General features: G+C 61.5%; 50 protein-coding genes and 1 other RNA gene (2 of these 51 running past the window's edge). 17 read left to right on the forward strand and 34 right to left on the reverse strand.

Annotated features, from left to right (window positions below; translation table 11 throughout):
* Positions 1-187: the beginning of an SCO family protein gene (locus J5274_RS15015; RefSeq protein WP_142832208.1), read on the reverse strand. Its footprint begins 419 nt before the window's first position; the window shows 187 of its 606 coding nt (coding positions 1-187); its start codon is at positions 185-187; the stop codon falls past the left edge of the window.
* Positions 188-418: 231 nt separating this feature from the next.
* Between J5274_RS15015 and J5274_RS15020 the strand changes: the two genes are divergently transcribed.
* Positions 419-883: a chemotaxis protein CheW gene (locus J5274_RS15020; RefSeq protein WP_111222864.1), complete on the forward strand. Its 465-nt coding sequence runs from the start codon at positions 419-421 to the stop codon at positions 881-883.
* Between the two features lie 66 nt (positions 884-949).
* On the opposite strand, the gene J5274_RS15025 is transcribed toward J5274_RS15020, so the two are convergent.
* Positions 950-1,438, reverse strand: coding sequence for a CreA family protein (locus J5274_RS15025; protein WP_142823182.1), 489 nt, complete (start codon positions 1,436-1,438; stop codon positions 950-952).
* 64 nt (positions 1,439-1,502) lie between these two features.
* Entirely contained in the window at positions 1,503-2,093 is a 591-nt protein-coding gene (locus J5274_RS15030) for a 3'-5' exonuclease (protein ID WP_142823183.1), read from the reverse strand.
* 269 nt (positions 2,094-2,362) lie between these two features.
* Between J5274_RS15030 and J5274_RS15035 the strand changes: the two genes are divergently transcribed.
* The gene (locus J5274_RS15035) at positions 2,363-2,905 is read left to right on the forward strand and encodes a GNAT family N-acetyltransferase (protein WP_142823184.1); all 543 of its coding nucleotides are present in this window, start codon (positions 2,363-2,365) and stop codon (positions 2,903-2,905) included.
* 551 nt (positions 2,906-3,456) lie between these two features.
* Here the strand turns inward: J5274_RS15035 and ligA are convergent.
* From ligA to J5274_RS15075, 8 genes are all read right to left on the reverse strand, one after another.
* Positions 3,457-5,631: an NAD-dependent DNA ligase LigA gene (gene ligA / locus J5274_RS15040; protein ID WP_142823185.1), complete on the reverse strand. Its 2,175-nt coding sequence runs from the start codon at positions 5,629-5,631 to the stop codon at positions 3,457-3,459.
* A gap of 77 nt (positions 5,632-5,708) precedes the next feature.
* On the reverse strand, positions 5,709-7,382 hold the full coding sequence (gene recN, locus J5274_RS15045) for a DNA repair protein RecN (protein ID WP_142823186.1): 1,674 nt from the start codon (positions 7,380-7,382) through the stop codon (positions 5,709-5,711).
* A gap of 13 nt (positions 7,383-7,395) precedes the next feature.
* Entirely contained in the window at positions 7,396-8,268 is an 873-nt protein-coding gene (locus J5274_RS15050; RefSeq protein ID WP_202617092.1) for an outer membrane protein assembly factor BamD, read from the reverse strand.
* A gap of 223 nt (positions 8,269-8,491) precedes the next feature.
* Positions 8,492-9,448, reverse strand: a complete 957-nt coding sequence (gene lpxC, locus J5274_RS15055; protein ID WP_142823188.1) for a UDP-3-O-acyl-N-acetylglucosamine deacetylase — start codon at positions 9,446-9,448, stop codon at positions 8,492-8,494.
* Between the two features lie 302 nt (positions 9,449-9,750).
* Positions 9,751-11,490: a cell division protein FtsZ gene (ftsZ, locus tag J5274_RS15060; RefSeq protein ID WP_142823189.1), complete on the reverse strand. Its 1,740-nt coding sequence runs from the start codon at positions 11,488-11,490 to the stop codon at positions 9,751-9,753.
* A gap of 98 nt (positions 11,491-11,588) precedes the next feature.
* On the reverse strand, positions 11,589-12,920 hold the full coding sequence (gene ftsA / locus J5274_RS15065) for a cell division protein FtsA (RefSeq protein ID WP_111222856.1): 1,332 nt from the start codon (positions 12,918-12,920) through the stop codon (positions 11,589-11,591).
* Positions 12,917-13,849 carry a cell division protein FtsQ/DivIB gene (locus tag J5274_RS15070; protein ID WP_142823190.1) on the reverse strand — a complete coding sequence of 311 codons (933 nt, stop codon included), beginning with the start codon at positions 13,847-13,849 and terminating at the stop codon, positions 12,917-12,919. The genes ftsA and J5274_RS15070 overlap by 4 nt, the downstream gene beginning before the upstream one ends.
* Positions 13,837-14,763 carry a D-alanine--D-alanine ligase gene (locus tag J5274_RS15075; RefSeq protein WP_111222854.1) on the reverse strand — a complete coding sequence of 309 codons (927 nt, stop codon included), beginning with the start codon at positions 14,761-14,763 and terminating at the stop codon, positions 13,837-13,839. Before J5274_RS15075 ends, J5274_RS15070 begins: the two co-directional genes overlap by 13 nt.
* A 503-nt stretch (positions 14,764-15,266) precedes the next feature.
* Here J5274_RS15075 and J5274_RS15080 point away from each other — a divergent pair.
* A complete protein-coding gene (locus J5274_RS15080; protein WP_142823191.1) occupies positions 15,267-16,571 on the forward strand; it encodes an MFS transporter in 1,305 nt (434 codons plus the stop codon).
* Between the two features lie 96 nt (positions 16,572-16,667).
* Here J5274_RS15080 and murB read toward each other — a convergent pair whose 3' ends face one another.
* The 17 genes from murB to J5274_RS15165 form a co-directional block, all read right to left on the reverse strand.
* Positions 16,668-17,642: a UDP-N-acetylmuramate dehydrogenase gene (gene murB / locus J5274_RS15085; protein ID WP_142823192.1), complete on the reverse strand. Its 975-nt coding sequence runs from the start codon at positions 17,640-17,642 to the stop codon at positions 16,668-16,670.
* Positions 17,639-19,054, reverse strand: coding sequence for a UDP-N-acetylmuramate--L-alanine ligase (gene murC, locus J5274_RS15090; protein WP_142823193.1), 1,416 nt, complete (start codon positions 19,052-19,054; stop codon positions 17,639-17,641). The genes murB and murC overlap by 4 nt, the downstream gene beginning before the upstream one ends.
* Positions 19,051-20,175 carry an undecaprenyldiphospho-muramoylpentapeptide beta-N-acetylglucosaminyltransferase gene (murG, locus tag J5274_RS15095; protein WP_142831464.1) on the reverse strand — a complete coding sequence of 375 codons (1,125 nt, stop codon included), beginning with the start codon at positions 20,173-20,175 and terminating at the stop codon, positions 19,051-19,053. Before murG ends, murC begins: the two co-directional genes overlap by 4 nt.
* Positions 20,176-20,179: 4 nt before the next feature.
* The gene (gene ftsW / locus J5274_RS15100) at positions 20,180-21,334 is read right to left on the reverse strand and encodes a putative lipid II flippase FtsW (protein ID WP_142823195.1); all 1,155 of its coding nucleotides are present in this window, start codon (positions 21,332-21,334) and stop codon (positions 20,180-20,182) included.
* Between the two features lies 1 nt (position 21,335).
* A complete protein-coding gene (gene murD, locus J5274_RS15105) occupies positions 21,336-22,748 on the reverse strand; it encodes a UDP-N-acetylmuramoyl-L-alanine--D-glutamate ligase (RefSeq protein WP_142823196.1) in 1,413 nt (470 codons plus the stop codon).
* Between the two features lie 5 nt (positions 22,749-22,753).
* A complete protein-coding gene (mraY, locus tag J5274_RS15110) occupies positions 22,754-23,854 on the reverse strand; it encodes a phospho-N-acetylmuramoyl-pentapeptide-transferase (protein WP_142823197.1) in 1,101 nt (366 codons plus the stop codon).
* Between the two features lie 29 nt (positions 23,855-23,883).
* Positions 23,884-25,317, reverse strand: a complete 1,434-nt coding sequence (locus J5274_RS15115; protein WP_142823198.1) for a UDP-N-acetylmuramoylalanyl-D-glutamyl-2,6-diaminopimelate--D-alanyl-D-alanine ligase — start codon at positions 25,315-25,317, stop codon at positions 23,884-23,886.
* A complete protein-coding gene (locus tag J5274_RS15120) occupies positions 25,314-26,777 on the reverse strand; it encodes a UDP-N-acetylmuramoyl-L-alanyl-D-glutamate--2,6-diaminopimelate ligase (protein ID WP_142823199.1) in 1,464 nt (487 codons plus the stop codon). Before J5274_RS15120 ends, J5274_RS15115 begins: the two co-directional genes overlap by 4 nt.
* Positions 26,778-26,842: 65 nt before the next feature.
* Positions 26,843-28,594, reverse strand: a complete 1,752-nt coding sequence (locus tag J5274_RS15125; protein WP_142823200.1) for a penicillin-binding protein 2 — start codon at positions 28,592-28,594, stop codon at positions 26,843-26,845.
* The gene (locus J5274_RS15130; protein ID WP_142823201.1) at positions 28,594-29,088 is read right to left on the reverse strand and encodes a hypothetical protein; all 495 of its coding nucleotides are present in this window, start codon (positions 29,086-29,088) and stop codon (positions 28,594-28,596) included. Before J5274_RS15130 ends, J5274_RS15125 begins: the two co-directional genes overlap by 1 nt.
* Before the next feature lies 1 nt (position 29,089).
* Positions 29,090-30,115, reverse strand: coding sequence for a 16S rRNA (cytosine(1402)-N(4))-methyltransferase RsmH (gene rsmH / locus J5274_RS15135; protein WP_142823202.1), 1,026 nt, complete (start codon positions 30,113-30,115; stop codon positions 29,090-29,092).
* Between the two features lie 17 nt (positions 30,116-30,132).
* Entirely contained in the window at positions 30,133-30,570 is a 438-nt protein-coding gene (mraZ, locus tag J5274_RS15140) for a division/cell wall cluster transcriptional repressor MraZ (protein WP_111222841.1), read from the reverse strand.
* A 405-nt stretch (positions 30,571-30,975) separates the two neighbouring features.
* Positions 30,976-31,372: RNase P RNA component class A (rnpB, locus tag J5274_RS15145), an RNA gene on the reverse strand.
* A gap of 67 nt (positions 31,373-31,439) precedes the next feature.
* Positions 31,440-32,633, reverse strand: a complete 1,194-nt coding sequence (locus J5274_RS15150; protein ID WP_142823203.1) for an FAD-binding oxidoreductase — start codon at positions 32,631-32,633, stop codon at positions 31,440-31,442.
* A gap of 100 nt (positions 32,634-32,733) precedes the next feature.
* Positions 32,734-33,291 (reverse strand): lytic transglycosylase domain-containing protein, encoded by a 558-nt coding sequence (locus tag J5274_RS15155; protein ID WP_142823204.1) that lies wholly within the window; start codon positions 33,289-33,291, stop codon positions 32,734-32,736.
* Between the two features lie 282 nt (positions 33,292-33,573).
* The gene (locus J5274_RS15160; protein WP_142823205.1) at positions 33,574-34,335 is read right to left on the reverse strand and encodes an N-acetylmuramoyl-L-alanine amidase; all 762 of its coding nucleotides are present in this window, start codon (positions 34,333-34,335) and stop codon (positions 33,574-33,576) included.
* Entirely contained in the window at positions 34,332-35,039 is a 708-nt protein-coding gene (locus tag J5274_RS15165) for a DnaJ family molecular chaperone (protein ID WP_142823206.1), read from the reverse strand. Before J5274_RS15165 ends, J5274_RS15160 begins: the two co-directional genes overlap by 4 nt.
* A gap of 226 nt (positions 35,040-35,265) precedes the next feature.
* Between J5274_RS15165 and J5274_RS15170 the strand changes: the two genes are divergently transcribed.
* From J5274_RS15170 to J5274_RS15185, 4 genes are all read left to right on the forward strand, one after another.
* Positions 35,266-36,141, forward strand: coding sequence for a DMT family transporter (locus tag J5274_RS15170; protein ID WP_142823207.1), 876 nt, complete (start codon positions 35,266-35,268; stop codon positions 36,139-36,141).
* Positions 36,142-36,224: 83 nt separating this feature from the next.
* On the forward strand, positions 36,225-37,436 hold the full coding sequence (locus J5274_RS15175) for a pyrophosphate--fructose-6-phosphate 1-phosphotransferase (RefSeq protein ID WP_142823208.1): 1,212 nt from the start codon (positions 36,225-36,227) through the stop codon (positions 37,434-37,436).
* Positions 37,437-37,493: 57 nt separating this feature from the next.
* On the forward strand, positions 37,494-38,129 hold the full coding sequence (locus J5274_RS15180; protein WP_142823209.1) for a LysE family translocator: 636 nt from the start codon (positions 37,494-37,496) through the stop codon (positions 38,127-38,129).
* 112 nt (positions 38,130-38,241) lie between these two features.
* The gene (locus J5274_RS15185) at positions 38,242-39,381 is read left to right on the forward strand and encodes a lytic transglycosylase domain-containing protein (protein WP_219274661.1); all 1,140 of its coding nucleotides are present in this window, start codon (positions 38,242-38,244) and stop codon (positions 39,379-39,381) included.
* 8 nt (positions 39,382-39,389) lie between these two features.
* Here the strand turns inward: J5274_RS15185 and J5274_RS15190 are convergent, their stop codons facing one another.
* A complete protein-coding gene (locus tag J5274_RS15190) occupies positions 39,390-40,769 on the reverse strand; it encodes a serine hydrolase (protein ID WP_142831462.1) in 1,380 nt (459 codons plus the stop codon).
* Positions 40,770-40,943: 174 nt separating this feature from the next.
* On the opposite strand from J5274_RS15190, the gene J5274_RS15195 reads away from it, so the two are divergent.
* From J5274_RS15195 to J5274_RS15220, 6 genes are all read left to right on the forward strand, one after another.
* Positions 40,944-42,191 carry a DUF3419 family protein gene (locus J5274_RS15195; protein WP_142823212.1) on the forward strand — a complete coding sequence of 416 codons (1,248 nt, stop codon included), beginning with the start codon at positions 40,944-40,946 and terminating at the stop codon, positions 42,189-42,191.
* Positions 42,188-42,862 carry a class I SAM-dependent methyltransferase gene (locus tag J5274_RS15200; protein WP_142823213.1) on the forward strand — a complete coding sequence of 225 codons (675 nt, stop codon included), beginning with the start codon at positions 42,188-42,190 and terminating at the stop codon, positions 42,860-42,862. The genes J5274_RS15195 and J5274_RS15200 overlap by 4 nt, the downstream gene beginning before the upstream one ends.
* 135 nt (positions 42,863-42,997) lie before the next feature.
* The gene (locus J5274_RS15205; protein ID WP_142823214.1) at positions 42,998-43,789 is read left to right on the forward strand and encodes a GH25 family lysozyme; all 792 of its coding nucleotides are present in this window, start codon (positions 42,998-43,000) and stop codon (positions 43,787-43,789) included.
* Between the two features lie 78 nt (positions 43,790-43,867).
* On the forward strand, positions 43,868-45,097 hold the full coding sequence (locus J5274_RS15210; protein WP_142823215.1) for a lytic murein transglycosylase: 1,230 nt from the start codon (positions 43,868-43,870) through the stop codon (positions 45,095-45,097).
* Between the two features lie 231 nt (positions 45,098-45,328).
* Positions 45,329-45,919 carry an AAA family ATPase gene (locus J5274_RS15215; RefSeq protein WP_142823216.1) on the forward strand — a complete coding sequence of 197 codons (591 nt, stop codon included), beginning with the start codon at positions 45,329-45,331 and terminating at the stop codon, positions 45,917-45,919.
* Between the two features lie 158 nt (positions 45,920-46,077).
* A complete protein-coding gene (locus J5274_RS15220) occupies positions 46,078-46,998 on the forward strand; it encodes a DMT family transporter (RefSeq protein WP_142823217.1) in 921 nt (306 codons plus the stop codon).
* A gap of 373 nt (positions 46,999-47,371) precedes the next feature.
* Here J5274_RS15220 and metF read toward each other — a convergent pair whose 3' ends face one another.
* The 4 genes from metF to J5274_RS15240 all read right to left on the reverse strand — a co-directional run bounded on the left by metF (position 47,372) and on the right by J5274_RS15240 (position 52,082).
* Complete coding sequence (metF, locus tag J5274_RS15225; protein ID WP_142823218.1) at positions 47,372-48,277, reverse strand: methylenetetrahydrofolate reductase [NAD(P)H]; 906 nt, start codon at positions 48,275-48,277, stop codon at positions 47,372-47,374.
* 1 nt (position 48,278) lies between these two features.
* On the reverse strand, positions 48,279-49,304 hold the full coding sequence (locus J5274_RS15230; RefSeq protein ID WP_142823219.1) for a metalloregulator ArsR/SmtB family transcription factor: 1,026 nt from the start codon (positions 49,302-49,304) through the stop codon (positions 48,279-48,281).
* 178 nt (positions 49,305-49,482) lie between these two features.
* On the reverse strand, positions 49,483-51,132 hold the full coding sequence (ettA, locus tag J5274_RS15235) for an energy-dependent translational throttle protein EttA (protein ID WP_142823220.1): 1,650 nt from the start codon (positions 51,130-51,132) through the stop codon (positions 49,483-49,485).
* A 200-nt stretch (positions 51,133-51,332) separates the two neighbouring features.
* Positions 51,333-52,082, reverse strand: coding sequence for a ribonuclease (locus J5274_RS15240; protein WP_142831461.1), 750 nt, complete (start codon positions 52,080-52,082; stop codon positions 51,333-51,335).
* A 166-nt stretch (positions 52,083-52,248) separates the two neighbouring features.
* Between J5274_RS15240 and J5274_RS15245 the strand changes: the two genes are divergently transcribed.
* From J5274_RS15245 to J5274_RS15260, 4 genes are read left to right on the forward strand one after another with little or no spacing between them, the layout of a single operon-like run.
* Complete coding sequence (locus tag J5274_RS15245) at positions 52,249-53,181, forward strand: alpha/beta fold hydrolase (RefSeq protein ID WP_142823222.1); 933 nt, start codon at positions 52,249-52,251, stop codon at positions 53,179-53,181.
* A 16-nt stretch (positions 53,182-53,197) separates the two neighbouring features.
* Positions 53,198-54,157 (forward strand): DMT family transporter, encoded by a 960-nt coding sequence (locus J5274_RS15250; RefSeq protein ID WP_142823223.1) that lies wholly within the window; start codon positions 53,198-53,200, stop codon positions 54,155-54,157.
* Between the two features lie 17 nt (positions 54,158-54,174).
* Positions 54,175-55,377, forward strand: a complete 1,203-nt coding sequence (locus J5274_RS15255; protein ID WP_142823224.1) for a CaiB/BaiF CoA-transferase family protein — start codon at positions 54,175-54,177, stop codon at positions 55,375-55,377.
* Positions 55,374-57,026, forward strand: coding sequence for a thiamine pyrophosphate-binding protein (locus J5274_RS15260; RefSeq protein WP_142823225.1), 1,653 nt, complete (start codon positions 55,374-55,376; stop codon positions 57,024-57,026). The genes J5274_RS15255 and J5274_RS15260 overlap by 4 nt, the downstream gene beginning before the upstream one ends.
* Positions 57,027-57,073: 47 nt before the next feature.
* Here J5274_RS15260 and J5274_RS15265 read toward each other — a convergent pair whose 3' ends face one another.
* A protein-coding gene (locus J5274_RS15265) for a penicillin-binding protein 2 (RefSeq protein WP_142823226.1) crosses the window boundary here: on the reverse strand, positions 57,074-57,671 show its 3' end. It continues 1,127 nt past the right edge of the window; the window shows 598 of its 1,725 coding nt (coding positions 1,128-1,725); its start codon lies beyond the right edge, outside the window — the gene reads right to left on this strand; the stop codon is at positions 57,074-57,076.

Raw genomic sequence — 57,671 nt, forward strand, 5'->3', positions numbered from 1 at the left:
ACGGCCGGCCGCGGAATGCCTTCTCGGTGATTGGCTGGCCATTTTGCGCCACGAGCGTGAAGGGAACGCCGAAGGGGCCGCCTGCAGCAGCGGATTCAGGCGATCGGGTGAAATAGAACGACCCTGCCCCGAGGAAGCCGGCCATCAAAGCGACCAGGACCCAGATCGCAATACGCAGTTTTTTCATGATCGATTCCCGATGCCAAAGCGGCCCGTCCAATGGAGTACCTGTTGAGAGGCTGCAGGGATACCGCTTCGGGCGACCGACCGCAATTCAACACGCCGTCACCCATATCGAATATGCGCGATACCTTGGAAATCGGCACAACGTTAAGCTGATCGTAACCAGTCTCGGTCAACATGTTTTTCAACGGCAAACCTCAATGATTCCGCTCAGACGCTCCGGAAAGAACTTCACATGTCGAACGCCATCAAACAGTCGGGTGCCTACCTGGAAATCGTTTCGTTTCACCTTGCCGATCAGGAATTCTGCATCGACATCATGGCGATCCGCGAAATCCGCGGTTGGGCGCCAGTGACGCCGATGCCACACACGCCACCCTACGTTCTCGGTCTCATCAACCTTCGCGGCGCGGTTATCCCCGTCATCGACATGTCCTGCCGCCTCGGCATGAAGATGACCGAGCCGTCGGAGCGCTCTGCCATCATCGTCACCGACATCGCCGGCAAGCTGGTCGGCCTGCTCGTCGAGCAGGTGTCGGACATGATGACCATCAAGAGCGAAGACCTGCAGCCGGCACCGGAAATCATCCCGGAGGCCCAGCGCGCCTTCTGCCGCGGCATCGTCGCCCTGGAAAAGACAATGGTCTGCTTCCTCAACCTCGACACCGTCATCGCCGACGAACTGGCGCAGGCCGCTTAAGCCTGACTACCCCGTTTATCCAACGGCCCGATGCGCAAGCGTCGGGCCGTTTTCGTATGGGTTGGGTCAGGGAGCGGGCTTGCCTTTTGTCCAGGTCACCGTCTGACCGTAGAGCGGGATGGTCGAGATCGACATCTTCGCCGAGCCGTCTGTCAGTTCGCGCGAATGGGCGAGATAGATCAGCGTGTCGTTCTTCTTGTCATAGATCCGGTTGACGACAAGCTTCTTCCAGATCAGCGACATGCCGGACTTGTAGACCTCCTCGCCGCCCTCTGACAGGTTGATATCGTTGATCTGGATCGGACCCGTCTGGCGGCAGGCGATGGAATTGTTGGACGGGTCCTCGAACCACTTACCCTTGCGCAGACGGTCGATCACGCCCCGGTCGAAATAGGTGACGTGGCAGGTGACGCCACTGATTTCCGGGTCCGGAACGGCATCGATGAGGATGTCGTTACCCGTCCAGTCGACGCCGACCTTGCCGACGACTTCGGCCGAGGCCGTGCCGGCGATGAGCGTGAGAATTGAAGCAGCGGCGAGAGCGAAACGGCGCATGGAAAACTCCTTGTTGATCCAGCGCCGAAGATATGTCGCAGGCGGATCTTTGCAAGGAGAGACGTTAGCGCTTGCGGCAGGTGCAGGGCTCATAGCCGCGCGACGTCAGGCGGCCGATCGTCATGCCGATTGCGGCCGGAATGCCGCCGACATCGACGGCCTTCACCGCCTTCGCCATCTCGATGGCGGCCGAGGCACAGATGGCCGCGTCTTCAGCCGCATTGTGATGCTTGAACCTCAGCGCCAGATGCTCGGCGATCACATTCAGCCGGTGCGACAGGAGCTGCGGCCAGATCCGCTGCGCCATCTTCAGGCTGCAGAGATAGAATAGCTCCGGATAGGATTGCCGGTAGTGATCGAGGCTCGCCCGCCAGACGCTAAAATCGAAGGACGCATTGTGGGCGATCATCGTCGCGCCGCGAAAGTCCTCCTGGAACTCCTCCATCACCTCGGGAAACGAAGGCGCATCCTCGACATGCTCCGGCCGGATGCCGTGGATGGCGATGTTGAAACCCGAAAACCGCATGTCCTTCGGGCGGATCAGCCGCTCTTCCACCCGCACCACACGCCCGTCCTCGATCCACGCCAGTCCAACGGAGCAGGCGCTGCCGCGCTGCTCGTTGGCAGTCTCGAAATCGATGGCGATGGTTTTCACGGGTGGTGTCCGATTCGTCTGATCGGACAGTAGTAGCGAGGCTTGAGCCTTGAAGCAATTTGGCAGCGAGGTTGACATTCTTCCGACGCTGAGGAAATCTGGGAGGATGATCGGATCGCTCAACAACGTCATGCTTCACATCACCACCACCCTTCCAGGGTGTGGGGGCGTGTTGCCGGGCTGAAACCCGACCGATCATCCCGACGACCCTGCCCGAGGCGAGCAGGGTTTGGGAACCGGCTCTCCTCCGTCAAACAAGGAGAGACCCCATGAATGAGACGCCGAGTTCTGACAAATCGCGTTCGAAAACACCTCCCGAAGGACTGCTGATCCGCGCGGCCGAAGTAGATGATGCCGAGGGTATCTCGACAATCGCCAACCTGCCCGGCTTTCGCGCAGGCACGCTGCGCCTGCCCTATCAGACGACGGACGATACCCGCCGCTGGCTGTCTAAAGCGGAGGCGCAATCACCGCGTCTGGTTGCCGTCCTCGACGGAAGAATCGTTGGAAACGCAGGCCTGCGGCGGTTCGAGGGCCGCAGGCAGCATGTCGGCAGCATCGGCATGGGCGTCCATGACGCATACACCGGTCGCGGTATCGGCAGCACGCTCATCGGTGCATTGCTGGATTGCGCCGACAACTGGCTGAACATCCGACGCGTCGAACTCACCGTCTATGCAGACAACGCAGCCGCCATCGCGCTCTACAAGCGTTTCGGATTTATCGAGGAAGGCCGGCTGAAGGACTTCGCCTTCCGCGCCGGGTCTTACGTCGACGCCCTGACCATGGCGCGCCTGCGCGAGCAAGGATGATGGAGGCTGCGGCCTTGCCTCACCCGATCAGCGCCAGCCACTCGTCCTCGTCCATCGTCTGCACTCCAAGCTCGCGCGCCTTATCGAGCTTGGAAAATGGCGGATTGAGATGGGTCGCGAGCAAGTAGTATGGCCATGCGCTCAGTTACAAAATGAAGATTGATTTCCGGAAATTTCCCGAATGCCAAATATCCTATTCTTTTTCACAATTTCTAATATTCTTAAATTTTAAGATATATATTGAAAGTAGTTATGTGTGCTGATAAATACAACTTTTCCTGAGGTAGGGCTACGCAAGCAAAGGAAACACTATGTCTAAGCATTGGTCGGGCCAAACATGCTCGGAAACAGGTTTATACGGACAGTATCACGACACTAATAACTCATATGCTGGGGCAGAGCACGATAAGAATGTCAAAAGCGGCGACCCATTCCCTCCTTCTCTGAACAATTGTCACTTCAAAAAGAAATAACACAAAGCGGGCTGGAGCTTCAGGTCCAGCCCGCTTGCGTTGGCTTACTCGTTGGCAGCCGGATGCCTCGTAGTGGTGCTAAATCACCCTACTGTCGACGGCAAGGCCGATCAGCGCCAGCCACTCGTCTTCGTCCATCGTCTGCACTCCAAGCTCGCGCGCCTTGTCGAGCTTGGAGCCGGCGCCGGGGCCGGCAACGACGATGTCGGTCTTCTTCGAGACGGAGCCTGCCACCTTGGCACCGAGGCTTTCCGCTTTAGCCTTGGCCTCGTCGCGCGTCATCTTTTCCAGCGTGCCTGTGAAGACCACGGTCTTGCCGGCCACCGGACTACCGGAGGCCTTGGGCTGCTCGGCATCCTGCGGGCGCACCTCGCGCAGCAGTCGCTCGATGACCTCGCTGTTGCGCGGCTCCTTGTAGAACTCGACGATGGCGCGGGCGACGACCTCGCCGATACCCTCGATGGCATTGAGGTCGTTCCATGCATCTCCCGTCAGCGGTGCTGCCTCGCGCATAGCCTCTCCGAAGGCCTCATATGTGCCATAGGAGCGGGCCAGCAGCTTGGCATTGGTCTCGCCGACGTGGCGGATGCCGAGTGCATAGATGAAACGCTGCAAGGCAATCTCACGCCGCCCGTTGATGGCGGCATATAGCTTGCCGACGCTGACCTTGCCGAAGCCATCGATATTCTCGAGCTTGGTCAAGGACGCCTTCTGCCGCTCCTCCAGCGTAAAGATATCCGGCGCGGTGCGGATCTGCAGGGCCGGATCGTCGCTTTCGAAAAAGAAATCGATCTGCTTGGCGCCCAGCCCCTCGATATCGTAGGCATTGCGCGAAACGAAGTGCTTCAGGTGCTCCTTGGCCTGCGCCTGGCAGGCAAAACCGCCGGTGCAGCGCGTCACCGAATCAAGCTTGCCGGTCTTCTCGTTGACCTCGCGCACCGCATGACTTCCGCAGACCGGGCAGACCTTCGGAAACTCGTAGGCGACACTTGCGGCATCGCGCTTCTCAAGCACCACATCGACGATCTGCGGAATGACATCGCCGGCGCGCTGGACGATGACGATATCGCCGATCCGGATGTCCCGGCCCTCTCGCAAGACCTCACCGCCATTGCCGATACCCTTGATGTAGTCCTCGTTGTGCAGCGTCGCATTGGTGACAACCACACCGCCGACAGTGATCGGCTCCAGCCGCGCCACTGGCGTCAGGGCGCCTGTCCTACCCACCTGGATATCGATGGCGGTCAGTCGCGTAAACGCCTGCTCGGCCGGAAACTTGTGCGCCGTCGCCCAGCGGGGGCTGCGCGAGCGGAAGCCGAGTCTAGCCTGCAGCGCGAGGTCGTCGACCTTGTAGACAACGCCATCGATATCGTAGTCGAGATCGGCGCGCTTCAAGCCTATATCGTCATAGTGGCTGAGAATATCGGCTACCGATTCCAACCGCTTCATCAGCGGATTGATCGGAAAGCCCCAACGCCCGAAAGCCTCCACCATGCCAAGCTGGGTATCCGCCGGCATTTCAGACATCTCGCCCCAGGCATAGGCAAAGAAGCGCAGCTTGCGGCTGGCCGTCACCTTGGCGTCGAGCTGGCGAAGCGAGCCGGCGGCCGTGTTGCGCGGGTTGACGTAGGTCTGCTTGCCCTCCGCCGCCATCTGGGCGTTCAGCGCCAGGAAGTCGCTCTTGGCCATGTAGACCTCGCCGCGCACCTCGACGACATCCGGCGCGTCCTTCGGCAGAGTGTTCGGGATTTCCTTAATGGTTCGGATATTGGCAGTGACGTTTTCGCCCGTCGTCCCGTCGCCACGCGTCGCGGCACTCACCATGCGACCGTTCTCGTAGCGGATCGACATCGACAGCCCGTCGATCTTCGGCTCGGCGGTAAAGGCAATCGACTGGTCCGGCAGGCGTCCGAGGAAACGGTAGATGCCGGCAACGAAATCCTGCACGTCTTCTTGCGAAAATGTGTTGTCGAGCGACAGCATCGGCCGCGCATGGGTGATCTGGGCAAATGTATCGGACGGAGCAGCGCCGACATGGCGGGAAGGACTGTCGATTCGCACCAGCGCCGGAAAGCGCGCCTCGATCGCATCGTTGCGCCGCTTCAGTGCGTCGTAATCGGCATCCGAGATCTCCGGTGCATCCTTGCCGTGATAGAGTGCGTCGTGGTGGGCAATCTGGCTCGCCAGCCGCTCCAGTTCGGCGGCTGCATCGGCCTCGGTCAGATCCTCGACGGACATAGCTTCGCTCGGCATCCATATCACTCCACAGTTTGAGTGGATCTTTCTAGAGCAATTCCAGCCGATGAAAAGATACCCTGCGACAGCGGCGCTCAGCCGTTTCCGGATAACAGCCGCGCAGCGGCGGCCCGCGCCTCGTCGGTGATCGATGCGCCGGCCAGCATGCGGGCAATTTCCTCGGTCCGGTCCTCCGGCTCCATCGTCGCCACCCGCGTGGTGATCTTATCGGAGCCATCGGCAGACGGGCCCTTGGAAATCAGCAGGTGGGTCGCAGCGCGGGCCGCCACCTGCGGCGCATGGGTGACGGACAGAACCTGCACCTTCTCCGACAGCCGCTTCAGCCGCTGGCCGATGGCATCCGCCACCGCCCCGCCGACACCGGTGTCGATCTCGTCGAAGACCAGCGTCGGTGCCGAGCCGCGGTCGGCCAGCGCCACCTTAAGCGCCAGCAGAAAGCGTGACAGCTCGCCGCCCGATGCCACCTTCATGATCGGTCCCGGACGGGTGCCGGGGTTGGTTTGGACATGGAATTCGACGACATCGATGCCCTCGGCGGCGCCGGCCGCCGGATCGGTGGTGATCTCGACCATGAAACGCGCGCGCTCCAGCTTCAGTGCCGGCAACTCGGCCATCACGGCGTCGCTGAGCGACGTTGCGGCATGATGGCGCTTTTCGGAAAGGCTCTGGGCGGCACGATCAAAAAGCCCCTTGGCAACCGCCAGTTCGGCATCGAGCTTGGCGAGCTTCTCCTCGCCGGCATCCACCTCAGCCAGATCGGCAATCATCTTCTCGGCGAGATCAGGCAGGCCGGTGACCGGAACGGAATATTTGCGCGCGGCTCCGCGCAAGGCAAACAGCCGCTCCTCCACCCGCTCCAGTTCGCGCGGGTCGTATTCGGTCTTGCGCAATGCCGCCTCGACTTCCATCTGCGCATTCGACAACTGGTCGAGGGCTGCGTCCAGCAGGGCGACGGTGTCTTCCAGCAGGCCGGGCGCTTCCTGGCTCTTGCGCTCGAGGCGCCGCACCAGCGAGGCGATATGCGGCACGGGAGAGGCATTGCCGTTCAGGAACTCGGAGGCCTCTGAAATATCGCCGGCAATGCGCTCGGCTTTCATCATCTTCGAGCGGCGCTCGGCAAGATCGTCCTCTTCGCCATCCTGCGGAGAGAGCGTTTCCAGCTCCTCGACGGCGGCGCGAAGATAATCGGCCTCGCGGGCGGCAAGCTCTATCTTGTCGCGATGCTTCTTCAAAGCCCGTTCGCATTCGCGCCACTGGCGGTAGAGGCCGGAAACGGCGACGACCTCATCGGTGAGACCAGCAAAGGCATCGAGCAAGGTGCGATGGGCGTTGGTGTCGACGAGAGCGCGGTCGTCGTGCTGGCCGTGGATTTCGACCAGCAGCTGCCCGGCCTGGCGCATCAATTGGACGCTCAGCGCCTGGTCGTTGACGTATGCCTTAGTGCGGCCGTCCGCAGACTGGGTGCGTCGGAAAATGAGGTCGCCTTCGTCGTCGATACCGTTTTCACGGAGCAGCTTGCGGGCGCCATGGTCAATTGCCACATCGAAGACGGCGGTGATCTGGCCGCGTTCCTCGCCGTGGCGCACGAGCCCACCGTCGCCGCGGCCGCCCATGGCCAGCGACAGGCTGTCGAGCAGGATGGACTTGCCGGCGCCGGTCTCGCCGGTCAGAACCGACAAACCTTTTTCGAAGGCAAGGTCCAGCCGCTCGATCAGGACGATATCGCGGATCGAAAGCTGGACCAGCATCTCTTATTGGTTCTCAACTGCTACCGAGAAGAAGCTTCTTGCCGGCACGTGCGATCCACGATCCCTCGTTCTGGCGTGGTTCGACGCCACCGCTCTTCAGCAGCTTGTACGAGTCGGCATACCACTGGCTGTCGGGATAGTTATGGCCGAGCACGGCAGCGGCAGTCTGTGCTTCCTCAACGATGCCCATGGCGTAATAGGCTTCGACGAGACGCGCCAGCGCTTCCTCGATCTGGTTGGTGGTCGGATAGTTCTCGACGACGACGCGGAAGCGCGAGATAGCGGCGAGGTAATCCTTGCGTTCCAGATAGTAGCGACCAACCTGCATTTCCTTGCCGGCCAGCTGGTCCTTGGCGAAGCGGATCTTTGCCTGGGCGTCATCGACGTATTCAGACTTCGGATAGTTGTCGATCACCTTCTGCATCGCCTCGATGGTCTGCTGCGAGGCGCGCTGGTCCTGCGTGACGCTGACGATCTGCTTGGCATAGGAGGCGCCGACCAGATACTGCACGTAGGCAGCATCCTCGGAACGCGGATACTGCTTCATGTAGGTGTTGCCGGTCGTCACGGCCTCGTCGTAGTTGCCGGTGCGATACTTGACGAACGTGCTCATGACCAGCGCCTTGCGGCCCCAGTCCGAGAATGGCTCCTGGCGGGTGATGGCATCGAACTTCTTGCCGGCCTCGCCCATGTTGCCTGCCTTGATGTTGGCAAGGCCCTGATTGTAAAGCTGCTCCGGCGGATCGGTCTCAACGCCGAGCTTGGTGATGTCGATGTCCTTGTCCGACTGGCAACCGGATACGAACGCGCCGGTCCCTGCGAGGAGAAGCGTGACGAGCAAAGCCCGCGCTGTAATCTTCATGCTTTCAGATCCTGCAAAACCCATTCGGAAATTCCCAATTACCGCCACGACAAAAAACGAGTGCTACCGGCCCGCGTTTCTATCCATAAAAGCGTCGTCAGGGCAACGCAATGATGAACCATTAACGCATTTTTGTGGCGCATCCACGAGATTTACCCGCATCCTGCCACCTTGCTGCCTTTCGTCCGCCCAAGAAAAAGCCGCCCCCTTTCGGAGGCGGCTACCCTGGTCGAACATTATCTGGAGGTCATGCGGACCAGGGAGCAAACTCGGGTGCGTTGACGGCGACGAAGTCGCGCGCTGCCGGCCGGCGGCGCGGCACGGACGTCTCGACAACTTCATAGGCAGACGTGTCGCTGAGGAGTGCCTTCAGTGCGTTGGCATTCATCTTGTGGCCACCGCGGTACGAGCGGTAGCAGCCGATGAACTGCGTGCCGGCAAGGGCAAGATCGCCAACAGCATCGAGCGTCTTGTGACGCACGAACTCGTCCTTGGCATAGCGCAGGCCCTCGACATTGATGACCGTGTTGTCGTCTGAGATGACGACCGAATTTTCCAGCGACGAACCGAGCGCATGACCGGATGCCCAGAGACGCTCGACATCGCGCATGAAGCCAAAAGTCCGGGCGCGCGACAGTTCTTTCTTGAAGGTCTCGGCGTTCAGGTCGCCTTCCCACTTCTGGCGGCCGATCAGCGGGCAATCGAAATCGATTTCGACTTCGAAGCGCGTGCCGTCATAAGGGCGGAACTCGCACCATGAGCCACCCGATTCGATGCGAACCGGCTTGACGATGCGGATGTAGCGGCGCTTGACGCCGAGTGGCACGATGCCGGTCTGCTCGAAAGCTTCGATGAACGGATACGAGCTGCCATCCATGATCGGCATCTCGGCGCCCTGGACTTCGACCACAACGTTGTCGAGGCCGATGGCATAGATTGCCGCCATGACATGCTCGACGGTCGCGACAGAACGGGCAGCCGAAAAGCCGAGAACGGTGCACAGATCGGTGTTGCCGACCTGCGAGGATACGGCGCGAAGCTCAGTGACATCGCCGTTATCGTGGATGCGCTGGAAAACGACGCCGGTGTCGGCTTCGGCAGGAAGAAAGGTGATCGACACGTTGGCGCCGGAATGAACGCCGATGCCGGAGAGTGTGACGGGGGCTGCAACAGTTGTCTGAAAACCCAGCAATCCAATTGCCATTTACGTTCTGCCTTATCATCCTGCACCGAACCGACTTGCTTTTGAGAGACTGCGATGTCGTGGTTCGGTCTGTTACTTGGCACGAAATTCAAAGTTGATCCGAAGAGCGGATGCGATTCCGTAGTGCGCTTGGTATCTACATACGCGCCACGCCGCGGCAAACCAAATCACTGTTTCTTTCGCAATGTAACGGAATCAGGTCACTGAAATTCCTAGGTAATTTCGCGCGGCACAGGCCAGATAAAACATAACCCCCGGAGCAGATATCTGCGCCGGGGGCCAAAGTTTGCGGGGCTGCCGGATCAGTTCGACTGACGGCGCAGGAATGCCGGGATCTCGAGCTGGTCGTCTTCATTGCTCATGCGCGGCTGTGGCTGCTGGCGACCGTGATCGTCAAGCTGGCCGCGACGCGGAGCATAGAGGCTGGCCTCTGCGGACAGCGGCCGGCGCTGCTGCGAAGCCGCAGTCGGTGCCGGAGCGGTCATGTCGGCGGAAACATCGTCCTCGTCGCGACGACCAAGCGAATTGGTGATTCGCTTCAGCAGACCCATCGGGCCGCGTTCTTCGGCAGCGGCATGGTTCGGCTGTGCACGATGATCCATCTCGGCTTTGACGACCGGAGAGAAATCCTCGACCTTTGGCATGCGGACCGCTTCCGCGGTCTGGCGGACCATCGGATCCTGGCGCATCGGTGCAGGCTGCGGAGCCTGCATGACGGGCTGCTGCATGACCGGAGCCGGCTGCGGTGCGGGTGCCGACTGACGCAGCACCGGTGCTGCGGCTTCCGGGGCTGCGAAGATACGGCTCTGCGGGCGGAAGGTTTCTTCCTGCATCACAGGCTGCTGGACCGGCTGGGGAGCTGGCGCAACCTGGCGGGTGGTCAGCATTTCCAGTTCGCGTTCCATGTCGGCTTCCGCCATGCGGATCGTCTGGGCGATAGGATCGGCAGCCTTTGGTGCCTGCGCGACATAGGCAGGCTGAGCAGCGGCCGGTGCCGGGGCAACGGCCGCAGAAGGACGGACAATCGGCTTCGGTGCGGAGCGGAGTTCCATGTTCCGTTCGGCTGTCATGTTCATCGCACGGTCGATGCCGGTGGCAACGACGGAGACGCGGATGATGCCTTCGAGCGATTCGTCGAACGTTGCGCCGAGGATGATGTTGGCGTCCGGATCGACTTCCTCACGGATGCGGGTCGCAGCTTCGTCGACTTCGAACAGCGTCAGGTCACGGCCGCCGGTGATCGAGATCAGCAGGCCCTGTGCACCCTTCATAGAGGTTTCGTCGAGCAGCGGGTTGGCGATCGCAGCTTCTGCAGCCTGCATGGCGCGGCCGTTGCCCGATGCTTCGCCGGTGCCCATCATTGCACGGCCCATTTCGCGCATGACGGAACGAACGTCGGCGAAGTCGAGGTTGATGAGACCTTCCTTGACCATCAGGTCGGTGATGCAGGCAACGCCCGAATAGAGAACCTGGTCGGCCATGGCGAACGCATCGGCGAACGTCGTTTTGTCGTTGGCGATCCGGAACAGGTTCTGGTTCGGGATGACGATCAGGGTGTCGACCGACTTCTGCAGTTCCTGGATACCCATTTCGGCCAGACGCATGCGGCGTCCACCTTCGAAGTGGAACGGCTTGGTGACGACGCCAACCGTCAGGATGCCCTTGTTGCGGGCGGCCTGGGCGACGACGGGAGCAGCACCGGTGCCCGTACCACCGCCCATGCCGGCGGTGACGAAGCACATATGCGTGCCCTGCAGGTGATCGACGATCTCGTCGATGCACTCTTCAGCGGCAGCGCGGCCGACTTCCGGCTGCGAGCCGGCGCCGAGGCCTTCCGTGACGTTGACGCCGAGCTGGATGATCCGCTGTGCCTTGGTCATGGTCAGCGCCTGCGCATCTGTATTGGCGACCACGAAGTCGACGCCCTGGAGGCCGGCTGTGATCATGTTGTTGACGGCATTGCCGCCACCGCCACCGACACCGAACACGGTGATGCGGGGCTTAAGCTCGGTGATATCTGGCTTCTGCAGCTTGATCGTCATGGTACCGTTCCTTCTTGTCTATGACCGCGTCGCCACGCCAGCCAATTCACTCAATGTGCTCGCCCGTGCCGGAAGGCATTGCCGCCCGGCCCGGAAACTCAAAAACTTTCTTTCAGCCACTGCCCGACCCGGGCAATGCGGCTGTTGTTGCCGCCGAGCGACGAAAGCAGACCGCTGCCGCCCATATGCGTTTCCAGATCCGCCACCTGCGGATAGATCATCAGGCCGACCGCCGTCGAAAAGGCAGGTCCCTTGGCTGCCGTCGGCAGGCCGGAAATGCCCATCGGGCGGCCGATGCGGACGTTCCGCGCGAGGATATGGCGCGCCACTTCCGGCAGGCCGGTCAGCTGGCTCGCACCACCCGTCAGCACGACGCGCTTTCCGACGATCGGGCTGAAGCCCGAGCGCTGGATACGGTCGCGGATCAGCTCCAGCGTTTCCTCGATACGGGCGCTGACGATGCGCGATACCAGCGCACGCGGCACCTGGGTCGGCTGGTCGCGGTCATCCTCGCCAATTGGCGGGATGGAAATCATTTCGCGGTCGTCGCCCGGATTGGGCAGCGCCGAAGCGTGCACGACCTTCAGCCGTTCTGCGTCCTCGATACGGGTCGACAGGCCACGGGCCAGATCGGTCGTGACGTGATGACCGCCGATGCTGACCGCATCCGTGTGCACGAGCTTGCCTTCGGCAAACACCGAGATCGTAGTGGTGCCGCCGCCCATGTCGATGGCGGCGCATCCGAGTTCGACCTCGTCGTCGACCAGGGCAGCCAGACCGCTGGCATAAGGCGTTGCCACCATGCCCTCGACCGACAGGTGGGCACGGTTGACGCTGAGTTCGAGATTGCGCAATGCCGAGCGCTCAGCCGTCACCACATGCATGTCGACGCCAAGCGCGTCGCCGAACATCGCCAGCGGATCGCGAACGCCGCGCTCGCCGTCGAGCGAGTAGCCCGTCGCCAGCGAATGCAGGATGGCACGATCCTGGCGCAGCGATTGCTGGCAGGCGGCCGTCAGGACCTTCTTCAGATCGGTGGCTTCGACTTCCTGACCGCCGAGATCGATGGTTGCCGTATAGATGTCGCTTCCGAGGCGACCGGCCGAGACGTTGACGATCAGGCTCTCGACCGTCAGGCCCGCCATTCGCTCGGCAGCGTCGACCGCAAGGCGGATGACGCCTTCGACTGCATCGAGATCGGCGATGACGCCCGTCTTGATGCCGCGTGAGCGCTGGTGGCCGATGCCGATGATTTCGATGTTGTGCGTGCGGCCGGGAAGAACCTGCGTTTCCTCGCGCGGCGTCAGCCGACCGATCATGCAGACGATCTTCGTCGAGCCGATGTCGAGCACGGAGACGATATGCGAGCGCTTCGACGAAAGCGGCTTCAGGCGCGGCAAGCCGAAATGGGACGAACCGAATAAGCTCATGTGTCTTGTCCCGCCTTTTTCAGAGCCTTGGTTCTCAAATCCAGCGCCGCCTGTCGGCGCACCATCGCATCCGGCGTCAGTTCCACCGTCGTGCGATCTTCGAGACGAAGGTCGACGGCAGCGATGTCGCGCGCCAGAAGGTTCTGTTCCTTGTCCAGCTTTGCCAGCTTTGCGAGCGCCTGCTGCAGGTCGTCTTCCGGCAGCTTGATGACGATGCCGCTGTCGAGATAGAGATCCCAGCGGCGACCGGCGACACGCACAAAAGCCTTGACGTGGCTGCGAAGGTCCGGCCAGGCGGCAAACATGTCACCGACCGAAGTCGCGGCCTTCTCGGCTTCGCGCCCGACGAACAATGGCAGGGACGCAAACTTGTTGTCGCGCAGCGGCGCGATGACCGTACCGTTCTGCTCGATCAGCGAAAGCTCGGCGCCGTGCTGCCAGATACCGTAAGCGGCCTTCTCCTTGAGCTTCACCTCGATGGTCTTCGGATAGACCTTGCGAACCTCGACGTTTTCGACCCAGGGAAGGCTGGCAATCTTCTGGCGCGCGGCATCGACGTCGAGTGCGACAAGCGATGTCGTGCCATCGAGGCCGAGAAGCTGCAGGATTTCGATTTCAGAAGTCTGGTCGTTGCCCGAAACCTTGACGTCCTCGATAGCAAAGCCGGCTGCCGCCGTCGTTGCCTGGGCGACAGTCTGCGTATGACCGCCGAGCGACATGCCGTAGAGGCCTGTCGCGGCAAGGAAAGCTATGGCGGAGACAGTGCCGAGATGTGGTGGAACGTAGATGCGCCCGGAGCCGAGGCTCACCAGGAAACGCACGGCACGACGGAGCGGCCGCGGCAGGACGAACAGGTCCTCCGGCTGATCGAACAGCACCGGAGCACGGTGCCTCGAGCGCTTCATCCTTTTGACCGTCAACGCAAACATGACGCGTCCTCCACCATCCACCGGAGAAATTCGCCAAACGAGTAGCCGGCGTGGCCTGCCATTTCCGGCACAAGCGAAGTCGGGGTCATGCCGGGCTGGGTATTGATCTCTAGCCAGATAAGTTCACCATCCTCGGAAAAGCGGTCGTCGTAGCGAAAGTCTGATCGTGTGACTCCGCGGCAGCCGATTGCTTGATGCGCCGTTAACGCTAATCTTTGTATTTTTTGGTAAATATTTGGTGAAATTTCTGCGGGAATTACGTGTTTCGAGCCGCCTGCGACATATTTCGAGTCATAGTCATAGAAGCTGTGTCCCTGCGGCACGATCTCGGTGACTGCCAAAGCCTTGTCGCCCATGACGCCACAGGTGAACTCGCGGCCGGCAATGTAGCGCTCGACCAGCACGTCGTCGCCGTAGCGCCATTCCGACGACGTGATAACCTGCGGCGGGTGCGCCTGGTCTTCCTTGACGATGACGACGCCGAAGCTCGAACCTTCCCGGACCGGCTTGACAACATAGGGTGCCGGCATCGGATGCTCGGACCCGAAGTCGAAACGGCTCATCAGCAATGATTCGGCAACCGGCACGCCGGCATCGGCAGCCACCAGCTTGGCGCGCGACTTGTCCATCGCCAGCGCAGACGCAGCCACGCCGGAATGGGTATAGGGGATCTGCAGGTATTCAAGCACGCCCTGGATCGTGCCGTCTTCACCGAAGGGGCCATGCAGGGCGTTGAAGACGACATCGGGCGCAAGATCGGCGAGCCGCGCCGAGATATCGCGATCGACATCGATCAGCGAGATCCGGTAGCCCTGCCCTTCGAGAGCGTCAGCGCATGCCTTCCCCGACGACAGGCTGACCGGCCGTTCCGAGGAAAAACCGCCAAACAGGACGGCTACATGCTTCTCACTCATCGATACCCCCAAAAATACAGCTCTTTGCGACAGCACGCTTGCGCGAAGCTTTTACCGGGCGATTCCACCGGCTTCTGAATGAGCCTATTAGAGCGTCATTATAGTTAACGAAGCGTTTACTTTGGTTAACCCGATGCATCTTTTGCCGCCACCGACCCAAAAGAATCAAAATCCCGATGGCAATTACCCTCTTGGAATCAGAGCTTTAGATCCGTGGCAAGAGGCGCCTTCGATTTTCTTAATCCTGGACATCACCCCGGCGGGAGCCTCCGATCCGAGATATGCAACCCCTGCGATACCGGAGTGATTGCGAGTAACGGCAGACGCGTCGCCGGTTCGACTTGAGATCCCTGCGGATCAGCCGGAGACACCCGACGATGCGGACATTATTGTGCGACGCATCAACGATTTCGTTCGGGAAATTGCTACTTTGGCGTTTGCGCCGGTCTTAAATTGCGTTAAGGCCCGTGAAGTTGAACTTAGCATTCCGGATTGGTAGGAAAATGAAACAAGCGATATCGCCATTATCGCCGGCTCCCTCGTCGCGAAACAGTGCCTCCCTGAATTCGCCGTCACGCGTTCTGCTGGCAAGCCTGATCGGCACCACCATCGAATTCTTCGACTTTTACGTTTACGCGACGGCTGCAGTCCTCGTTTTCCCGACGCTGTTCTTTCCGACCAGCGATCCGACCACCGGCGTCCTGCAATCATTCGCGACTTTTTCAATCGCCTTCTTCGCCCGTCCTATCGGCGCCATCGTGTTCGGCCATTTTGGTGACCGCATCGGCCGCAAGGTGACGCTCGTTGCAGCCCTCATGACCATGGGCATCTCGACGGTACTGATCGGCTTCCTGCCCTCCTACGCCTCGATCGGCGTGGCCGCGCCTCTGCTGCTGGCGATCTGCCGCTTTGGCCAGGGCTTCGGTCTCGGGGGCGAGTGGGGCGGCGCGGTGCTGCTGGCGACGGAGAATGCGCCGGAGGGCAAGCGCTCCTGGTACGGCATGTTCCCGCAACTCGGTGCACCCGTCGGCCTGTTCCTGTCGTCGGCCGTCTTCTGGCTGCTGCTGCACTTCATCTCCCAGGAAGACTTCATCACCTGGGGCTGGCGCGTGCCGTTCATCGCCTCGATCATCCTGATCGGCATCGGCCTCTGGGTCCGTCTGTCGATCACCGAGACCCCGGAGTTCAGCGAAGCCGTCGCCCGCAAGGAGCGTGTTGCCGTTCCCGTGGTCGAAATCCTGAAGAACCACAAGCGCAGCCTTGTCCTCGGCACCTTCGTGGCGCTGGCAACCTTCGTGCTCTTCTACATCGGCACGGCCTACCTGCTGTCCTACAACGTCAAGGTCCTGAAGATCAGCTTCCTCGACGCGCTTCTCGTGCAGATCGTCGCCTCGGTGTTCTTCGGCATCTTCTGCCCGATCGCCGGCAAGCTGTCGGACCGCTTTGGCCGCCGCACCGTGCTCGTCGCCACGACGGTCGCGATCGGTGTCTTCTCGTTCTTCCTGCAGACCCTGCTGACCGGTGGCCTCACCGAGATCTACATCTTCGCAGCTGTCAGCATGGCATTGATGGGGATGACCTACGGCCCGATCGGAACTGCGCTGGCAGCGCCGTTCCCGGTGGCAGTGCGCTACACCGGCGCCTCCATCACCTTCAACTTTGCCGGCATCTTCGGCGCCTCGCTGGCACCCTTTATCGCCACCTGGCTCGCCAGCAACTACGGCCTTGCCTATGTCGGCTACTATATGGCAATCGCCGCCTTCATCACGCTGATCTGCATCCTGCTCTCAGGCAACGAAGAGATCTGATCCACACAATCGCATCGAAAAAGGCCGCGAAACATCTGTTTCGCGGCCTTTTTTTCTAACTAAGTATCGGTTCCCAGCAGGCGCTCTGCTATTTACCTACTCCGTCGTCACACCATGGAACGGACGAACCTCGCGGCCATCCATGAAGGTTCCGAGCCGTTTGATTTCCCATTCCAGCTTGACGCCGGATTTCTCGAACACCTCGCGGCGAACCTGCTCGCCGAGATATTCCAGATCGTAGCCAGTCGCCTGGCCCATGTTGATCATGAAATTGCAATGCAGCGACGACATCTGCGCGCCGCCGATGACGAGACCACGGCAGCCGGCCTCGTCGATGACTTCCCAGGCGGAAAGGCCCGGCGGGTTCTTGAACGTCGAGCCGCCGGTCTTTTCGCGGACCGGCTGAACGGTCTCGCGATGATTGCGCACGGCATCCATGTCGGCACGGATCTTGGCCTTGTCCTCGGTATAACCCTCGAACACCACATCGGTGAAGATCAGGTCGGCCGACGCTGACGAATGGCGGTAGGTGTAGCCCATGTCGGCATTGCTCAGCACATGCTTGTTGCCGCTGCGATCAACAGCATGGACCTCGACCAGCCGGTCGCAGGTCTCGACGCCATTGGCGCCGGCATTCATGCGCGCCGCACCGCCGATCGAGCCCGGGATGCCGTAGTAGAAATGGAAACCGCCGATGCTGTTATCCATGGCCATGGCGGCGACATGCTTGTCGGGGCAGATGGCCCCCGCCTTGATACGGTTTTCCCCGGCCAGTTCGAGCGAGCCAAACCCCTTGGCAGACAGCCGCAGCACGACGCCGGGAATACCGCCGTCACGCACGAGGATGTTCGAGCCGACACCGACGACCATCAGCGGCACTTCCGGAGGCAACAGCTTCAGGAAGGTGACGAGGTCATCCGTATCGTGGGGCTGGAACATAAGCTCCGCCAATCCGCCGGCACGAAACCAGGTGACGCGATCCATCGGTGCATCCGGCGTCAACCGTCCGCGAATATTCTTGACGCCGTCGCCCAAAGACGCGAGCAGCTTTTCTCCATTGACCTGCTTCATGCGGATTTACCCGAAAGGCCTTCCAGTTCCTGTGGCAACGCTGCGGCCCAATAGGTTATGCTGCCAGCCCCTAACAAAACCACAAAATCGCCCGGCTTTGCAATCTCCGCGACCATTCCGGCCAAACGATCCGGCGAAGGCAGGTAACGGGCGTCGCGATGGCCGCCGGCCTTGATGCGCGACACCAGGGCTTCCGAATCGACGCCCTCGATCGGTTCCTCGCCGGCCGAGTAGACCGGCGCGAGGAAGATGCTGTCGGCGTCGTTGAAGCAGGCGGCGAATTCCTCGAACAAGCTCGAAAGCCGCGTAAAACGGTGCGGCTGGTGAACGGCGATGATCCGGCCGGAGCACGATTCGCGCGCCGCCTTCAAAACCGCTTTGATCTCGACCGGATGATGCCCGTAATCGTCGAAGATCTTCACGCCATTCCACTCGCCGGTCAGCGTGAAGCGGCGCTTGACGCCGCCGAACGCCGCAAGGCCACGGGCTATGTCTTCGTTGGAAATGCCGAGCCGGTTGGCAACGGCAATGGCCGCGGTGGCATTGGCGATATTGTGACGGCCTGGCATCGGCAACACGAGATCCTTGATCTCGATAACCTTGCCGGTGCGGCGGCGACGGATTTCGATGTCGAACAGCGACCGCGTCCCGTCGATGCGGACATTCATGAAGCGCACGTCGGCCTGCGGGTTCTCCCCATAGGTGATGACCTTGCGGTCCTCGATACGGCCGACGAGCGTCTGGACTTCCGGATGATCGAGGCACAGCACCCCGAAACCATAGAACGGGACATTTTCGACAAACTGCCGGAAAGCAGCCCGTACGGCATCGAAGGTGCCGTAGTGATCGAGATGCTCGGGATCGATGTTGGTGATAACGGCGACGTCTGCCGGCAGCTTCAGGAAGGTGCCGTCCGATTCGTCGGCCTCGACCACCATCCACTCGCCCTCGCCCATGCGGGCATTGGTGCCGTAGGCGTTGATGATGCCGCCGTTGATGACGGTTGGATCGAGTCCACCTGCTTCGAGCAGCGTCGCCACCATAGAGGTCGTGGTTGTCTTGCCGTGCGTGCCGCCAATGGCAATCGCATTGCGGAAGCGCATCAGCTCGGCCAGCATTTCGGCGCGGCGAACCACTGGCAGCAGCTTTTCGCGCGCGGCGATCAGTTCCGGGTTATCCTTCCTGATGGCGGTCGAGACCACCACCACTTCGGCTTCACCCAAGTTCTCCGCCTTGTGGCCGATGAGAACCTCGATGCCCTTGGCGCGCAGGCGCTGGACATTGGCGCTGTCCGCCTGGTCCGACCCCTGCACCTTGTGGCCGAGATTGTGCAGCACCTCGGCGATGCCGCTCATGCCGATGCCGCCGATGCCGATGAAATGTACGAGGCCGATGGCCTTAGGCAGCTTCATGCGCCTGCCCCCTTGAATTCTGCAATTGAACGTTTGTCGGCAATAGCCTCTACAAGATCCGCGAGCAAGTTTGCTGCCTCCGGCTTCCCCGTCGATTTCGCAGCAGCGGCCATCTTGGCGAGCTTTTCGGGCGAATTCATCGAGCCTCGCAAGATCGCCGACAGTTTTTCCGACGAGAGCTCCGACTGTGCAATGACCTTGGCTCCGCCATTCGCGGCAAGCGCTGCGGCATTGGCCGCCTGGTCGTGGTCGAGAGCATAGGGATAAGGCACGAGGATCGCCGGTCGGCCGATGACCGCAAGCTCGGAGACCGTCGAGGCGCCGGAGCGGCAAATCACGAGGTGGGCAGCCGCAATCCGCTCGGCCATGTCGTTGAAGAACGGCGCGATGTCTGCTCCCATCTGCAGATGGACGACGCAGTTATTGACCGTCTCCATGTCCTCGACCCGCACCTGCTGGGTGATCCGCAGCCGGTTGCGGAGCGGCTCCTCCAGCAGGCTGACTGCGGTCGGAATAGCCTTGGAAAAGAACTGCGCGCCCTGGCTGCCGCCGAAGACGACGAGGTTGAACGGCTCATCCGGACCGGATGGATGATAGGGCGTCTTGGCTGCCTCGATGACGGCCGGCCGCACGGGATTGCCGGTGGTAACCGTCTTTTCCGGGTACGCACCGCCATTGTCCGGCAGGAAGCCGCCGGCAATCGCTTTCACGCGGCCGGCCAGCGCCTTGTTAGCACGGCCCATCACGGCATTCTGCTCGTGGATGACGGTTGGCACGCCCATGCGTGTCGCGGCGAGCAACGGGGGAATCGTTGGATAACCGCCGAAACCGACGACGCAAAGCGGGCCGATGTTGCGGATCAGCTTTCGGGCCGCGCGCATGCCGGTCCAGAGCGTCCAGAGCGAGCGGGCGAGATTGACCGGGTTCTTGGAGCCGATCGTTGCGGAAGGCACCACGTGGATCTCGTCGGCTGGAAAGGAGCCCGCATAGCGCTCGGCGCGGCTGTCGGTGACCAGATGCACGGAGTAACCCCGATCGCGCAGCTTGTAGGCCAGCGCTTCGGCTGGAAATACATGGCCGCCGGTGCCACCGGCGGCGAGAAGAATGATGCCCTTGCTCATCGCATCACTCCGCCGGAACGCCGTGGGTCACGCGAAACAGGCTGCGCTCCTGCATGCGCTTCTCCGGTCGGTGACGGGTCAGCGCCAGGATGAAGCCTGCGGTGACGCAGATCGCGATCATCGACGAACCACCGTAGGAGATCAGTGGCAGGGTCATGCCCTTGGCCGGCAGCAACTGCAGGTTCACGCCGACATTGATGATAGACTGGATGCCGATCTGCAGCACCAGGCCGGCAACGGCGAAGCGGTTGAAGTCGTTCTTCTCACGGTAGGCATGAGATAGTCCGCGCAGGACGAGGACCGCGAAGATGCAGACCAGGAACATGCAGAAGATGATGCCGAACTCTTCCGCAGCCACCGAGAAGATGAAGTCGGTGTGGGCGTCGGGAATGATGCGTTTGACGATACCCTCGCCCGGACCGACGCCGAACCAGTCGCCGCGCACAATTGCCTCGCGGGCTGTATCGACCTGAAAGGTATCGCCTTCGCCGGTCAGGAACTTGTCGATGCGCAGCGCCACGTGCGGGAAGACGTAATAGGCGCTGAAAAGACCACCCACGCCCATGCCGCCAAGCACGAAGATCCACAGCCAGGGCATGCCCGCCATGAAGAACATGCCGGCCCAGACGGCCGATGTCAGGATGGTCTGGCCGAGGTCGGGCTGGGCGACCAGCAACGAGGCCACGATACCGAAGAGGATGATGGCAAAGAGGTTGCCCGGAATTTCAGGCTGGCGCGCATGCTCGGCAAAAAGCCAGGCGCAGACGACGACGAAGGCCGGCTTCATGAATTCCGAAGGCTGGATCGACAGGCTGGCGAGATTGACCCAGCGGCGCGAACCCTTGACTTCGACGCCGAAGAACAACGCAAACAGCATCATAGCCAGCGAGACGACAAGAATGATCACAGCCGTCCGGCGCACCTGACGCGGCGTCAGGAACGAAATGCCGATCATCACGGCGATTGCCGGGATGAGGAAAGCGGCATGGCGCTTGACGAAGTGGAACGGTTCAAGCCCGATGCGGGTCGCCACTGCCGGCGACGCTGCAAAGGACAGCATGAAGCCAATGCCGAGAAGCAGGATGAAAATCCCGAGGAAAAAACGATCGATCGTCCAGAACCAGTCGGCCAGGGCCCCACGGTCTACGCGGCTTACCATCTCATGCGCCTCCTGTTGGCGAACCGATCAGCATGGTGATCCCTTCCAGCGCCGACACGTGTGCGACGAAGGAATCCCCTCTGACCTCGAAGTTCTTGTATTGGTCGAAACTTGCGCAAGCCGGTGATAGCATGACAGCAGCGCTGACGCCCTGATCCATCGCCGCATCGGCAGCCGCGTGCAGAACGGCGCGATCAAGCGTGCCGGAAATCTCGTATGGCACGGCCTCGCCCAGAGTGGCTGCAAACTGCGGTGCCGCCTCGCCAATCAGATATGCCTTGGCGATGCGGGGAAACAGCGGTGCAAGCGAAGCGATGCCTCCCTCTTTCGGCAAGCCGCCGGCAATCCAGTAGATCCGCTCGTAGCTCGACAAGGCCGGAGCCGCTGCCTCGGCGTTGGTCGCCTTCGAATCATTGACGAACACGACAGTGCCGCGACGCGCCACCGGCTGCATGCGATGCTTCAGGCCCGGGAACGACGCAAGGCCGGACTGGATATCCTCGACGGATACGCCCACCGCCAGGCAGGCGGCGATGGCCGCTGCGGCGTTCTGGGCATTGTGGCTGCCGCGCAATGTCTGGATGCCGTCGAGATCGGCGATGGCGGCCGTCTCTCCGGCCGATGCCCGGACAATCCGGCTCCCGTCGGCATATAGACCGTCTGACAACACCTGGCGGCGAGAGATGCGCATCACCGTGCCGCCGGCGCGTTCGATGCGGTCGGCAATGACCGTCGAGAAGCTGTCGTCGACGCCGACGATCGACGTACCGCTGCCGGCCACAAGGCGCTCCTTGATATCGGCGTAATGCTGCATGGTCCCATGCCGGTCGAGATGATCGGGGGTCAGGTTGAGGAGGATACCGGCCGAGGGGTTAAGCGTCGGGGCGAGATCGATCTGGTAGGACGAGCACTCGACGACATAATAGCGCTCGGCCCGCGGCGGATCGAGCGTCAGGATGGCGGTACCGATATTGCCGCCCATCTGTGTGTCGCGACCGCTCGATTTCAGGATATGGGCGATCAGCGCCGTCGTCGTCGATTTGCCGTTGGTGCCGGTAATCGCGATGAACGGGCAATCCGGTGCGTGCACGCGACGCTCGCGAACGAACAATTCGACATCGCCGATGATCTCGACGCCTGCCGACCGGGCGAGGTCAACGGTCCAGTGCGGCTTCGGATGGGTCAGCGGCACGCCGGGCGACAGCACGAAGCTCGACAGCCTTGGCCAGTCGATTGTTCTAAGGTCGGCCGTCGGAACGCCGGCGGCCGTCGCCTTGGCAACGCTGTCGGGATTGTCGTCCCAGGCGGTGACGTCAGCACCGCCAGCCACCAGCGCCAGGGCCGTGGCGAGGCCCGAGCCGCCAAGCCCGAACAGCGCAACCCTTTTCCCCTTGAGCGTGGTGACCGCTATCATCTCTTTTACCGCAGCTTCAGTGTAGACAGGCCGACCATCGCGAGCACGACGGCAATGATCCAGAACCGGACGACGACCTGGCTTTCCGTCCAGCCCTTCTTTTCGAAATGATGGTGGATAGGCGCCATCAGGAAAACGCGCCGCCCGGTCATCTTGAAGAAGCCGACCTGGATGATGACCGACAACGTTTCCATGACGAAAAGCCCACCGATGATTGCCATGACGATCTCATGCTTGGTGGCGACGGCAACCGTGCCGATCATGCCACCCAGCGCCAGCGAGCCTGTATCGCCCATGAAAATAGCGGCCGGCGGCGCGTTGAACCACAGGAAACCGAGCCCCGCCCCGATCATCGCCCCAAGCACGACGGAAAGTTCGCCGGTGCCGGGCACGAAATTGATCTGCAGGTAATTGGCAAACACGACGTTGCCGGCGAGATAGGCGATGACGCCGAACGACGCCGCTGCGATCATCACCGGAACGATGGCGAGACCGTCGAGTCCATCCGTCAGGTTGACCGAGTTGCCGGCCGCAACGATGACGAAGCCGCCGAACAGCACGAAAAACAGACCGAGATTGATCATGAAGTCCTTGAAGAAAGGAAAGGCGATCGACGAGCCGAAAGTCGATCCGGCCGGACCCGATGCCAACGCCGAGCGCATCATGAAATATACGGCGATGCACGCAATGACGAATTCGATCAACAGGCGCTTGCGGCCGGAGAAGCCCTTGTCGCTCTGCTTGGTGACCTTGAGATAGTCGTCGTAGAAGCCGATGGCGCCGAAGCCGAGCGTTACCAGGAGAACCGCAACCACATAGACGCTGGAAAGGTCGGCCCACAACAGGCAGGAGCCGACGACACCGGCGATAATCATCAGCCCGCCCATCGTCGGCGTGCCGGCTTTCTTGAAATGCGTCTGCGGTCCATCGGCACGGATCGGCTGCCCCTTGCCCTGGCGAAGGCGAAGAGATGCAATGATTCTCGGTCCGAACAGGAAGACGATCAGTGCCGAGGTGAACAGGGCGCCGCCGGTGCGAAACGTGATGTATCTGAACAGATTGAAGAATTTCACATGTTCAGAGAGGTCGACGAGCCAGATCAGCATCCAGGGCCCTTTCTAGGGTCAAAATTCAATTAGGTTTGCGGCTTCGTGTCGGAAACTGCAGGAAATTTGTCAAGCAAAGCCGCCACGATCTTGCCGAACCCGATGCCGAGCGACGACTTGATCATCAGCACATCGCCGGGCGCAACCGAGGAAAGAACGAAGGCGGTGAGCTCTTCCGTCGTCTCGCGATATTCGACCTGCACTGTTTCAGGCAGCGCCTCTTTCAGGGCTAGCATCTCCGGTCCGGAGAGCCAGGCGTGTTCGATCCCCGCAGCAATCAGCGGACCCGCCAGATCGGCATGCACCCTACGCGCATGTTCGCCCATCTCGAGCATGTCGCCAAGGACGGCGATGCGGCGTCCGCGATCATCACCGGCACCCGTTGCCAGCAGCGCCATTGCCGCGCGCATGGAGGCGGGGTTGGCATTGTAGCTTTCGTCGATGACGGTGAACGTGCCCGCCCTGATCGCAAGCCTGTGGCGTTTGCCGCGGCCCTTTTCCGGCTGCAGCGTCGCCAGCGCCTCGATAGCCCTGTCGAGGTCGCCGCCGACCAGCGTCACGGCGCCAAGCACGGCGAGAGCATTCTCGGCGATGTGGCGCCCGGGTGCACCGATTGCGATCTCGAACGTCTCGCTGCCGAGCGTCAGCCAAAGGGCAGATTTCTCGTCGGAACCGTTGAATTCTGCCAGCCGGAAGTCGGCCTTGGCATGCTGGCCGAAGCTGTAGATCCGCGTAATGCCGAGCGCCTGCGCCTGGCGCTCGAGGAACGAGAACTGGTCGCTGTCGCGGTTGAGGATGATGTCTCCGTCGGGCTCTAGGCCCTCGAAGATCTCCGACTTGGCGGCCGCAATTTCCTTGATGCTCTTGAAGTTGCCGAGATGGGCGGCGGCCACCGTCGTGATGATCGCCACATGCGGGCGGACCATCTTCACCAGCGGCCTGATTTCGTCCGGATGGTTCATCCCGATCTCGAAGACGCCGAAGTCGGTATCGATTGGCATCCGCGCCAGCGTCAGCGGCACACCCCAGTGATTGTTGTAGGATGCGACCGAGGCATGGACCTTGCCGGAGGGCGACAGCACGTGACGCAGCATCTCCTTGGTCGTGGTCTTGCCGACCGAGCCGGTAACGCCGATGATCTTTGCGCGCGACCGATGCCGGCCGGCGATGCCGAGCGTGGTCAATGCCGCCAGCACATCCTCGACGACGATCATCGGCACGGTAAGGCGCCCGAGTGCCGGCAGTCGCGCTTCGCTGACAACCAGCAACGACGCGCCATTGGCCATCGCCATGCTCGCAAAGTCATGCCCATCGACACGATCGCCCTTGATGGCGAAGAAGGCTTCGCCGGGTCCGATCGAACGGCTGTCGATGGAAATTCCCGTAATACCCGCAGGCAACGAGCCAACAGGCCGGCCATGCATGATGTCGATCAGGTCTTCGCTTGTCCAAAGCCAGCTCAAGATGTCGTCTCCCCTAGTGCCCGGCGCACTTCCGCATGATCCGAGAACGGCAAGGTGACACCGGCGACCGTCTGGCCTTCCTCGTGCCCCTTGCCGGCCACGATCAGCGTATCGCCGGCCTTCAGCATGTCGACTGCGGCGCGGATAGCCTCGGCACGGTCCGCGATTTCCGTGGCTGAGGTGGCCGCAGCCATGATTTCGGCGCGGATGGCAGCCGGTTGTTCAGAGCGCGGATTGTCGTCGGTGACGATGACGACGTCGGCCAGCCGGCAGGCGATCTCGCCCATGATCGGCCGCTTGCCACGATCCCGGTCGCCACCGCAGCCAAAGACGACGATGACACGACCGGTGGTAAAAGGCCGCACAGCCGCAAGCACGTTTTCCAGTGCATCCGGCTTGTGGGCGTAATCGACATAGGCAAGCGCGCCGTCGCGCGTCTGGCCGATCAGCTCAAGCCGTCCGGAAGCACCCTGGAGCTTTTCCAGCGCCTGCATTGCCACGGCCGCTGGAGCACCGGTCGAAATCGCAAGGCCGGCTGCAACCAGCGCATTGGCGATCTGGAAATCGCCGGCCAGCGGAATGTGAACCTCGAAGATCTCGGTGCCGAAATGCACCTCGGCGACCTGCTTGTGGCGCGAATGCTCGACCCGCTTCAACGTCAGGAAATTGCCCTTGCGGCCAACGGTGCGGATATCGTGACCAGCCTGCCGGGCAGCAGCTACGGCCTGATCCGACCAGGCGTCGTCGGCAAAGATGACGGCTGGCGATCCCTGCGGCAGCAGCGTATCGAAAAGCCGCATCTTAGCGGCCATATAGGCCTCTACGGTCGGGTGATAGTCCATGTGATCGCGGCCGAGATTGGTAAAGCCAGCAGCCTTGAGACGCACACCATCGAGACGGAACTGGTCAAGCCCATGGCTGGAGGCTTCCATCGCGGCATGGGTCACGCCCTCGTCGGCAAGTTCGGCCAGCAGTTTGTGCAGCGACACCGGATCCGGCGTCGTCAGCGAGCCATAGTCGTTGCGGCTGGGCGAGATGACGCCAGTCGTGCCGATCATTGCGGCGGTGCTTCCGGCATGCGCCCAGATCTGGCGGGTGAAGGAGGCAACGGAGGTCTTGCCGGCCGTACCCGTGACGGCGACCATCGTCTCCGGCTGGCGCCCGTAGAAGCGCGCGGCTGCCAGCGCCAACAGGCGGCGCGGCTCGGACACGGCTACAACCGGAACCGAACCGGCATCCGCCGCATGCCGGGCGAAAATCACAGCAGCGCCGCGCGCAGCGGCATCGGCCACGAAGGCGGCGCCATCGGCCTTGGTGCCGGCAACCGCGACAAAGGCCATTCCCGGCGTAATCTGCCGGCTGTCGGCGGAAAGACCCGTGATGTCGATGTCGCCCAGCGAGCCGCCGACCGGTCCGTTCAACTCGGGAAAATCAGTCCCGACGAGATCACGCAATTTCATGGCGTCTACTTCTTTGTTCTAGGCCTGCCCGCCCCACGCGAATCGACCGCGTTATCCATTCAATCTCAATAAGACACCAGCAAGGCGGAGCCGCCCTCCCCGAATTTCGGTTTTACACCGAGAATCGCTGCCGAACGGGCGATGATATCGCGCGCGATGGGGGCTGCCGTATAGGCTGAAATCGTGCCCCCGTGCTCGCCGGTCATCGGTTCGTCGCAAAAGCTCATGACCACATAGCGGGGATTGTCGATCGGGAAGGCTGCGAGGAAGGTGTTGAAGTTGGCCGTGTGGGAGTAGCGACCGTTGACGACCTTGTCCGCTGTGCCGGTCTTGCTGCCGACATCGTAGCCGGGAACGCGGGCGGCACGACCGGAACCCTTGGAGCCATTGAAGTCCAGCAGGAAGCGGACGTCGTCGCTGGTGCTCTTCTTGATGACGGTTTTCGCGACCAGGTCGGCCTGCTCTGCGGTGCGTGGCAGAAAGGTCGGCTCGATAAGCTTGCCGCCGTTGACGAGCGCCGCACCGGCCACCGCCGTCTGCAGCGCCGTCGTCGAGACGCCGTGGCCGAAGGAGATGGTGATCGAGTTGATCTTCTTCCAGACTTTCGGCTGGCTTGGCGTCTTCACCTCGGGTAGTTCTGTCGGCATCCGGGTCAGGAGACCGAGGCGCGTCAGGAACTCCTTGTGGGCATCAATGCCGACGAGATCGGCGATCTTCGCCGTCCCGATGTTGGACGAATACTGGAAGATTTCCGGAACGGTCAGCACGCGGCCCTGGCCATGGAAATCGTGGATCACGAAGCCACCGATGCGGATCGGCGCGCTGGCATCGAAAGCGTCCCGAAGCGTCACCTTGCCGCTGTCGAGCGCCATTGCCATCGTGAAGGTCTTGAAGGTCGATCCCATCTCGAAGGTGCCGTTCGACATACGGTTCAGCCAGCCTTCGGCGGCACTCGCGTTCGGCTCGTTCGGATCGAAATCAGGGGCTGACGCCATGGCGATGACTTCGCCGGTCTTAACGTCGAGCACGATGGCACCGCCGCCCTTGGCCTTGAAGTTGACGACCGCCTTGGTCACGACATCGCGGGCAATGGCCTGGACGCGGACGTCGATCGACAGCTTGACCGGCTCAAGCGGCTCATTGCTGGTCATGCCAACGGCGGCGAGATCGGCAAGGCCCTGATCGTCGATATATTTTTCCATACCCATGACGCCGCGGTTGTCGATGTTGACATAGCCGAGGATATGCGAGGCCGTCGGGCCGCCGGGATAGAAGCGGCGCTTTTCCGGCCGGAAACCGATTCCGGGAATACCGAGCGCCAGGATCTGGCTCTGCTGCTTCGGCGTCAACTGGCGCTTCAGCCAGGCGAAGTGCGACGTGTTGGTCGAAAGCTTTTTGTAAGTCCCCTTGAGATCGAGATCCGGCAGCACTGTCGAAAGTTTTTCGACGGCGTCGTCGACATCGACGATCTTGTTCGGCTCGGCAAACAGCGACACCGTACGGATGTCGGTCGCGAGCAGCGCCCCGTTGCGGTCGACGATGTCGGGCCGCGAGGCCATCAGCCTGTCGGCCGGCAGAATGCTCGATACGGTATCGGGCATGGCAGTGCCATACTCGACCAGTCGCGCGCCGATAATGCAGTAGACGACGCCGAAGCTCACGCTCAACAACAGGACGCGGCTCCGCGCCTGCCCCGTCTTGCGCTTTCGCGATCCCTCGACGACCGCGCTTGCAAGCGCGTCGACTGGCTTGCCGTTGGTACCGGCGGAAAAATGTGCCTTGCTCTTCAAGAGCATGATGCGGGATAGAAAAGACATCAGCGCTTCACCGATCCCGTTTTGATATCGTCGACACCGGACTTGCCATGCTTAGCCGGTGCCAGCCTTGCGACTGGCTTCGGCGCAGGCTTGGCTGCCACGTCGGCTATAACCTTGCGGATATCGGCATCGCTGTCGTCGCCCTTTGATGTGCCGGGCTTTGCGGTCGGCTTGCCGTCCATGATACCCGGAGGTGGCGGTAGCTGGCTGCGCAGCATTGGCAGCTCATTCGGCTGCACGAGGGATGTCGAGAGTGTCGGCTGCAGCTGCAGTTCGCTGTTATAGTTGGCGACCAACCGCTCGAGGCGGTTCGGCTGTACGACCAGCGCCCAGTCGGCCTTCAGCAGCTCGATGGTATCCTTCTCGAGCTTGATCTCGGCTTCGAGGTGATGCACCTCCTCGAGCTTGAGCTCGGCGCGGTGCTTGATGGTGTAGGTCACGGCCGCCGCAGTGGTCATGACGCCGATGAGCACGATATCGAAGGTCTTCAGCATCTCAACCTCCAAGCTTTGCAAGGGTGGCAAGGTTCGGCAGCTCGAAAATCGAGACGTCGGCTGCTTCTGCCGGCGCAGCGGTTCGCACAGCAGCACGCAGCTTGGCCGAACGGGCACGTGGATTGAGCTCGGCCTCGACCTCGCCGGCCGAGACGACCTGCTTGCCGATGGCATCGAAAGTCGCCGCCCGCTCGTGGACGACTGGCATATGGCGCGAGCCCGTCGAGCGGCCCGAACGGTCGGTGAGGAACTTCTTGACGATGCGGTCTTCCAGCGAATGGAAGGTGACGACGACCAGGCGGCCGCCGGGCTTCAACGCCCGCTCGGCGGCAAACAGCGCTTCGGCCAGTTCACCGAGCTCGTCGTTGACGAAGATACGCAGCGACTGGAAGACACGGGTCGCCGGATGGATCTTGTCCTTGGCCTTGCGGGGCGTTACCAGCTCGATCAGTCCTGCAAGATCACGCGTCGTCTCGAAAGGCTTTTCGGCACGGCGCTTCTCGATGGCATGGGCAATGCGCGGCGCCTGCTTTTCCTCGCCGAGAAAGACGAAGATTCGGATAAGGTCGGCGAGCTTGGCATTGTTGATGACGTCGGCAGCAGACACGCCCTTTGCCGACATGCGCATGTCGAGCGGACCGTTCCTCTGGAACGAGAAGCCGCGCTCGGCCTCGTCGATCTGCATCGAGGATACGCCGATATCGAGAACGATGCCGTCGAGACCGCCCTCAGGAGCATGCTCTGCCAGCTGCGAGAATTGCGAGTGAATGAGAGTAAGTTTGCCGGGATGAGCTTCGACCAGCGCCTGGCCTGCCGCAATCGCCGTCGGATCGCGGTCGAGCGCAATCACATCGGCACCCGACGCCAACAGCGCCGACGTATAGCCGCCAGCCCCGAACGTGCCGTCGAGAATGACCTTGCCAGGCGCAGGCTCCAGCGCCCTTACGACTTCGGCCAGGAGAACCGGAATATGACGAAGCGGCCCGCCACCGGCTTCAGCACAATCTCCGCCAGGTTGAGCTTCCATTCCGTCCCCTCGTTGTATCAGGAACGCATGCCCGCCAGCCTGCGCTCCTCTCTTGCGGTTGCCTGCAGGGCTTGAAACGCCTGCGGCTCCCAAAGCTGAAAGTAGTCCGCCCGACCCACGAAGGTCACCTCGTCGGTGATTCCGGTGAAATCGCGGATGAAATCCGTGACCATCAACCGTCCCTCGGCATCGAGCTTCATGAAGACCCCGCCCCCATGGATGAGGAGCGACATCTGATTCGCCTGCGACGAAAACGGATCTTCCGCCGCAATCTGTTGCTCGAACCGGTCGAGCAGATCCAGTCCGCCGATGCTGATCGCCGGGAACACGAAATCCTGGAAGCAGTACAGCTCCGGAATGGCGCGCTCCGACAGCACCGATCGAAATACCGAAGGCACGGAAACGCGGCCCTTGGCATCGATCTTGTTCGTCGCATTCGACAGGAAGCGTTTCATGACGCGAAACACCCGTTTCCATTGGTCGCGCGAAAATCCTTCGCCCACATTCACTGCCGCCATCGCACAAAGCTTCGCCCGCCGGAAAAACTATTGTCTTCCCGGTCTCCCCGAGAGGAGCACGACCTTTACTTTGCGATGATTGGGCCTTGATTTGCCCCTGTGCAGTGCGAATTTGGGATACCATGGGACCATATGGGCGTCAATGGGATACGGCCTGCGGAAGCCGGTTGCAGTCCCCCATATTCATAGGCCGTTAAGCTTAACGAAAGGTTAGGAAGTGCGGCATTTGCCCGCCGCGAGCGCCTGAGAGGCGATCGCATTGCTTGAAAAAATTGGACATTTGACTATCGATTAGCGACCGCAAATAAAGGGCGCGAGGCGCCACCGCAGTGCTCGAAAAAAATTACCAGTTGGCCTGTAAGCCGGGTTCTGTAAGGCCCCGACCGAAGTCGGAACGTGGCAGCCATTCATCTGGGACGACACTTGCGTGCCGCCTCGTGCAACCCACCCGGATGACAGGCCCGGAAACAGGCTGGTGCGCTTGCGCGCCCCGCGTCATCCCTATTCGGTTTTGCTCCCGGTGGGGTTTACCATGCCGTCGCTGTCACCAGAGACGCGGTGGGCTCTTACCCCACCCTTTCACCCTTACCCGGTCGGGACCGGGCGGTTTACTTTCTGTGGCACTTTCCCTGAGGTCACCCTCGCCGGACGTTATCCGGCACCGTGTTTCCGTGGAGCCCGGACTTTCCTCACCCCACCGCCTTTCGACATTGTGAAGCGCGGCTGCCCGGCCAACTGGTAGGCGCTCATTAGCCGAGGCCGCAGGCAATTGCCACCTTAAATCCAACGACCGCCGGCAAATCCGCTCACTGGCGAAAATATGGTGCAAAATCCGTGCTGTAGGCGTCGTCGTTGATTCGACCCTCGAGCAGCAATTCGGCACCAAGCCGGCCGATTTCATCCGAACTCTTCGCCGACGTGCCGCTGCAGCCGGTCAGGACGCCAATCCGCGGCGACGCCGTGTAGCCGATCATCGGATAGGTCGACGGTGAATAGGAGGTGACACAGGCGCCCGACGATATCGACAACGGCCGCAAATCGGGAACCAGCCGTCGAACGATCCGCGTCAGGTGATCGCGTACCGAGGCCCGGCCATCGGTGCGAAACCAGGCACGCATCTCGGCGTCGCTGGTGATGTCGTAGTCGTCGGGATCCCCGCCGATCTTGAGGTAATACTTGCCGTCGGGATATCGGATCGGCGGCAGCAAATAAATGCTGTCGACGTCATCAGGGCCCTTGGTGATCAGCGACGGCATGGTTCCGAGCGCCATTGCATCGGCTTCGCTGATCTCAAAATAGGCAATCGTCCGGCCACGGACAATCATCTCGACCGGAGCCGCCAACAGGCTGGCGGCAATGGAAAACCCGCCGGCAGCCAGCAGCGCCTTCTCCGCCCGGTAGACGTTACCCTCGCCCGTCGTCACCACGGCAATGCCGCCCTCGTCGCGGATCGATACTACGGTCTCTTTCAGCACCTTCGCCCCGACCTTTTCGGCAAGCAGCGATTGCGCCTTCACCAGCCGGCGCGGGCTGATATGGCCGGCACCCTGTGGCTCATAGATGCCCTCGCTGCCGCGGTCGAACGCAAAGAATGGAAACCGGGCACGCAGGCCATCGTCATCAAACCGCTCGGTACGCACTTTCAGAGCCTCGGCAGCTTTGGCGACGTGATCGATATAGGCATCTGCGCCACCCTGCCTCGGCCCGACCGCAAGGCAGCCAACCTGGGAGTAGAAGGCAATGCCGCTTTCCCGCTCCAGTTCGCGGTAGCGCGCAATCGACCGGTTTGCCAGCAAGGCCCAGTTCGGATCGGGATCTATCGTCCGGGTGATACGACCCTCGTCATAATGGCTGGCGAAGACGCCGCTGTGGACCTTCCGATCCGCAGGTTCGTCAGGCCCTATCACGGCGACGCCGTTCGTCTGGCGGGCGAGGTGGCGAGCAGCCGCCGCCCCCATCATGCCGCGACCGATGACGATGAACTTGAAATCCGCTGCCATGTCAGGTCTCCATCGATATCGGGAATCGATAGCATGACAATCGGCTGGATTTCCAGACGAAGTTCACCTGATAAACAATTCGTCTTCAAGCACTTGCCGCCTAGTCGAGAAGCGCCAGCACCTTGCCGCAGTACCGCTTGGACACCGGGTTCATGCGCGTCGCGCCATGGCCGGCATTGTATTTGAGGATAGTATTGCAAGTCTCGCCACCGCCGAGCGTCTGCGCCAGGGCCAGATATTTCATGCCGATGCGGATGTTGGTATCGGGATCGGCGAGCCCCTTGACCGAGCCGGAATAACCCATCATCCGTGCCGTTGCCGGCTTCACCTGCATCAGGCCGACCTCGCCATGGCTGCCGCGCATACGCGGGTTGAAGTTGCTTTCGATCTTGATGACTGCCGTTGCCAGCGCGACATCGACGCCGTTCTGCCTGGCATATTTGGTGATGATCTCGGAATAGCGATTGTCGCTCGGACCCGGAACAACGGTGTTGCCGGTGCTAGCCGTTGCATCCTGCCTGGCGTAACCGATGCTGCGGCCGAGTGTCTTGAACGATTTCGTCTCGACCCTGACCCGGTGCTGGCCTGCAAAAGCGCAATCGTATCCCATCAGCAACATGCTTGCGCATGCTGCCGTCGCAACAATCAAATTTTTCATTCAGTCTCTCGTCTCCGGGTGGGATCGCGGCAGCGGCGCATGGCGCTGCCCTGCCGTCGGGATAGCCATCTCGATGGCCAGTTCCCGCAAAAATCCACGTTGTCGTCTACGGCTGCTGTTCCGGATAAGTGAACGGTTCAGCGCCGCTGTTCATCGGCGCCGTTAGACCATCGCAATGCGCAGATAATAGGGAAATGCTGTGGCAGCGTCCGGATCTGCAGCCTTTTGCGATGCCGGAAGCCGTAAGCAGGCATTCAAAAGACAATTGGACAGGTGCAATCTTCAGGCGAAGTGCGGCAACGCCCGCAGCAGGCGATGCAGCGTATCGATGGTCGAGAAATCGGCGATCCCGTCGACCCGTTCCTGGCGGAAATGCCGCTGGAAAGCCTCGACATCGCCGGCCATGGCTGCGGAAAAATCGCCATTGATTTCCGTGCCGTAACCATAGAGTGACAGCATCGACTGCAGCGCCTCGACCGGCTGCCCGCTGTCGCCCATCTGGAAAAAGCGCCCCCCGGATATCGGCGATGGCTCCACCCAGTGACCGACCCCTGCGGCATGCAGCCTTGCCCACGGAAAGCGCTCGCCGGGATCGACCTTGCGAATGGGTGCTATATCGGAGTGACCGAGCACCCTTTCCGGCGCTATGGACCAGCGCTCGCCGCAATCGCGACACAATTCAATGACCGCATCGATCTGCGCATCGGGGAATTGTGGCAAGCCGCCCGGGTGGCCTGCATTGGCGATCTCGATGCCGATGGAGAGCGAGTTGATATCGTTTTCCTTGCGCCAGACACCCTTGCCCGCATGCCAGGCACGACGCGCTTCGGGCACGAGTTGCAGCACCCGGCCGTCTTCATGGATGAAATAGTGGCTGGAGACCTGGCTTTCCGTCCGACAGAGCCAGTCGAGGGCGCCATCGGCCGTGCCCATGCCGGTATAGTGCAACAGGATCATATCCGGCTTGCGCCCACCTGCCCGCTCGCCGTGGTTCGGAGACGGTTGCACCAGGGCACCGCTGTAGTCAGCCGCAAACGATGTCATGCGGCGCGGCGTTCCTTCTCGATTTCCTCGTAGGCAGCGTTCAGTGCCGCCATCCGCTCGTTGGCGATGACGTGGAACTCCTCGGGCACGCCACGCGATACGAGGCGGTCGGGATGGTGTTCGTAAACCAGGCCGTGGTAGCGCTTGCGGATGGTCGGGAAATCGTCGGAAGGCTTGACGCCCAGAACCTTGTAGGGATCGCGCCCGTTACCGGAGACATGCCGCGCCATGATCTGCTCGAAGCGTTCTTCGTCCATCTGGAAGATCTCGGCGATGTGGGCGAGGAACGAGATTTCCTTCTCGTGGATCAATCCGTCGGCCTTGGCAATGTGGAACAGGCCGTCCAGCACGTCCTCGAGCACGGGGCAGTTTTCGCTGCAAGTGACGCACAGCGTTGCCAGCCGTTCGGCATAGGCCTCGTAGCCGGCAACGTCCTGGCGCGCCAGATTGTAGAGGCGCGCGACATTCTTCGCCTGGTCATCCGGAAACTCAAAAATCTCGCGGAAGGCATTGACTTCATTCTCGGTGACGACACCGTCTGCCTTCGCCATCTTGGCAGAAAGCGCGATGATCGCGACCGAGAACGCCACCTTGCGGCGGGTTTCGGGATCGCCTTCGAACAACGTCCGGATGGCTTCGACCACGCCTGACAGGGCATTCCCCGCGGTGCCGACGGCATTCAGCAGCTTTTCCCAGATAGACATGACGATCCCGATTACTCCAAAGAATGAGCAACACGTTGATCAAAGAATGGTGGCGAATGCAAGCTGACCATTGGCCGCAGCGTTGAAAACACCTTTCACGAATAGGTAATGATCTAACCATAAATGCCGCTCCCATCGGTTTCGATGTTGCCCGCATAAGTCAAATGAATTGGACAGGGGCGCTCCGGCCTGTAAGCGCTGGCGTCACCCTTATCCCGGAGCCACCATGCCCTTTGCAGACCGACCGCAGCTTCTTGGCCTCGCCCTCGGGCTGATCGGCGTCCTCATTTTCAGTGCAACGCTGCCTTTCACCCATATTGCACTGGAAGGTTTCTCCCCGGCCTTCATTACCTTCGGCCGCGCGCTGGTCGCCTCCGCTGCCGCCATCGTGACGCTGCTCGTCCTGCGCCGACCGCTGCCGCGCGGTCACTTCGGTCAGTTGTTCGCTGCCGGCCTCTGCGTTGTCTTCGCCTTTCCCGGTTTTTCGTCAATCGCCATGCAGACCATCCCGGCAAGCCACGGCGCCGTCGTCCTCGGCCTGCTGCCGCTGTTGACGGCGATCTTTGCCGCCATCATCGACGGCGAGCGACCCGGGATCCTGTTCTGGATCTGCGGCGTCATCGGCGCCACCCTGGTCGTCAGCTTCTCGGTGACGCAAAACGGTTTCCAGATGCAGCCCGGCGACCTCTGGCTGTTTGCCGCCGCGGTCATCGTGGCGCTCGGCTATGTCCTGCTCGGCAGGCTTTCGCGCAGCCTGTCGGGCTGGGAGGCAATCTGCTGGGCGCTGGTCGTGACCCTGCCGATCTCGCTCATCGGTACCGCCATGACAGCCTCGAACGGTTTTCACGCGCCAACGGTGACAGCGTGGGGCGCCTTTGCCTATCTCGGGTTGATGTCGATGTTTGCCGGCTTTCTCTTCTGGAATGCGGGGCTTGCGATCGGCGGCATCGGCCGCGTGGCCCAGGTCCAGCTGATGCAGACCTTCTTCACGCTCGGCATTTCCGCCCTCCTCCTTGGCGAGCATGTCGGGCTGGAGACCGTGGGCTTCGCGATGCTGGTCGCCTTCGTCGTCTGGCTCGGCCGCAAAGCACGCCATTCGTAAATTCTTTACTTTACAGCCCTCCCCACCTGTCGCATCCATCAGGCAACACCGAGTTGATGCACTGACCTTGCAAGGAGGCAACCATGGCCAGACAGAAAGTCGCAATGCTCACCGCCGGAGGGCTCGCGCCCTGCTTGTCGTCCGCTGTTGGCGGGCTGATAGAGCGCTACACGGACATCGCGCCCGACATCGAGTTGATTGCCTATCGCTCCGGCTACCAAGGTGTCCTGACGGCCGACCGAATCGAAATCACCCCCGCCATGCGTGAAAAGGCGCACCTGCTGCATCGCTATGGCGGATCGCCGATTGGCAACAGCCGCGTCAAGCTCACCAACGCCGCCGACCTCGTCAAGCGTGGGATGGTGAAGGAAGGCGAGAACCCGTTGCGTGTCGCTGCAGAACGGCTGGCATCCGACGGCGTCACCATCCTCCACACCATCGGCGGAGACGATACAAACACGACGGCAGCCGATCTCGCTGCCTACCTCGGCGCCAACGGCTACAACCTCACCGTCGTCGGACTGCCGAAGACGGTCGATAACGACGTCGTGCCGATCCGGCAGTCGCTTGGCGCCTGGACGGCAGCCGAGGTCGGCGCCCACTTCTTCGATAATGTCAGCAACGAGCAAACGGCGGCACCGCGCTCGCTGGTCATCCATGAGGTCATGGGCCGCAGCTGCGGCTGGCTGACGGCAGCAACGGCGCGCGCCTACATCCAGAAGACCAGCGCCAACGAATATGTCGATGGCATGATGACCAACGCCGCGATGAAGAGTATCGACGGTCTCTACCTGCCGGAGATGGCTTTCGACATCCATTCCGAGGCCGCCAGGCTGAAAGAGATGATGGACAAGAACGGCCATGTGACGCTCTTCGTCTCCGAAGGTGCCTGTGTCGATGCCATCATCGCCGAGCGCGAAGCTGCCGGCGAAAACATCAAGCGCGATGCCTTCGGCCACGTGAAGCTCGACAGCATCAATGTCGGCAACTGGTTCCAGAAGCAGTTTGCAGCCCTGCTCGATGCCGATCGGTCCATGGTCCAGAAATCCGGCTATTTCGCCCGCTCGGCGCCGGCCAATATCGACGATCTCAGGCTGATCCAGGGCATGGTCGACCTCGCAGTCGAAAGCGCCCTCAACAAGGTCTCCGGCGTCACCGGCCATGACGAAGGCCAGGGCGGAAAGCTGCGTACAATCGAGTTCCCGCGCATCAAGGGCGGCAAGAAGTTCGACATGTCGGCAAAGTGGTTCGGCGAAGTGATGGACCACATTGGCCAGCAATACCGCGAAGGATGATTGACGAAGCGTGAAGACGGTGTCTTCGCTGGTGGCGGATGGGATGAGGATGATTCGATGTCCGTTGAAACCTGGCTTGCCTTCGCCGCCGCTTCTGCCGTCATGCTGGCTATCCCCGGCCCGACGATCCTGTTGGTGATATCGTATGCGCTTGGCCACGGCCGGCGCACGACGGTCGCAACCGTTGCCGGGGTGACGCTCGGCGACTTCACCGCGATGACCGCCTCGCTTGCCGGCCTCGGTGCCCTGCTGGCAACTTCGGCAGGCCTGTTCACGGTGCTCAAACTGATCGGCGCAGGCTACCTGATGTTTCTCGGCATCAAGCTCTGGCGCGCCCCTGTCGTGACCGGCCCGATGGGCGACAACGATAACCTTCCCGAGGAAAGATCGTCCAAGATTTTCCTGCACGCCTATGTTGTAACGGCACTCAATCCTAAAAGTATCATCTTCTTTATTGCCTTCGTTCCGCAGTTCCTCGACCTCGGCAAGCCGTTCTTGCCGCAAACCCTTATCCTGGAAGCAACTTTCCTCGTCCTCGCAGCCCTCAATGCGTTTCTCTATGGCCTGCTGGCCGACGTTGCGCGCGGCTACATCCGCAAGGCCAGCGTGCAGCGCGCGGTCAACAGGACAGGGGGAACGTTGCTGATTGCGGCCGGCGCCGTCACGGCCGGATACCGGCGAATGGCGGCTTAGTCGCCGTCCCACCTTGCGGGGCTGTCACGAATAGGTTAATTGGCGTTCATAATTTAATTCCCCTGTGACCGAATTGCATCGCAGGTGGAACGCAATTTTCGAAAGAGACAGCATGATAGCCAGCGGATTTACGAGCCTGAAGCGCAGCGTCGCCGTCTCGGCAATCCTTTGCGGTGGCCTCGCCGGTTGTGCCACCCAGCAGCAGACATCCCAGGCAGATCTCTCTCATACGACGACAAACGTCCCCCACCCGACATCGACGGCACAAGTTTCCACAACAGCAACGCCCGGTTCCACGACGGCGATTGTGTCGCAGGCCCAGCCACAGGCGACAGCGACCCTTTCGAAATCCGGCCGCCTGCCAGGGACCGAGACAGCTGCGGCGATAGGCCCACGCCTGCCGGCCGACCAGGCCTCGAATATGCAGGACCGCATGGGGCAACCTGCTGGAAAATCCGGCAAGGGCAGCGAGGCGCAGGTCGCCATTGCTTCGGTCACCGGCGCTCCTGCGGCAAATACCTCGGCGTCCGCCGCCTATGCCTCTTCAGACGATATGCTAATCCCGTCAGTGGTTGCCATTCCCACACCCAATCCTTCCCGCCCCGGGGATATCACGCAGACCCCGGCCTTGAGCTCGGCGCTGGTTGAAAGCGGCAACGCTATCCCGATGACGCCGGAAATGGTAGCGATCCAGGCAGTCGTGCCGACACCACGCCCGGGCGAAGCCAGCCCCTTCACCGCGACGCAGGTTGCCTATGCCGCCCCCTCTCAGGCTGCAAACCTCAGCTACGCGGACAACCGTCTTCATTACGACTTCAACTTCGACACGACAGGCCCGAGCATCGTACCTGCCGTTCTGGAAGAGAGAAGCGATGACAATGTGTCCTCCGAGGAAAAGGGCCACATCACCACGCTGATCGAGAAATATGCGAAACTCTATCAGGTGCCGGCAGCACTAATCCACCGCGTCGTGCACCGAGAAAGCCGCTATGATCCAAAGGCTTTCAACAATCGCGGCTATTTCGGCCTGATGCAAATCAAGTACAACACGGCAAAATCCATGGGCTACGACGGCCCAGCCTCCGGCCTTTTCGATGCCGAGACCAACATCAAGTATGCCGCAAAGTATCTGCGCGGTGCATGGATGGTGGCCGACAACAAGCTCGACACCGCAGTCGCCCTTTACGCGCGTGGCTATTACTACGATGCCAAGAACAAGGGCATGACCAACGTCGCCAACGGAAACTACTGAGGTTCCCGTCAGGTTTTTACAATTTTGAGCGCATCGACGATCTTTTGCACAAGAATCTGAGGCCGATAGTTCAATTCGTCCGGAGTAAGTCCGAGGCGAACGACAACGATATTGGCCGACGGCACGATCGCAACGCTCTGCCCGTCATGACCAACCAGCCAGAACGTATCCAGCGGCAATCCGAAATGCCGGCTTCCACCGCCCGGGGCTGACAACCACGCCTGGCCTTGGGTGAATATCCCGTTGGATGCTTTCGTCGGCGTCCGCATCGCGCCCACGAAGCCCTCCGGTAGCAACCGCTGCCCGTGCCAGACGCCATCCTGAAGCAGGAATTGCCCAAACCGCGCCCAGTCCCTGGCCGTCGCGTAGAGATAGGATCCGCCGACAAGGGTGCCGTGCTCGTCGGCCTCCAGCACGGCGCTCGACATGCCGAGCGGGGCAAACAGGGCATCGTGGGGGTAGTCCCGGGCCGCGTGCTGATTGTCGAACCTGTTCATCCAGATCCGCGACAGCAGCACCGCTGTCCCCGTGGAATAATGAAATTCCTGCTTTGGAGGAGAGACCTGCGGCGCACTTGCAGCCATCGCCGCCATGTCCGGCTCCAGGAAGAGCATCCGCGTCACATCTGTGACCGAGCCATAGGATTCGTTGAAGGCAAGGCCGCTTTCCATCGCCAGGAGGTTTGCCACCGTGATCTTCGATCGACCGTCGCCGTGCCATTCCGGAAGCAGGTCGGCATCATCGAAGGACATCCGCCGCGCCTGCATGAGGCGCCCGATAATCGCTGAATTGACAGTCTTGGTCATCGACCAGCCGAGCAGCGGCATGCCGGCATCGAAGCCTTTGCCATAGCTTTCGGCTACCAGCCTGCCATCCTTGATGACCACGATCGCCCGCATCCCGGGCCCGCCAACGGCAGGATCCTTGATCACATCCGCAATAGCGGCATTGGGTTCGCCGGCTGCGTTATCGCCATCCGGCCAGTCGGCATCCCGTCCCGTCACGACCGGAACGCGAGGCATCGACAAATGTGCGGCCATCTTCATGTCCCCGTCGGGCACGCTGGCGCAACCGAGCGGCCCGCGATAGACGGCTAAATTGGGAGCGAACAGGCCGAGCATCCGGGCAGAGACGACGCCCTCGTCACGGGAAATGGAGAGGCGAACGAGCCTCAGCGCCGGATTGCCGGGCGCCTGCACATCTTCGGAGAGAATAACCTGGGGATCCCGGCCCGAAATGAAGACGCCGGAACAGACTATCTTGGCGGCATAGCCATCGGCAACCCTCAGCAGATCGGGGGGTGCGATGGCGAGCCAGGCGGCGGCACCCGCCACGCCCGCCATCACGAACCCCGCCAATCCCAGCCCGATCTTCGCTCTCAAACGCATCTCATGTCTCCGCCAGTTTGACGACGAAACAAGCAGCAAAGTCGGCAGCGATCAAGAGGTGACCTATCAATAGACCGAGAGGGCCATGCTGGCCGCTGCCCTGCCGCGCCGGCCTGTCACGCGGCTGTAGCACTGCCGCGTTACATGCGCCGAACCGCAACGGGGTGACGAATCATGACGGAATTCGCTTCGGACAGCAGCTTCCCGAAGAACAGGAAGATCAAGGACGCGCTCCTCCAGCACAAGGCGCTGTCAAAGGCCGGCTTTTCCGAGCGCCTGTTCGGCCTTCTGTTTTCCGGCCTCGTCTATCCGCAGATCTGGGAAGACCCGGATGTCGACATGGAAGCAATGGAACTCCGTCCACACCACCGCATCGTCACAATCGGCTCCGGCGGCTGCAACATGCTCGCCTACCTCTCGCAGAACCCGGCCTCCATCGACGTCGTCGATCTCAATCCGCACCATATCGCGCTGAACAGGCTGAAGCTCGCCGCCTTCCGGCTGCTGCCCGGCCACGGCGATGTCGTCCGCTTCTTCGGCACGCCGGATGTCGGCGTCAACAGCCAGGCATTCGATCGCTTCATCGCCCCCGGCCTCGATGAGGCGACCGGCGCCTACTGGAACGGCCGCGACATGCTCGGCCGTCGCCGCGTCACGGTGTTCAACCGCAACATCTACCGCACCGGCCTGCTTGGCCGCTTTATCGGCGCCGCCCATCTGCTCGGCCGCCTGCACGGCGTCAAGTTTGCAAAGCTTACGGAAGCCCGCACCCTGCAGGAGCAGCGCCAGTTCTTCGATACCGAGATCTCGCCGGTCTTCGAGCGGCGCATGGTGCGCTGGCTGCTTGGTCGCAAGAGCTCACTGTTCGGCCTCGGTATTCCCCCGCAGCAATACGACGAACTGGCAAGCCTTGCCGGCGACGGCTCCATCGCTGCGGTCCTGAAGTACCGGCTGGAAAAGCTCATCTGCCATTTCCCGATGAGCGAAAACTATTTCGCCTGGCAGGCCTTCGCCCGTCGCTATCCCGAAGCCGACAAGGGGCCCCTGCCGACCTACCTCAGACCGGAACACTTTGCAGCGATCCGGGCCAATGCAGAGCGCGTCACCGTCCATCATCTGAACTTCACCGAGTTGCTCGCCACCAAGCAGGCAGCGTCGATGGATCGCTATGTGCTTCTCGACGCGCAGGACTGGATGAACGATGCCCAGCTCAACGAGCTCTGGGCCGAGATCAGCCGCACAGCGGCACCGGGCGCCCGGGTCATTTTCCGCACGGCCGCCGAGAAAAGCATCATCGAGGGTCGCCTGTCGCCCGCCATCCGCGACCAGTGGGAATATGTCGAGGAGCGCTCGCACGCCCTCAACGCTCGAGACCGCTCGGCCATCTATGGCGGCTTCCACATCTACGGTAAAAAGCCATGAGCCGCGTCGAGGCCGGCCCGGAGCCTGAAGTCGGCGGCCATGCCGGCCTGATGGACGGCATGTACCGCTACCAGCGGCACATCTACGACCTGACGCGCAAATACTACCTGTTCGGCCGCGACCGCACGATCAACCACCTCAACATGCCCTTCGGCGGCTCGCTGCTGGAAGTCGGCTGCGGCACCGGCCGCAACCTGCTCTACGCCCACCGCCGTTTCCCGTCCGCCCGGCTCTTCGGCCTCGATATCTCGCAGGAGATGCTGATATCGGCCCGGGCGAGCTTTCGCGGGATATCGCCGATGCCGGATTTCAAGGTTGCCGATGCGACCAGCTTCAAGGCACAGGATTTCGGCACCGAGGGTTTCGACCGGATCATGATCTCCTACGCGCTGTCGATGATCCCCGACTGGAAAGCCGCGATCGACGCCGCAATCGATGCCCTGAAGCCCGGTGGTGAGCTGCATATCGTCGACTTCGGCCAGCAGCAGCGCCTGCCCGGCTGGTTCCGCAAGGGGTTGCAGTCGTGGCTGCGAAGCTTCCATGTGACACCCCGCGCAGACCTTCAGGCCGTGCTCGAAGAGCGCTGCAACAGGCTGGGCGCCAGGCTTTCGGTTGAAGATATCGGCCGCGGCTATGCGATACGGGCAGTTATTGTGACGGCGCGCGCATAATTAGCTTGAAGATAACGCATTTTTTACGTTGATATGATGAAAACGGCTTCAGTGCCTTTTCCGCCACGGCTGCGATTCGTCGGCCGAAAACTTGAACTTGGGCAGAATAACACCTCACCTGGATACGGGACGCCCATGCGCCGGCTTTTGTTATGTTTACTGCCGTTGGTCCTGCTGCTGAGCGGCTGCAATTCGAGCTATGACTTCATGGAGACGAAGTCGATACCGAAATCCCGCTTCCGCGATACCAAGCCGCAGGATTTCGGCGCCGACCATCCGCAACTGCACCCCATCCACGGCATCGATATTTCCAAATGGCAGGGCGACATCGACTGGCGGACGGTCAAGTCGTCCGGCGTAGCCTTCGCCTTCATCAAGGCGACCGAAGGCAAGGATATCGTCGACACCAAGTTCCAGGAATATTCGAGCGAGGCCCGCGCTGCCGGCATCCCGAGCGCGCCGTACCATTTCTACTATTTCTGCTCTTCCGCCGACGAGCAGGCCGACTGGTTTATCCGCAACGTGCCGAAATCGGCCATGGTGCTGCCGCCGGTGCTCGATGTTGAATGGAACGCGGAATCCAAAACCTGCCGCCTGCGCCCCGATGCGGTTACCGTACGGGCGCAACTGCAGCGCTTCATGGACCGCCTCGAGGCCTATTATCACATGCGGCCGATCATCTACACGTCCGTCGATTTTCACCGCGACAACCTCGTCGGCTACTTCAAGGACTACCACTTCTGGGTCCGCTCGGTCGCCAAGCATCCCGGCGTCACCTATGCCGATCGCCGCTGGGCCTTCTGGCAATATACCTCGACCGGCGTCATCCCGGGCATCAAGGGGCCGACGGACATCAACGTCTTTGCCGGCAACGAAAAGAACTGGCGGAACTGGGTCGAGGCGGTCACGAAGCTCAAGAATTCTTGAAGCCAGCGCCATTTCCTTCTTGCATCGAAGCTCATGTTCTGGGAAAGCGACCTCATCCGTAAGCAACGAGGACCGCCCATGGACCGCTTCAACGCTCGACGCACTGCACTCGCGATGATCTTCGCATCAACAATGGCAGGTGCTGCCGCGGCCCAGACGAGCGCCCCGGCCCCGCAGAACCCGACACCGGCAGCCGCCTGCGGCGGTGACCTCTCCACATTTCTCGAAGGCGTCAAGGCCGATGCGATCAATGCAGGCGTAACCCCGGAAGCCGCCGAAAAGACGGTCGCCGGCGCCCAGATCGACCCCAAGGTCCTCGCCCGCGACCGCGCCCAGGGCGTCTTCAAGCAGACCTTCCTCGAATTCTCGCAGCGCACCGTCAGCCAGGCGCGCCTCGATATCGGCCGCAAGAAGATGGCGCAGTACGCCGACGTCTTCGCGCGCGCCGAGAAGGAACATGGCGTGCCGGCCGGCGTCATCACCGCCTTCTGGGCCATGGAAACCGACTTCGGTGCCGTGCAGGGCGATTTCAACACCCGCAACGCTCTCGTCACGCTCGCCCATGACTGCCGCCGCCCGGACCGCTTCCGCGAACAGCTGATCGCGCTCAGTGAACTCGTCCAGCGCAACGATGTCGAACCTGCAACGACCCAGGGCGCCTGGGCTGGCGAGATCGGCCAGACGCAGCTGCTGCCAAAGACCATCATCGCTTATGGCGAGGACGGCGATGGCGACGGCCTGGTAAAATTGCGCGAGAGCGCCCCGGACGTCATCCTGACGACTGCCAACTTCCTGCAGTCGCTGGGCTTCCAGCGCGGCCAGCCCTGGCTCCAGGAGGTGACGCTTCCGGCGACGCTTCCATATGAAAAATCAGGCATCGGTGGCACCATGACCGCCGCCGACTGGTTCGCCCTCGGTGTCAAGCCACGCGACGGCAACACCTCCTTCGGCAATCTGGTCTCTGCGCTGATCCTGCCGCAGGGCCGCTTCGGCCCGGCCTTCCTCACCTACCCCAATTTCAACGTCTACCTCGCATGGAACCAGTCGTTCATCTACACGACGTCGGCCGCCTATCTCGCAACCCGCTTCGCAGGCGCTCCGACCTATAACAAGGGCACGCCCGAGAAGGGCCTGAGCGACACCGACATGCGTGCGCTCCAGACCAAGCTTAAGGCGCACGGCTACGACGTCGGCGAGATCGACGGTATCCTCGGCTCCGGCACCCGCATTGCCATCCAGAAAGAACAGTTCCGCCTCGGCCTCCCCGCCGACGGCTGGGCCACGGAAGCGCTGCTGAACGCGCTCTGAGGACGGAGACTGCCGAGGAATACGGGGGCGGCTCTGAAGGTCGCCCTTGGAATGACTGTCGGCATCAATGCGCGAGTACCTACACATCAAGTTTCAGCAGCCTTCGCCTTGGAGACGTCAGAGGGTTGGTAGGCAGACTTCATCCAAGACCGGCGACTTCACGGCATCGAAAAGATCAGGCACAAAGCTCGCGGCTTCACTGGAATTTTCCAACTGTCGAAACAGGAACGCATGGGCATTTTGATTTCCGGCAGTTCCAACGTAGGCAAGACGACATTGGCGACACGCCTTGCCCGCCAGCTTGGATGTGACATGATTTCAACGGATAGCCTCGCCCGTCATCCCGGGCGCCCTTGGCCGGAGGTACGGCCGCCTGTCGCTGAATATTATTCACGGCTTTCCGATGAGACCATCTATTGGTTTCTAAGGGTTCATCACGAAAACATCTGGCCGGCAATACGGCAGCAGATTGACGCCAGGGTCCATGCCAGAACACCTTTTATAATCGAAGGCTCTGCACTTCGCCCCGAGTTTATAGCTCCGCTTGTCTCTAACGAAATATCTCCTGTTTTCCTGTATGCTGACAACGACCTCCTTAGGGAAAGAATGCGATCCGAGGCCGAATATGCCCAGCGCGATCAAGCTGGACGCAGCATCATCGACAAATTCATAGACCGATCCTTGCGCGACAATTCGGAAATGCACCTCGCCGCTCGCAGCCATGACATCACCATCGTCGACACCTCAGACGCCGTCGCCGTATCCAATCTGTGTGACGAGCTCGTAAGGCGGGAGCTCAGTGCAAGCTCACGACAATCCTGAGTTTCCCAATAAAGCGGGGGATTGTTTAGGATCTCCTCACCGCCCCCCTTCACCACCACCCACGCCCCCAAACCAACACCCCTTGCACGGCAAGCGGGAATCGGGTGGATGCGGTGGCGGGAGCTGCGATTGTGTTGCTTTGGACTGGAGGAGCCGGGATGGAAGCTGACAATCGCATGAATGCGCTGACCTGGGGGCTGCTTGTGCTCCTCAGCCTGATCTGGGGCGGGTCTTTCTTCTTTGCGCGTATCGCTGTGCACGATGTACCGCCGTTCACGCTGGTCTTCCTGCGGCTGATTTTGGCCGCCGCGGCGCTGCATCTCTATATCGGTGGCCGATACGGTATCTACGGCCTGCTGCGCAGCCACTGGCGGCAATTCTTGCTGCTCGGGCTGATCAACAACGCCATCCCCCACGCCATGATCTTTCTCGGCGAGACCGAGATTGGCGCCGGCCTTGCCTCGGTGCTGAACGCCACGACGCCGATCTGGACGGTCATCGTCGCCCATTACGCGACGCAGGACGAGAAGCCCGGTCGGGCGAAAATCATCGGCTGCTTCGTCGGGCTGATAGGCACCGTCGTGCTGGTGGGGCCGGGAGCGCTGGATGCCGCAGGTGCGCCGCTCTGGGCGCTGCTGTTGCCCATCGTCGCCGCCATGTCCTATGGCCTTGCCGGCGTCTATTCCAAGCGCTTCAAGGGCATCCCCGCGCCGGTGACCGCCGCAGGCCAGCTGACCGGCTCGTCGCTCATCATGCTGCCGGTTTCGCTGCTGGTCGATCAACCCTGGACGCTCGCCATGCCGCCGATGCAGACGATTGCTGCCATTGTCGCCCTGGCCCTTCTGTCGACCGCCTTCGCCTACATTCTCTATTTCCGCATCATGACGCTTGCCGGCGCCACCAACACGTCGTTGGTCACCTTGCTGGTTCCACCGAGCGCTATCCTGTTAGGATTCGTCTTCCTGGGAGAGCGGCTCGGCGCCACCCAGGTGGCCGGCATGCTGCTGATCGGGCTCGGCCTTGTTATCCTCGACGGACGGCTTTTTTCGCGCAGCAGACCGTCGGCAGCAAAGACCTGAGCCACGCCATGGCGTTAATCTGGCGTTAGCATTCGTAAAGAAATACACAATTATTTTGACGTTTAGAATCAACGGCTAACGACAAAACATTAGCGAATCTCGCACAGCCCGCTGCGGTGCAGTATGGAAATCGCTTTCGGGCGACATATTTGTGACATAGGCTCTAAGGGTTAACGGAGGAGGCAGACCATGGGACTGACGCAATCCATCAACGTCCTTCTGATCAGTGCAGCATTTATGTTCGTCGTGACGATGCTATTCATCTGAGACGCCGCTCGCGGCTCGCCGCGACCGGAAATGCAGGCTTCTCTAAGCTTAACATGTGGGTTTGAAATGAGCGCCGGTCCTGAAAAGGCCGGCGCTTTTTCGTGGTTCAAGCAGCAGCGCCGGCCGCCTCTGCGATCTTCGTGCGCTTGAAACCCAGCCGCTCGAGCACGGCGCCGACCAGAGGAGCGCGGTTCATCGTGTAGAGATGAAATTCCCGGTGGCCGCGACGCACGAGGTCCTCGATCTGCTCTGCCGCGACATCGGCCGCCACCTTGGCCCGCTCTTCAGGCTTGTCGTCGAGCCCGGCAAAGCGTTCGTCCAGATAGGACGGGATACTAGTGCCGCACATGCCGGCAAAGCGCTTCAGCTGCGTCAGGTTCTGGATCGGCATGATGCCCGGCAGCACGGGAATGGCGATACCAGCCGCCCGCACCCGCTCCATGTAGGTCTCGAAGACGTCATTGTCGAAAAAGAACTGGGTCAGGGCACGGTCGGCGCCGTTGTCGGCCTTGCGCTTCAGCATGTCGATATCGGCAGCCGTGTCGCGGCTTTCCGGGTGCTTCTCCGGATAGGCAGACACCGAGATCTCGAAATCGCCGATATCGCGCAAGCCCGCCACCAGCGCTGCGGCATTCTCGTAGCCGCCGGGATGTGGCTGGTAAGCGGTGCCGATGCCGCCGGGCGGATCGCCGCGAAGGGCAACGAAGTGCCTGACGCCGGCCGCACGCAACTCATCGACGACCCGGTGTGTGTCTTCGCGCGTGGCACTGACGCAGGTGAGATGCGAGGCAGTCGGCAGTGGCGTCTCGGCGATCATCCTGCGCACGGTATTCAGCGTCGGCGCCTTGGTCGAACCGCCGGCCCCATAGGTGACGGAGACGAATTCGGGCTGCCATTCCGTCAGCTCCGTGATGGCGGCCCAAAGCTGGCCTTCCATGTCGGGTGTCTTTGGCGGAAAGAACTCGAAGGAGATGCTGACGTCGCTGCGCCCTGTGTCCGGTGTAGAAGTCATGTCAGGCCCTCTTTTCTGCGCGTAATGCTGGTTGACGGCTTTCACTGGTCGCGATCAGCAGGCGCGGATCGCGCGCCACCCAGATCGTTACCGTCAGATCCTCGCCACTCTGCTTTCCGGAATGAAGGTCCCTGACCTCCTCGAGCTCCAGTCCGGCCTTCTTCAACCACTCCTCCATCGTCGCGTGGCTGAAGCCGAGGCGGAGATGTGCATGGTCGTCGCGCAGGTATTCCAGCGCGTGCGGGGCGAGATCGACGATCACCAGCCGGCCGCCCGGCCGCAGCATGCGCGCCGCCTCGCCGATCGCAAGTTCCGGCTGGTAGAGAAAATGCAGTACCTGATGAATGGTGATCAGGTCGAAATCCTGCGCCTCGAGCGGCAGATTGAAGATATCCCCGTGCCGCACCGAGGCGGTTGTGATATTCGCCTTGTCGAGATTGGCCCGTGCGACTGCCAGCATGTCGCGGCTGGCATCGACGCCGATGGCGCGGCGGTAGACGCCGGACAGCAGCTGAAGCATGCGCCCCGTTCCCGTCCCGAGATCGAGAAACGTGTCGATCGGCCGGGTACCGATCAGCTGCTTCAGCGCAGCGTCGACATCCTCGTCGGCCACATGCAGACGGCGGAGCTCATCCCATTCGGCAGCGTTGTGGCTGAAATAGGCCTGGGCGCGCTCAGCGCGTACATGCTTCACCGAACCGAGACGTTCGCTGTCGCGCAGCAGGACAGGGTCACTCTCGTCGGCATGGCGCAGCAGCGTGCGGGCGAGATGCACGGCAGCACCATCCTGCTTCAGGCGGAAATAGGCCCAGGCGCCTTCCTGGTAGCGATCGATCAGGCCCGCCTCGCCCAGAAGCTTCAGATGCCGGGAAATACGCGGCTGGGATTGGCCGAGGATTTCGGTGAGGTCGGTGACCGTCAAATCGCCGGCGGCCAGCAGCGCCAGCAGCCGGAGCCGCGTCGGCTCGCCCGCTGCTTTCAGGACATCGACCAGCCCCTCGAGACCAAATTTAACAAGATCCGCCATACACTCACCCAATCAAGACATAAACATATCTTTATGTGATTGAGGGCAATGGCGCAAGTGGGAAATGGAAGGTCGCTACTGTCAGATGCGAGCCGGTGAACCGGCAGTTCAGGGCCGCAAATGAAACCCCCCGCGGCTGCGGGGGATCTCGAATTTGTGTAGCGCGCGCCGGTGGCGATCAGCGCGTCAGACGCTTGTAGGCCTGGCTGCTCGGGTTCAACGCATCGGCGCCGAGGCGGCGGATCTTGTCCTGCTCGTAGTCCTCGAAGTTGCCTTCGAACCATTCGACATGGCTGTCACCCTCGAAGGCGAGGATGTGGGTCGCCAGCCGGTCGAGGAACATGCGATCATGGCTGATGATAATGGCGCAGCCGGCAAAGGATTCCAGCGCGCTTTCCAGCGCACCGAGCGTTTCGGTATCGAGGTCGTTGGTCGGTTCGTCGAGAAGCAGCACGTTGCCGCCAGCCTTCAGCATCTTGGCAAGATGCACGCGGTTGCGCTGGCCGCCGGAAAGATTGCCGACCTTCTGCTGCTGGTCACCACCCTTGAAGTTGAACGCGCCACAATAAGCTCTTGAATTCATGTCGAACTTGCCGAGCTTGATGATTTCGGCGCCGCCCGAGATTTCTTCCCAGACGGTCTTCGAGCCATCCAGTGCATCGCGGCTCTGGTCGACATAGCCGAGTTGCACGGTGTCGCCGATGCGGATGGTGCCGGCATCGGGCTTTTCCTGGCCGGTGATCATCTTGAACAACGTCGTCTTGCCGGCGCCGTTCGGGCCGATGATGCCGACGATGCCACCGGGCGGCAGCTTGATCGACAAGTCCTTGATCAGCAGCTCGTCGCCGAACCCCTTGGAAACGTTCTCCATCTCGATGACAACCTGGCCGAGACGCTCGCTGACCGGGATGATGATCTGGGCGTCGCCGGGACGCTGCTTCTCGGCGGCATCGACCAGCTGTTCGTAGGACTTGATACGGGCTTTGGATTTAGCCTGGCGAGCCTTCGGGCTGGAGGCGATCCATTCCTGTTCGCGCGAGATCGCCTTCTGACGTCCTGCCTCTTCGCGGTTTTCCTGCTGCATGCGCTTTGCCTTGGCAAGCAGGTAGGCGGAGTAGTTGCCTTCATAAGGAATGCCGCGGCCACGGTCGAGCTCGAGGATCCAGCCGGTGACGTTGTCGAGGAAGTAGCGATCGTGGGTAATCATCATCACGGCGCCGGGATAGGCGCGCAGGTGCTTTTCGAGCCAGGCGATGGTCTCGGCATCCAGATGGTTGGTCGGTTCGTCGAGGAGCAGCAGGTCCGGCTGCGACAGTAGCAACCGGCAGAGCGCAACGCGACGGCGCTCACCGCCCGACAGGCTTGTGACTTCCGATTCAGGCGGCGGGCAACGGAGCGCATCCATCGCCATTTCGACCTGACTTTCGAGGTCCCATAGGTTCTGGCTGTCGATGATATCCTGGAGCTTCGAGCCTTCTTCGGCCGTCTCGTCGGAGTAGTTCATCATCAGTTCGTTGTAGCGCTCGAGCACGGCCGTCTTCTTGGCAACGCCTTCCATGACGTTTTCGCGCACCGTCTTGGTCTCGTCGAGATGCGGCTCCTGCTCGAGATAGCCAAGGGTCGCGCCTTCCGCGAGCCAGGCTTCCCCGGTGAATTCCTTGTCCAGGCCGGCGATGATCTTGAGAACGGTCGACTTACCCGCGCCGTTCGGGCCGAGGATGCCGATCTTGGCATCGGGGTAGAACGACAGGTTGACGTTCTCGAGGATTTTCTTGGCGCCGTAAGACTTGTTGAGTCCCGACATGTGATAGATGAATTGACGTGCCATTGCTGGGCTTCTCCTAGGCGCAAGAGATCTGGGTTTGAGCCGCTATGTAAGGGAAACCACGCCGCGCGGCAACGCCGAAACCGGCCTTGCGCCGCATTTGTCGACCATCGGGGTGACGCAATCAGCCAAACCGCCGACGTCCAAGCCTGACCCGCCGCTGACGATACCCATCGGACAACGCCACCGCGCAGTCAGAAATCCTAGCGGCCGACGGCCTGCACCAGACCTTCGCTGCAGCCGAACGCGGTACTACCGGCGCCCTGGATCAGCTTGCCCAGCCTCGGACCACTCTCGCCGGGCGATACCGCATCCTGCGACAAGCCGATGGTGAGCTCCGAAATCACCCGGGCGCTGCCGTTTCCGCGGCAGCTCATCTTGACGCGGTCACTGGCACCCTGGCCAAAACTTTTGTCGAATGCGGCCTTGATGCGTTCGGCATCCAGCGTCTTGCCGACGTTCGCCGCAAACAGCGCGCCGACGGCAGATGCGTTCAATTCATCGATCAGTGACACGGCAGTGCCGAAATAGGCGTCTGCCGAGAGTTTCGTGCAGGTTCCGTGCTTCAGCCACTCATGGCGCTCGAGGCCAGACTGCGTGCCCGGCATTGCCTTGCCGAGAGCGGCCTTGGTCGCCGCCGACAGTTCGACGGCAGGCAGGCTGTCCCAGCCATGACTGCGGTCGGCCTGTTGCAGCGCATCCGGCACACCGCAATAGTTCTGCCGCATCGGCCAGAGCCCGTGCAGCGAGAGGTGGGTGGCATCGAAGCCGTTGGCACTCTCGTCCCGGCACTCGGCTTTCTCAGCGTTGGTAGCGCAGAATGCCGGCTCCCAGCTGGCCGCAAGAATAAACCTAGTCTGTCCATCGCGCGCTTCGGCCGGAAGGGAGAGGCTGCCCAGCAAAACCGGCAGGCAGGAAAAAGCGGCCAGAAGCCTTAAAGAAACAACGCGCATGACAATCCACCCCAGGAACAATAAGAGAACAAGTAAGCAGATCGCATCTTCCGTCGCAAGCTGTAAATTCCCCACCGCCGGATTATCATTATCCTGTGCGCCTCCCCGAAGTTGCATTGCAAAGTTCCAGCCATTGCCGTCAGGTGCACCGATGCGAGGAGATCCCATGTTTCAAGAGATAAGACGGCACCAGAGCCCGACGGGCGCGGCACTTGCCTACCGTCATCAGCCCGCATCGGGCACGCCGCGCGGCATCCTTCTCGTGCTGCACGGGCTTGCCGAGCATTCCGGCCGCTACGGTCGCTTTGCCGAGGCGATGGCGGGCAACGGTTATCACGTCTACGCGCACGACCACCGTGGGCATGGCCGCACGAAAGCACCGGATGCGCCGCTTGGCCAGTTCGCCCGCAGCGATGGCGTGGTGTGCGTCATCGCGGACGTCATGGCGATGAGGTCGCTGGCCTCGGCTGACCACCCCGGCCTGCCTGTTGTCCTCTTCGGTCATTCCATGGGCGGACTGATCAGCCTTTCCGCCGCCATCGCCCATCCCGCAGACTTCGATGCCGTCGCAGTGTGGAACTCGAACTTTCATCCCGGCCTCGCCGGACGGGCTGGACAGCTGATCCTCGGCATCGAGCGCATGCTTAAAGGCTCGGATGTCCCGAGCGCCCTGCTACCGCGACTGACGTTCGGCGCCTGGGGGCAGTCCATCCCCGATCACCGGACGCCGTTCGATTGGTTGTCGACGGATGCGGCCGAGGTCGATGCATATATCGCCGACCCGCTCTCCGGCTTCGATGCCTGTGTATCGCTCTGGCGCGACTTGCTGGCCATGAGTTTTGCCGCACCTAGGCGACGCCACCTCGCCCGGCTACCTCCCACACTCCCAATCCACCTGGTTGCTGGCGCGCAGGATCCGGCGACGGATTACGGTAAAGCCATAACCTGGCTGGCAAACCGTTTGAAAGGATTCGACTTTTCGAATATCACAACGGAAATCTATAGCGAAATGCGGCACGAGACCCTGCATGAGGTCGATGCCAACAGGGCCACGGCGAACTTTGCCGCGTGGTGCGAACGCGTCTTGCCAAAGCCCTGACGCCGGAGGAATGTCGATGCAAAGCCCCAGCCATACGCTTGCCTCGCGGCATTCGTCGGAAATGACGATGGGCCTGACCCTGATGTTCGTGTCGGTCATGCTGTCGCCGATCGTCGACATCTTTTCCAAGCTGGCGGCTGTCACCATCCCGCCGGTCGAGGTCACAGCGGCACGCTTTCTTTTTCAATGCCTGTTCGCTCTGCCGATGATCGTCTGGAAACGCAGTTGGATGCCTGGCACGTGGCGGCAGAGAAGAATTCACGCCCTGCGTGGCAGCCTGCTGGTGCTGTCGATGATCACCTTCGTGACGACGTTACAGGTGATGGAGGTTGCCGATGCCATCGCCATCTTCTTCGTCCAGCCGATCATCCTCACCGTTCTCAGCAGCATCTTCCTGAAGGAAACAGTGGGTTGGCGGCGTTACGCGGCCTGCGTCGTCGGATTCAGTGGCGCCTTGCTGATCATCCAACCCAGCTTCCAGCAACTCGGCTTCGTTGCCTTGCTCCCCGTTGTTACCGCGATCTGCGGCTCGATCTTCGTGCTTTTGACGCGCGTCCTGTCCCATAGCGAACCGGCCTCCTCGATGCAGCTGAACACCGGCCTCTGGGGATTGCTGTTCTCCATGATCCTGCTGGCAATCGGCAGCCTCGCCGGCAATGCCATCCTGTCGCCTGTCATGCCGGACGCCACTGCCGCACTCCATCTCCTCGGCGTCGGCGTGACAGCAGCCGTCTGCGGGATGCTGACACTTTATGCATACCGCGCCGTCCGGGCATCGACGCTCGCACCGCTGCAGTATTTCGAGATCATTTCGGCGACGATCTTCGGCTGGCTGGTGTTCGACAATTTCCCGAACATGCTGAAATGGGTTGGCATTCTCATCATCATCTGCTCCGGTCTCTACATCCTGTGGCGCGAGCGGCGGCTTGCATCCAAGCCGGTATCCGATACATCTCAATCGCTCCGCGCACCCTGATCGAAGATCTGCAAAACATGACCAACCGACCGATAAAAAAGCCACCGCTCGCAGGCATCCGCGTCATCGAACTCGCGCGCGTGCTGGCAGGACCTTGGGCAGGCCAGATGCTGGCCGATCTCGGTGCCGATGTCATCAAGGTGGAAAACCCGGATGGCGGCGACGACACGCGCCAATGGGGACCTCCGTTTGTCGAGGATACCCACGGAGCCAACCTTTCCGCCGCCTATTACCACTCGGCCAATCGCGGCAAGCGTTCCATCGTCGCCGATCTGCGCACGGCCGAGGGCCAGGATCTGGTTCGCCGGCTGGCCATGACGGCGGACGTGCTGATCGAGAATTTCAAACTCGGCGGCCTCGTCAAATACGGCCTCGACTACGAGAGCCTCCACAAGCTCAATCCAAAACTGGTCTATTGCTCGATCACCGGCTTTGGCCAGACCGGTCCCTATGCCAATCTCGCCGGCTACGACTACATCGTCCAGGGCATGTCCGGCTTCATGTCGATCACCGGCGAGACAGACGGCCAGCCGATGAAGGCCGGCGTCGCCATCGCCGACATTTTCACCGGGATCTATGCTGTCTCGGCCATCGAGGCGGCCCTGATCCATGCCCTCAAATCCGGTGAAGGGCAACTGGTCGACATGGCGCTGCTCGACGTCCAGGCGGCAGTGCTGGCGAACCAGAACATGAACTACCTGATATCAGGCAAGGCGCCGGAGCGGCTGGGCAATGCTCATCCCAACATCTCTCCCTACGAGGTGGTGCCCGTCGCCGACGGCTTCCTGATCCTCGCCATTGGCAACGATGGCCAGTTCCGTCGTCTTTGCGGCCTGCTCGGTATCGAGGCTATCATCGGCGACGAGCGCTTCGCCACCAACAAGGCCCGCATCGCCAACCGCATGGAAGTTCGCCAACTCGTCTCGACCGAGACGCTGAAATGGACCAAGGCCGCCCTGCTGCAGCGCTGCGAGCAGAATGGCGTGCCGGCTGGTCCCATTAATACCATCGAGGAAATGTTCGCCGACCCCCAGGTGGTGGCGCGCGGCCTGCGCATCGATCTCGACGATGCAGCCGGCAATGCCATTCCGGGCGTCCGCACGCCGGTCATTCTCTCCGAAACACCCCTACGCTACGAACGGCCGAGCCCGAGGCTCGGCGAACATCAGGACGAGGTGCTGGCGGAACTCGCTGCCCTCGAAGGAAAGGCAAGATCATGAAACGCACAGGCGGCCAGCTCATCGTCGAGGCTTTGAAAGCCAATGGCGTCAAGCGCATCTCCTGCGTTCCCGGCGAAAGCTTCCTGGCCGTGCTCGACGCGCTGCATGACAGCGACATCGACGTTCTCGTCTGCCGCCAGGAAGGCGGTGCTGCGATGATGGCCGATGCCTGGGGCCGGCTGACCGGCGAACCCGGCATTTGCATGGTGACACGCGGCCCGGGCGCTACGAATGCTTCTGCCGGCCTCCATATCGCCCGCCAGGACTCCATCCCGATGATCCTCTTCATCGGCCAGGTGCAGCGCGATGCCCGCGAACGCGAGGCATTTCAGGAAGTCGAATATCGCCGCGCCTTCACCGAGTTCGCCAAGTGGGTCGGCGAGATCGACGATGCCACCCGCATTCCGGAGTTCGTCACCCGCGCCTTTGCCGTCGCCACATCCGGACGCCCCGGCCCCGTCGTGTTGAGCCTGCCCGAAGACATGCTGCGCGACCTCGTCGAGGCGCCTGAGGCAAAGCCCTACATGCCGGTGGCAAGCCATCCCGGTAAAAGCCAGATCGACGAACTCCAGCACCGGCTGATGGCTGCGGAGCGGCCGATGGTCATCGTCGGCGGCACGCGCTGGAACGACGAAGCGGTGGCATCGCTCCGCACGTTCGCCGAACGCTTCCAGCTGCCGGTCGGCTGCTCGTTCCGCCGGCAGATGCTGTTCGACAATCTGCATCCCTCCTATGCCGGCGACGTCGGCATAGGCATCAACCCGGCGCTCGGCAAGGAGATCAGGGAGGCCGACCTCCTCATCCTCATCGGCGGCCGCTTTTCCGAAATGCCGTCCTCCGGCTATACGCTGATGGACATCCCCTACCCGGCGCAGGCGCTGGTGCACATCCATCCCGATCCGTCGGAACTCGGGCGCGTCTACCGGCCGGATCTCGCCATCTGCGCCAGCCCTGCCGATTTCGTCTCCGCTCTGGCGGATCTTCCTGCGCCGGCAACGCCCATCTGGGCAGAGCGCACCGCCCGGATGCATGCCGCCTACCGCACATGGTCCAAAACCCCTGAAACCAGCCCAGGCGATGTCCACATGGGCCGGATCATGGACTGGATCGAGGCGAACACGGCAGCCGATACCATTTTCACCAATGGCGCCGGCAACTATGCGACGTGGCTGCACCGCTTCCATCGCTTCCGCCAGTTCAACACCCAGGCAGCCCCCGCCTCTGGCTCGATGGGCTACGGCCTGCCGGCGGCGGTGGCTGCGAAGGCATTGTTTCCAGAGCGTGAAGTCATCTGCTTTGCAGGCGACGGCTGCTTCATGATGCACGGACAGGAATTTGCGACGGCGGTGCAATACGGCCTGCCGATCATCACGCTGGTAATCAACAACGGCATGTACGGCACGATCCGCATGCACCAGGAACGCGACTATCCCGGCCGTGTCAGCGGCACGAAGCTCACCAACCCCGACTTCGCGGCCTTCGCCCGGGCCTATGGCGGCCATGGCGAGACGGTGAAGACAACCGCCGAGTTTGCACCCGCCATCGTGCGCGCACGGGCAAGCGGCAAGCCCGCGATCATCGAGATCGTACTCGACCCGCAGGCAATCACGCCAACGCGGACGCTCAACGAGATTGCCGGCCTGAAGTAGCTGCAGGGCGGCCTGCCATCAGGCCGCCTCGTCGGAACAGGTGTAGATCAGTAGGATGCCAGTACGGCGCTGCCAAAGTTCGGTTGCACACCCAAAAGCGGTGCAGCTCTGGTGATAATATCGCGAACCATCGGCGCGGCATTGTTGGTGGCGAAGGTCAGCCCCTTTTCACCCGTGCGCGGCTCGTCGCAGAAGCTGAAAACCACGTATCGCGGATTGTCGATCGGGAATGCCCCCAGAAAGTCGTTGAAGCTGAGCACATGCGAGTACTTGCCGTTGATGACCTTGTTAGCGGTACCTGTCTTTCCGCCGACATGGTAGCCCGGCACGTCGGCGCTCTTGCCCGAACCCTGCTCGCCATTGAGCTTGAAAAGCGCCCGCAGCGTGTCGCTGGTGCTTGGCTTAACGACAACCTTGGCAATTGCGTCCGCCTCCGCCTGCGTGCGCGGCAAGAAAGTCGGCTCGATCAGCCGACCGCCATCCATCAAGGCAGCGCCGGCAACGGCCGTCTGTAGCGGCGTCGTAGCCACGCCATGACCGAACGCGACGGTAATGGAGTTGATCTTCTTCCAGACTTTCGGCTGACTTGGCATCTTCACTTCAGGAAGCTCGGTCTGCATCTTCGACAACAGTCCTAGTCGTGCA

The sequence above is a fragment of the Rhizobium sp. L51/94 genome, from assembly GCF_019355555.1.
GTDB lineage: Bacteria > Pseudomonadota > Alphaproteobacteria > Rhizobiales > Rhizobiaceae > Rhizobium > Rhizobium rhododendri.

What these genes read in the sequence shown, in the direction of transcription:
- J5274_RS15025 (WP_142823182.1), bottom strand. Translation starts at nt 1,438, where the DNA reads ATGCGCCGTTTCGCTCTCGCCGCTGCTTCAATTCTCACGCTCATCGCC.
- ftsZ (WP_142823189.1), bottom strand. Translation starts at nt 11,490, where the DNA reads ATGACGATCAAGCTGCAGAAGCCAGATATCACCGAGCTTAAGCCCCGC.
- J5274_RS15170 (WP_142823207.1), top strand. Translation starts at nt 35,266, where the DNA reads ATGCCCTTTGCAGACCGACCGCAGCTTCTTGGCCTCGCCCTCGGGCTG.
- ftsW (WP_142823195.1), bottom strand. Translation starts at nt 21,334, where the DNA reads ATGGTAAGCCGCGTAGACCGTGGGGCCCTGGCCGACTGGTTCTGGACG.
- J5274_RS15020 (WP_111222864.1), top strand. Translation starts at nt 419, where the DNA reads ATGTCGAACGCCATCAAACAGTCGGGTGCCTACCTGGAAATCGTTTCG.
- J5274_RS15255 (WP_142823224.1), top strand. Translation starts at nt 54,175, where the DNA reads ATGACCAACCGACCGATAAAAAAGCCACCGCTCGCAGGCATCCGCGTC.
- J5274_RS15215 (WP_142823216.1), top strand. Translation starts at nt 45,329, where the DNA reads ATGGGCATTTTGATTTCCGGCAGTTCCAACGTAGGCAAGACGACATTG.
- J5274_RS15080 (WP_142823191.1), top strand. Translation starts at nt 15,267, where the DNA reads ATGAAACAAGCGATATCGCCATTATCGCCGGCTCCCTCGTCGCGAAAC.
- ftsA (WP_111222856.1), bottom strand. Translation starts at nt 12,920, where the DNA reads ATGAGCTTATTCGGTTCGTCCCATTTCGGCTTGCCGCGCCTGAAGCCG.
- J5274_RS15130 (WP_142823201.1), bottom strand. Translation starts at nt 29,088, where the DNA reads ATGCTGAAGACCTTCGATATCGTGCTCATCGGCGTCATGACCACTGCG.
- murD (WP_142823196.1), bottom strand. Translation starts at nt 22,748, where the DNA reads ATGATAGCGGTCACCACGCTCAAGGGGAAAAGGGTTGCGCTGTTCGGG.
- J5274_RS15035 (WP_142823184.1), top strand. Translation starts at nt 2,363, where the DNA reads ATGAATGAGACGCCGAGTTCTGACAAATCGCGTTCGAAAACACCTCCC.
- J5274_RS15220 (WP_142823217.1), top strand. Translation starts at nt 46,078, where the DNA reads ATGGAAGCTGACAATCGCATGAATGCGCTGACCTGGGGGCTGCTTGTG.
- J5274_RS15175 (WP_142823208.1), top strand. Translation starts at nt 36,225, where the DNA reads ATGGCCAGACAGAAAGTCGCAATGCTCACCGCCGGAGGGCTCGCGCCC.
- murB (WP_142823192.1), bottom strand. Translation starts at nt 17,642, where the DNA reads ATGAAGCAGGTCAATGGAGAAAAGCTGCTCGCGTCTTTGGGCGACGGC.
- lpxC (WP_142823188.1), bottom strand. Translation starts at nt 9,448, where the DNA reads ATGGCAATTGGATTGCTGGGTTTTCAGACAACTGTTGCAGCCCCCGTC.
- J5274_RS15210 (WP_142823215.1), top strand. Translation starts at nt 43,868, where the DNA reads ATGGACCGCTTCAACGCTCGACGCACTGCACTCGCGATGATCTTCGCA.
- mraZ (WP_111222841.1), bottom strand. Translation starts at nt 30,570, where the DNA reads ATGAAACGCTTCCTGTCGAATGCGACGAACAAGATCGATGCCAAGGGC.
- J5274_RS15150 (WP_142823203.1), bottom strand. Translation starts at nt 32,633, where the DNA reads ATGGCAGCGGATTTCAAGTTCATCGTCATCGGTCGCGGCATGATGGGG.
- murC (WP_142823193.1), bottom strand. Translation starts at nt 19,054, where the DNA reads ATGAAGCTGCCTAAGGCCATCGGCCTCGTACATTTCATCGGCATCGGC.
- J5274_RS15075 (WP_111222854.1), bottom strand. Translation starts at nt 14,763, where the DNA reads ATGAGTGAGAAGCATGTAGCCGTCCTGTTTGGCGGTTTTTCCTCGGAA.
- recN (WP_142823186.1), bottom strand. Translation starts at nt 7,382, where the DNA reads ATGCTGGTCCAGCTTTCGATCCGCGATATCGTCCTGATCGAGCGGCTG.
- J5274_RS15125 (WP_142823200.1), bottom strand. Translation starts at nt 28,594, where the DNA reads ATGTCTTTTCTATCCCGCATCATGCTCTTGAAGAGCAAGGCACATTTT.
- J5274_RS15195 (WP_142823212.1), top strand. Translation starts at nt 40,944, where the DNA reads ATGACGGAATTCGCTTCGGACAGCAGCTTCCCGAAGAACAGGAAGATC.
- J5274_RS15240 (WP_142831461.1), bottom strand. Translation starts at nt 52,082, where the DNA reads ATGCGCGTTGTTTCTTTAAGGCTTCTGGCCGCTTTTTCCTGCCTGCCG.
- J5274_RS15180 (WP_142823209.1), top strand. Translation starts at nt 37,494, where the DNA reads ATGTCCGTTGAAACCTGGCTTGCCTTCGCCGCCGCTTCTGCCGTCATG.
- J5274_RS15160 (WP_142823205.1), bottom strand. Translation starts at nt 34,335, where the DNA reads ATGACATCGTTTGCGGCTGACTACAGCGGTGCCCTGGTGCAACCGTCT.
- rsmH (WP_142823202.1), bottom strand. Translation starts at nt 30,115, where the DNA reads ATGGAAGCTCAACCTGGCGGAGATTGTGCTGAAGCCGGTGGCGGGCCG.
- J5274_RS15120 (WP_142823199.1), bottom strand. Translation starts at nt 26,777, where the DNA reads ATGAAATTGCGTGATCTCGTCGGGACTGATTTTCCCGAGTTGAACGGA.
- J5274_RS15200 (WP_142823213.1), top strand. Translation starts at nt 42,188, where the DNA reads ATGAGCCGCGTCGAGGCCGGCCCGGAGCCTGAAGTCGGCGGCCATGCC.
- J5274_RS15230 (WP_142823219.1), bottom strand. Translation starts at nt 49,304, where the DNA reads ATGGCGGATCTTGTTAAATTTGGTCTCGAGGGGCTGGTCGATGTCCTG.
- mraY (WP_142823197.1), bottom strand. Translation starts at nt 23,854, where the DNA reads ATGCTGATCTGGCTCGTCGACCTCTCTGAACATGTGAAATTCTTCAAT.
- J5274_RS15185 (WP_219274661.1), top strand. Translation starts at nt 38,242, where the DNA reads ATGATAGCCAGCGGATTTACGAGCCTGAAGCGCAGCGTCGCCGTCTCG.
- murG (WP_142831464.1), bottom strand. Translation starts at nt 20,175, where the DNA reads ATGAGCAAGGGCATCATTCTTCTCGCCGCCGGTGGCACCGGCGGCCAT.
- metF (WP_142823218.1), bottom strand. Translation starts at nt 48,277, where the DNA reads ATGACTTCTACACCGGACACAGGGCGCAGCGACGTCAGCATCTCCTTC.
- J5274_RS15070 (WP_142823190.1), bottom strand. Translation starts at nt 13,849, where the DNA reads ATGTTTGCGTTGACGGTCAAAAGGATGAAGCGCTCGAGGCACCGTGCT.
- ligA (WP_142823185.1), bottom strand. Translation starts at nt 5,631, where the DNA reads ATGCCGAGCGAAGCTATGTCCGTCGAGGATCTGACCGAGGCCGATGCA.
- J5274_RS15050 (WP_202617092.1), bottom strand. Translation starts at nt 8,268, where the DNA reads ATGGGTTTTGCAGGATCTGAAAGCATGAAGATTACAGCGCGGGCTTTG.
- J5274_RS15165 (WP_142823206.1), bottom strand. Translation starts at nt 35,039, where the DNA reads ATGTCTATCTGGGAAAAGCTGCTGAATGCCGTCGGCACCGCGGGGAAT.
- J5274_RS15205 (WP_142823214.1), top strand. Translation starts at nt 42,998, where the DNA reads ATGCGCCGGCTTTTGTTATGTTTACTGCCGTTGGTCCTGCTGCTGAGC.
- J5274_RS15155 (WP_142823204.1), bottom strand. Translation starts at nt 33,291, where the DNA reads ATGAAAAATTTGATTGTTGCGACGGCAGCATGCGCAAGCATGTTGCTG.
- ettA (WP_142823220.1), bottom strand. Translation starts at nt 51,132, where the DNA reads ATGGCACGTCAATTCATCTATCACATGTCGGGACTCAACAAGTCTTAC.
- J5274_RS15190 (WP_142831462.1), bottom strand. Translation starts at nt 40,769, where the DNA reads ATGCGTTTGAGAGCGAAGATCGGGCTGGGATTGGCGGGGTTCGTGATG.
- J5274_RS15245 (WP_142823222.1), top strand. Translation starts at nt 52,249, where the DNA reads ATGTTTCAAGAGATAAGACGGCACCAGAGCCCGACGGGCGCGGCACTT.
- J5274_RS15250 (WP_142823223.1), top strand. Translation starts at nt 53,198, where the DNA reads ATGCAAAGCCCCAGCCATACGCTTGCCTCGCGGCATTCGTCGGAAATG.
- J5274_RS15260 (WP_142823225.1), top strand. Translation starts at nt 55,374, where the DNA reads ATGAAACGCACAGGCGGCCAGCTCATCGTCGAGGCTTTGAAAGCCAAT.